The 57671-nt window shown below is 45.1% G+C and carries 36 protein-coding genes (1 of these 36 only partly in view); 18 read left to right on the top strand and 18 right to left on the bottom strand.

Annotation, left to right across the window (positions count from 1 at the left end; all coding sequences use genetic code 11):
- Positions 1-48, top strand: partial view of an SDR family NAD(P)-dependent oxidoreductase gene (locus tag J7I42_RS14370; protein ID WP_209139516.1) — the 3' portion only. Its footprint begins 705 nt before the window's first position; the window shows 48 of its 753 coding nt (coding positions 706-753); its start codon lies off the left edge, out of view; it ends in the stop codon at positions 46-48.
- 200 nt (positions 49-248) lie between these two features.
- Positions 249-740: a hypothetical protein gene (locus J7I42_RS14375; protein WP_209139517.1), complete on the top strand. Its 492-nt coding sequence runs from the start codon at positions 249-251 to the stop codon at positions 738-740.
- A 584-nt stretch (positions 741-1324) separates the two neighbouring features.
- On the opposite strand, the gene sov is transcribed toward J7I42_RS14375, so the two are convergent.
- Both sov and ruvA read right to left on the bottom strand, forming a co-directional pair.
- Positions 1325-8437, bottom strand: coding sequence for a T9SS outer membrane translocon Sov/SprA (sov, locus tag J7I42_RS14380; protein WP_209139518.1), 7113 nt, complete (start codon positions 8435-8437; stop codon positions 1325-1327).
- A gap of 76 nt (positions 8438-8513) precedes the next feature.
- Positions 8514-9098 carry a Holliday junction branch migration protein RuvA gene (gene ruvA / locus J7I42_RS14385; protein ID WP_209139519.1) on the bottom strand — a complete coding sequence of 195 codons (585 nt, stop codon included), beginning with the start codon at positions 9096-9098 and terminating at the stop codon, positions 8514-8516.
- A 645-nt stretch (positions 9099-9743) separates the two neighbouring features.
- Here ruvA and J7I42_RS14390 point away from each other — a divergent pair.
- The 5 genes from J7I42_RS14390 to J7I42_RS14410 all read left to right on the top strand — a co-directional run bounded on the left by J7I42_RS14390 (position 9744) and on the right by J7I42_RS14410 (position 16003).
- Complete coding sequence (locus J7I42_RS14390) at positions 9744-10733, top strand: beta-ketoacyl-ACP synthase III (RefSeq protein ID WP_209139520.1); 990 nt, start codon at positions 9744-9746, stop codon at positions 10731-10733.
- Between the two features lie 147 nt (positions 10734-10880).
- Positions 10881-12113 (top strand): trans-sulfuration enzyme family protein, encoded by a 1233-nt coding sequence (locus J7I42_RS14395; RefSeq protein ID WP_209139521.1) that lies wholly within the window; start codon positions 10881-10883, stop codon positions 12111-12113.
- Positions 12114-12237: 124 nt separating this feature from the next.
- Complete coding sequence (locus J7I42_RS14400; RefSeq protein WP_209139522.1) at positions 12238-13941, top strand: N-acyl-D-amino-acid deacylase family protein; 1704 nt, start codon at positions 12238-12240, stop codon at positions 13939-13941.
- 60 nt (positions 13942-14001) lie between these two features.
- Positions 14002-14451, top strand: coding sequence for a GNAT family N-acetyltransferase (locus J7I42_RS14405; RefSeq protein WP_209139523.1), 450 nt, complete (start codon positions 14002-14004; stop codon positions 14449-14451).
- Positions 14452-14692: 241 nt separating this feature from the next.
- Complete coding sequence (locus J7I42_RS14410; RefSeq protein ID WP_209139524.1) at positions 14693-16003, top strand: S41 family peptidase; 1311 nt, start codon at positions 14693-14695, stop codon at positions 16001-16003.
- Positions 16004-16192: 189 nt separating this feature from the next.
- On the opposite strand, the gene fabD is transcribed toward J7I42_RS14410, so the two are convergent.
- The 4 genes from fabD to J7I42_RS14430 form a co-directional block, all read right to left on the bottom strand.
- Complete coding sequence (gene fabD / locus J7I42_RS14415; protein WP_209139525.1) at positions 16193-17083, bottom strand: ACP S-malonyltransferase; 891 nt, start codon at positions 17081-17083, stop codon at positions 16193-16195.
- Between the two features lie 219 nt (positions 17084-17302).
- Complete coding sequence (folE, locus tag J7I42_RS14420) at positions 17303-17899, bottom strand: GTP cyclohydrolase I FolE (RefSeq protein ID WP_209139526.1); 597 nt, start codon at positions 17897-17899, stop codon at positions 17303-17305.
- A gap of 76 nt (positions 17900-17975) precedes the next feature.
- The gene (locus J7I42_RS14425) at positions 17976-18389 is read right to left on the bottom strand and encodes a 6-pyruvoyl trahydropterin synthase family protein (RefSeq protein ID WP_209139527.1); all 414 of its coding nucleotides are present in this window, start codon (positions 18387-18389) and stop codon (positions 17976-17978) included.
- Between the two features lie 66 nt (positions 18390-18455).
- Entirely contained in the window at positions 18456-18866 is a 411-nt protein-coding gene (locus tag J7I42_RS14430) for a 6-pyruvoyl trahydropterin synthase family protein (RefSeq protein ID WP_209139528.1), read from the bottom strand.
- 263 nt (positions 18867-19129) lie between these two features.
- On the opposite strand from J7I42_RS14430, the gene mqnB reads away from it, so the two are divergent.
- From mqnB to J7I42_RS14450, 4 genes are all read left to right on the top strand, one after another.
- Complete coding sequence (mqnB, locus tag J7I42_RS14435) at positions 19130-19792, top strand: futalosine hydrolase (protein WP_209139529.1); 663 nt, start codon at positions 19130-19132, stop codon at positions 19790-19792.
- Positions 19793-19917: 125 nt separating this feature from the next.
- Positions 19918-20760: a 1,4-dihydroxy-6-naphthoate synthase gene (locus tag J7I42_RS14440; protein ID WP_209139530.1), complete on the top strand. Its 843-nt coding sequence runs from the start codon at positions 19918-19920 to the stop codon at positions 20758-20760.
- 97 nt (positions 20761-20857) lie between these two features.
- A complete protein-coding gene (locus tag J7I42_RS14445; RefSeq protein WP_209139531.1) occupies positions 20858-21313 on the top strand; it encodes a hypothetical protein in 456 nt (151 codons plus the stop codon).
- A 229-nt stretch (positions 21314-21542) separates the two neighbouring features.
- Positions 21543-22532 (top strand): phosphotransferase enzyme family protein, encoded by a 990-nt coding sequence (locus J7I42_RS14450; RefSeq protein WP_209139532.1) that lies wholly within the window; start codon positions 21543-21545, stop codon positions 22530-22532.
- Here J7I42_RS14450 and J7I42_RS35590 read toward each other — a convergent pair whose 3' ends face one another.
- The 3 genes from J7I42_RS35590 to J7I42_RS14465 form a co-directional block, all read right to left on the bottom strand.
- Positions 22533-23843 (bottom strand): cryptochrome/photolyase family protein, encoded by a 1311-nt coding sequence (locus J7I42_RS35590; RefSeq protein WP_317196246.1) that lies wholly within the window; start codon positions 23841-23843, stop codon positions 22533-22535.
- A 93-nt stretch (positions 23844-23936) separates the two neighbouring features.
- Entirely contained in the window at positions 23937-24773 is an 837-nt protein-coding gene (locus J7I42_RS14460) for an aminotransferase class IV (RefSeq protein WP_209139534.1), read from the bottom strand.
- A 330-nt stretch (positions 24774-25103) separates the two neighbouring features.
- Positions 25104-25778 (bottom strand): response regulator transcription factor, encoded by a 675-nt coding sequence (locus J7I42_RS14465; protein WP_209139535.1) that lies wholly within the window; start codon positions 25776-25778, stop codon positions 25104-25106.
- A 972-nt stretch (positions 25779-26750) separates the two neighbouring features.
- Between J7I42_RS14465 and J7I42_RS14470 the strand changes: the two genes are divergently transcribed.
- Complete coding sequence (locus J7I42_RS14470; RefSeq protein WP_209139536.1) at positions 26751-27197, top strand: hypothetical protein; 447 nt, start codon at positions 26751-26753, stop codon at positions 27195-27197.
- A 58-nt stretch (positions 27198-27255) separates the two neighbouring features.
- Here the strand turns inward: J7I42_RS14470 and J7I42_RS14475 are convergent, their stop codons facing one another.
- Positions 27256-29958: a ligase-associated DNA damage response DEXH box helicase gene (locus J7I42_RS14475; protein WP_209139537.1), complete on the bottom strand. Its 2703-nt coding sequence runs from the start codon at positions 29956-29958 to the stop codon at positions 27256-27258.
- A 349-nt stretch (positions 29959-30307) separates the two neighbouring features.
- Between J7I42_RS14475 and J7I42_RS14480 the strand changes: the two genes are divergently transcribed.
- Complete coding sequence (locus J7I42_RS14480) at positions 30308-31921, top strand: T9SS type A sorting domain-containing protein (protein ID WP_209139538.1); 1614 nt, start codon at positions 30308-30310, stop codon at positions 31919-31921.
- A 355-nt stretch (positions 31922-32276) separates the two neighbouring features.
- On the opposite strand, the gene J7I42_RS14485 is transcribed toward J7I42_RS14480, so the two are convergent.
- The 5 genes from J7I42_RS14485 to guaA form a co-directional block, all read right to left on the bottom strand.
- Positions 32277-33659, bottom strand: a complete 1383-nt coding sequence (locus J7I42_RS14485) for a c-type cytochrome (RefSeq protein ID WP_209139539.1) — start codon at positions 33657-33659, stop codon at positions 32277-32279.
- 200 nt (positions 33660-33859) lie between these two features.
- Complete coding sequence (locus tag J7I42_RS14490; RefSeq protein ID WP_209139540.1) at positions 33860-35536, bottom strand: ATP-dependent DNA ligase; 1677 nt, start codon at positions 35534-35536, stop codon at positions 33860-33862.
- A 9-nt stretch (positions 35537-35545) separates the two neighbouring features.
- Positions 35546-36565 (bottom strand): ligase-associated DNA damage response exonuclease, encoded by a 1020-nt coding sequence (locus tag J7I42_RS14495; RefSeq protein WP_209139541.1) that lies wholly within the window; start codon positions 36563-36565, stop codon positions 35546-35548.
- 130 nt (positions 36566-36695) lie between these two features.
- Entirely contained in the window at positions 36696-37940 is a 1245-nt protein-coding gene (locus J7I42_RS14500) for a type 1 periplasmic-binding domain-containing protein (RefSeq protein WP_209139542.1), read from the bottom strand.
- A 165-nt stretch (positions 37941-38105) separates the two neighbouring features.
- The gene (gene guaA, locus J7I42_RS14505) at positions 38106-39638 is read right to left on the bottom strand and encodes a glutamine-hydrolyzing GMP synthase (RefSeq protein ID WP_209139543.1); all 1533 of its coding nucleotides are present in this window, start codon (positions 39636-39638) and stop codon (positions 38106-38108) included.
- 234 nt (positions 39639-39872) lie between these two features.
- Here guaA and J7I42_RS14510 point away from each other — a divergent pair, with 234 nt between their 5' ends.
- Both J7I42_RS14510 and J7I42_RS14515 read left to right on the top strand, forming a co-directional pair.
- Positions 39873-40592 (top strand): head GIN domain-containing protein, encoded by a 720-nt coding sequence (locus J7I42_RS14510; RefSeq protein WP_209139544.1) that lies wholly within the window; start codon positions 39873-39875, stop codon positions 40590-40592.
- A 29-nt stretch (positions 40593-40621) separates the two neighbouring features.
- The gene (locus J7I42_RS14515; RefSeq protein WP_209139545.1) at positions 40622-41341 is read left to right on the top strand and encodes a head GIN domain-containing protein; all 720 of its coding nucleotides are present in this window, start codon (positions 40622-40624) and stop codon (positions 41339-41341) included.
- Positions 41342-41465: 124 nt separating this feature from the next.
- Here J7I42_RS14515 and pbpC read toward each other — a convergent pair whose 3' ends face one another.
- Complete coding sequence (gene pbpC / locus J7I42_RS14520) at positions 41466-43850, bottom strand: penicillin-binding protein 1C (RefSeq protein ID WP_209139546.1); 2385 nt, start codon at positions 43848-43850, stop codon at positions 41466-41468.
- Between the two features lie 286 nt (positions 43851-44136).
- Here pbpC and J7I42_RS14525 point away from each other — a divergent pair, with 286 nt between their 5' ends.
- The gene (locus J7I42_RS14525; RefSeq protein ID WP_209139547.1) at positions 44137-49557 is read left to right on the top strand and encodes an alpha-2-macroglobulin family protein; all 5421 of its coding nucleotides are present in this window, start codon (positions 44137-44139) and stop codon (positions 49555-49557) included.
- A 120-nt stretch (positions 49558-49677) separates the two neighbouring features.
- On the top strand, positions 49678-51399 hold the full coding sequence (locus J7I42_RS14530; RefSeq protein ID WP_209139548.1) for an ABC transporter ATP-binding protein: 1722 nt from the start codon (positions 49678-49680) through the stop codon (positions 51397-51399).
- Between the two features lie 31 nt (positions 51400-51430).
- On the opposite strand, the gene J7I42_RS14535 is transcribed toward J7I42_RS14530, so the two are convergent.
- Entirely contained in the window at positions 51431-51973 is a 543-nt protein-coding gene (locus J7I42_RS14535; RefSeq protein ID WP_209139549.1) for a DUF1415 domain-containing protein, read from the bottom strand.
- A 131-nt stretch (positions 51974-52104) separates the two neighbouring features.
- The gene (locus J7I42_RS14540; protein ID WP_209139550.1) at positions 52105-56007 is read right to left on the bottom strand and encodes a TraB/GumN family protein; all 3903 of its coding nucleotides are present in this window, start codon (positions 56005-56007) and stop codon (positions 52105-52107) included.
- Between the two features lie 495 nt (positions 56008-56502).
- Here J7I42_RS14540 and queA point away from each other — a divergent pair, with 495 nt between their 5' ends.
- Positions 56503-57552, top strand: a complete 1050-nt coding sequence (gene queA, locus J7I42_RS14545; RefSeq protein ID WP_209139551.1) for a tRNA preQ1(34) S-adenosylmethionine ribosyltransferase-isomerase QueA — start codon at positions 56503-56505, stop codon at positions 57550-57552.
- Positions 57553-57671: the final 119 nt, after the last annotated feature.

Genomic DNA, 57671 nt, shown 5'->3' on the forward strand with positions numbered 1-57671 from the left:
GTACTAACGTGTACAGCTCAGGCAAATTCTTTTTACCTGCAGCGGTAATTCTATGTGTTAAAAATACCTTTTCTTGTTTAGTAGTTTTCCTTTATAGAACGGTAGGCCGTTATGAGTATTATGAAACTCCTGGATACATGGTTCATTTAGAAATATGATTTATTAGCAAAACTACTTGCAGGAGCCGGCAATTTGCGTAGCTTTATACTACGACAAAATCCAGAATCCTGCTTAAAAAACCATTAACTATGTGCAAGTCCCTAGGCGCATGCGTATTAGCATGTTTTTGCTTACTATTTACCCCCTCATTACGTGCCCAGGATGTTATTAAACTTCAAAATTGTGAAGGCAATCCCTATCAGCATGCAGTTGATAGTATTAAAAAGGTCAGCACTGAACAGGGATATGTACTATTGCGGGAGGCCTCCATTCAAATGGAAAGCGAGTATGAGATGCCCGTAGTTTTACCAATGACGGGTGGTACAATTTACCAGTTCTTTTTCATTGGCGACCCCTCCTCCAAATTATATGAAGTACGGATGTACGACTTCAATGAACGGCAGGTTGTGTACAAAAGGAATCAATGGGGTGATGTAGATGGAAATATTATCAGTTACACCTATACGCCGCAGTTTACTGAATACCACATGATAAAACCGGTACAGGTGAACAAGAAAAAAAAGGTTCTCTGCGGTTATGTAATGCTGATGAAAAAGCCGGAACCTACAGCTAAGAAATAACACCAGACGCAAATCGAATAAAAAAAGGGCTACCCTGATAGGGTGGCCCTTTTTTTTGCCCGGGAGGGAAAGCTAAATGCCAGCCGTTGCGACAACGGGGGGAGCGATATATTACTTGAAGAGGGTATTCGATTGGTAGTGTAATGGTAGCTTAATGGTAGCTGAATGGTAGTCTAATGGCCTGGGTATTGTCTTAGCATGCTCTACAGGTGCTCTGGAGATGCTAGTCCGTATGACCACTCTTAGACAACTTCCTGACCACTCTTAGACCACTCCCAGACCACTACCTTACAGTATGACCCCTATTTTATCTCGTCAAAAACTATGAGCCGAAGGCGAATACAGTTGTAGTATTTTAGCCGCAAACGAATATGAACTGCGCAGGCGCAAGCGGACGCCTGCGCCATTGGGGGAACGACAGGTACTTTAGTCACATCCTTATGTAGCAGTCGCAAGCGGACGCTTGCGCCATTGATAAAGTCGACCCATTGCTTGCCCATTGCCAATTGCCCATTTCCCATTGCCTTTAATAAAAAAAGCCCCCGGTATAACCAGGGGCCTTGTCTTTTTCAATATGCTTTTTCTTATTGTGCTAATGAGATCCTTAACTGTACACCACACCTTGTGGTAGTAATGGGCGGCGAGGTGGAGATCTTTGGTTCAACCCGGCGTTGCTCAAAGTATAGTTTCAGATTAACCCGGTTACTGATCACATAATCTATGGTTGGGTTAATAGTGATCACTTTTTGTCCGTTGGTTGGCAATGCCTGGTCCTGATCTAACCGGCTGTTGGCAGTGATGTCATCACGCAAGCCAACATCCAGTCTGAAGCTGGCATCGTTCTGCAGCGGCTTGCCTTTGAACTTGATCCAGGAGAAAGCGCCTCGTTTTCTATACCCGGCCCCAATGGTAAACTCGGTTGAACGCGATTCGCTTAACTGGTAGTCGATCAAACTTAAACTCACAGTTCTCGATTTTTTATATTCAAACCGGGCAGTGAGCTGATTGGTAAACTGCATATCCATGTCGATCAATGGTACAAACTGCTCGCTGAGCGAGATGTTGGGTACCAGGAAGTAGGGTATAAAGTTTCCGGTGATTGTATCGATAAACGAAGGATATGCCAGACGCAAAGAATCCTGATATAACAGGGATGACTGGAAGCTGTTCATGCTCAGCGTACCGGTATATCCATGCGTAATGGTAAAGTTGGTAAAGATCTTTTCCATTCCAGGGATCCTTGTTAACCCGTTATAGGTAAGCCGCCAGTTGGGCCTGGGCAAAATACCCGAGAAGGGGTTCGATTTGATGTTTGGATTATCCTGTTTAATCAGCGGCGCTTCTGAGGGCGATTTGCCGGTATAGGCTGCAATGAATGCCGGGATCAGTACGTCCTGTGCATAACGGCCATAACCGGCATAGTAACCGTCAGAAGTGAATTTCTTATTTGGATCAAGTGCCTGCCAGTATGGATTTTGTTCGGCCAGCCGTTTCGAAAGCGCCAGACGATAATCCTGGAACTTCAAAAAAGTGGACGTTACTTCATTTGGTTTAACCGGCGTGAACATGGTATTTAATGCAATATAAGTTACACTAAAGCTACCAGATGTATACGGGTTCAACCGGGCAAAGCTGGCGCCGGAACCTGTAGTGTCTTTGTACAGCTCCTGGTACATTTTACCAAACGTTTTTTCCACCGTCAGGTCAATGGTAAGGTCTCTTATCGGAATAAGCGTGGCCGTTATATTCAGTTTTTGCTGGTAGTCCTGCCGGTTCTGGTAGTTGAAATTACTATCTGCGGTGAGCCAGCCCTTTTGCGCCATCATGTTCACAAAGTTGGTATCGGGTTGTTTACCAAAAATGAATCCAAGTCCAGGCGCCATCGATTTCCAGTTCATACCCAATACGTGTGTACTATCGGTATAACCATAAATGGTGGAGGTGGCATTTTCAGAGTACTGAACGTTTACCCTTTTTAACATGGTAAGAATGCGTCCGCCAAACCGTGCAGCGCCATTTAAGTGAAGCGGTTCATTTTTATCGCGTTTCTTTTTACCGGTTGAATCGGTTTTTTTGGCACCTGGTACGGGTGGCGGCGGCGGGATATCTTCATCGAAGGCCCGCAATAACCTCGATTTGGCATACAACCGGGTAAAGTCCAGTTCAGCTGTGAGATTTTTGCTTTGGGTATTCGAGAGAGTGTTACCCAGTTCCCTGGCCAGTAAGGAAGCTGCCAGCCAATCGTACGTAGCGGAGTAGCCGGCACGCACGGTGGTCCAGTCAAGGATAGGGATCTTACTGGTAGGCAGGGTATACGATACCGTTGCTTTGTGATTGTAACTAATAGTACGGCCACCTTTCCAGAAGTTATTCCACATCCGTTTTTTCTCAGCTTCATCCAGGCGTCCACTGTCTTCATCAACCCAGGCGCGATTTAATGCGGTGAAGTCGAGGTTCAGTGAACGGGTAAGGTCCCAGCGCAAATTATAAGTACGGTCAAAGGTGAAATACTTGTCGTAGGTTTCAGGTACCAGGTTCTTTGGCGTACCAACGCTGCGGGGGCGGTAAATGCCCATCTGCCGGTTCACGTCGGCCCTGAAACCAAGCAGGGTAGGCAGGGGATTCAGATTAAAGTCTTTTACGGGGGCCACCCAGGGCGATCTTGTTTTGAACATGCCTTTTGCCGGCTCCCAGTATTTTGGGGTGCCGGTATAGTTGTACCCCAGTCCCGCGCGATGCCGCACTACTTCATTGCTTTCAATAAGCGGGTTGTGTTGTTCTTCTTTATAATAAGAATAGCTTACATCAAAGTTTTCAATGCTCCAGATCTGTTGCTTTTTACCATTGGTATTGTTCTTCTTCACATTGGTGAAGTTGACCGTTTTAATGGTTTTTACATCAATGGCGTCGTTGCGTATGGAGTCTTTTTGAGCGGCTGTTGCGGCACTGAGTTTGTCTTTCAGTTTTATATCCAGGTCATAAGGATCGTACTCGGGTGTGGTCACTGTTTTTGAATAGCTGGCGTACACTGGTATGGAGATGCCTGCTTTGGCCGGCAATAACTTACCCAGCTCCAGGTTGGTGGCTATGTCTACCTGGTTATAAGCTTCGCGTGAGCGTTCATTCACCCGTTGTTCCAGTGTTCCCCAGCCCGTGCTTCTTGTACTACCGGCAATATAGATGGTACCCAGGTCGGCCAGCTTTATATCCAAACGGCCAACGGCTGCATAGGCGCCATGCTCATCAAGCCCTGATAATCGCAATTCATTGAACCAAACTTCGGTACAGGCATCCTGGCGGTTTACGTTTTGCACCCCAATAAAGAATGACCTTACTTCACCAAGGTTAGGGTTACCCAATATCGCAAACTGTTTTCCATCTGTATCGGTTTCCTGGTAGTACTTATAGGTTTGGCCGCTGTTGTTTCGTCTTACTTTTAAGCTGGTCAATCTGTCGAGCGAAAGATCGAGGTTATTGGCAGCCGGCCAGATCAAGTCATCATCGGTGGTTCCCCAGGGGGTAATGTCCAGCGGTATCTTGATCTCATAGAAGTTACTGATTAGGTCATTACCCAACCGTACAATGGCATACAGCTCACCATTCTTGAGGTCACCGGCGCTTTTAGCCGATTCGGCGTGTACGTACATCTGTAACTGCTTATACTGGCGAAGATCGAGGTTCAGGGTTTTGAACACACCTCTTGCATCGCCTTTGTTCAGGTTACAAACCTGCAAACTCAGTGATTGTTCGTTCTGCAACAGGTTTACGTTGTTGTTGCTCAATTGTTGCTGACGAATTACGCCGGGGGGTGTTTTATAGTTAACAGGGTATCTGGAAGCATTTTCTTCCACATTCACGGCCAGTTGTTTTACTACGGTTGGGGTGTTGCCGGGAATGGGCACATACTGGTTGGTAGTATCCAGCAGGTAATTGAACTGACGCCATTGGTTTCGCACCAGTTCCAGTTTGGCAAAACGCAATACCACTGAATCTTCGAAGCCGTGCATGAACATCCGGATGAACCGGATTGACTTGAAGTCGGGAATGTTACCAATCTTTTTTTCGTATTCCCTGATAGGGATGCGGAACAGGTACCAGGTTTCAGTGGGGCCGCCACTAACATGTACTGCAATACTATCAGTAATATAGTTGCCGCCAACATGCATATCGCCTTTCTTCAATTCTACCTTGTACTGGAAATACTCTTCCAGTTCGTTTAGCGTATTATCGCGGTTGAATTCTTCCTGGTCGGGATACAGCGTAAAGGCGCTTACAAATTTATCGCCGCTGCTGGCAACGGGCGAGTTGCCTTGTGGGTTGTTGATATTCTTATAACGTATAAGGATCCCGTCATTGGAAGTGAATGCCGAGTTGCGGTAATTAACGTAGTCGTCGCTGGAAGGGTCATTTATCGCACCTTGATATGCGGCTGAACCAATGTTTTGCAGTTGGTTTAAGTAACCCTGGAATTTTTGTTGCTCGGCGTCATCCACCAAACCATCAAAACCAGCATCCTGCAGTGGGCGGTCGGCCGGGTCGTTACTGAATGCCTGGGTTACCTGAATGGGGTTGGCAGGGACCTTACCCCAGCGGGTGGCCGTATCTTCCCGCGCGGTGGTAACGGAGCCGCTGATGCCATTTTCAAAAAAGCGTTTACCATCTTTTAAAACGTCTTCTGAAATGTTACCGAGGTTGAAGTACAGTTCACCACCTGAGCTGCCGGGGTTCATGATGTAGGGATCTTGTAACCAAAACTCAATGAACTCCACGTTGCCGGTTTCAAAGTCAACCTGGTCAAGACCGCGCATAATACCACCCCAACGTTTTTGCGGGTTTAATAACCGGCCGTTGGAGGCAATGCTTCCTGGGCGGGCATCGTAGTTATATGGACCTCTTTCGGTAGGGTAATAAGCCATATCGAAAGTTACCAGGCTGCCCTGACCGAGGTCGGGTGTTTTTTGCGGGTAAATATCTTTTACGTTCACAGAGCGAACACGCGGGTCGTTCAGTAAACTTTTATTGATGGGGTTGTCAGGACTGGTCTTGTCCTGCAATACCGGTTCAATGTTATACCAGGCCAGTTTGGCGCGGTTGAAACCATAGTCGAGCGTATCGCGCATGGTTGCTTCGGGAAACAGGCCATTGCCGGCGGGGGTAGAAGCCAATCCCCAGCTTACAAGCGGGAAGCGCAGGTCAATAGCATTACGGGCCCCTTCAAAGTCATCGATGAACACCTGGCTTTCGCTGCCCTTACCAATTTGTGGTGGGTGACCTGGTTTCAGGTAAGCAGCCTCACCATACGCGGTAATGGTACTCATTTCAGTGGTATGGTAAAAAGGCAGTTTATCTAACCAGCGGGTAATGCGCGGCGCCTGGGTCATGTAGTTGAAGTCTGCCCCATACATGGTATTACGAATGGGATCTTCATTATAACTGGTTTTGGTAAAGAAGGGGCGTTCACCCAATCTTACAATGGAGGCGCCTATTGATAATTGTTCTTTGGCGGTTTGTTTGGCCAGGTAGTCGAGGCGTAAACCCATAAAGTTTCGCTGCTGCATGCCATACCCGGCATTGTTCTCAAACTGCACATTTACCGGCAGGCCGGCATTCAGGATAGCCTGGTTCAGGATCTTTACAGTACCCAGGTTGTAGTCAACCGAGTAATCCACGTTCTCAACCAGCACCTGTCCGCCGGCGGTAACACTTACCGAACCTTGTGGTACGTTAAAGGCGCCCAGTGAAATTTCTGAATTGCTTGTTCCCTTTGCATACCCACTGATAACGAACCGGTCGAGGTTGGCGTAGGTTTTCGCTATTTCCTTGATGGTATCGTACAGGGGAAGAAACTCGTATTTGTTTTTTATATCCTGCGTACTGTTTTTGAAAGCTACGGAATCAAGGTCACGCCCAAATGGTTCCAGGAAGGGGAAGATGATGCGTGCCTGTTGCGATTGTATGGTAAAGCCTTCCAGATAGTCGAAAACCCCATCGGGGAGGGGGTCATTATGCGCATTTAACCGGTCAAGGTTTAGCAGGGTGAGCAAGGGTGTTCCGGGATTATCCCCTTCAGGTAAAAAGCGCTTCTGACCTAAACTTGGTTCTTCGTATAAAATGTTCAGTTTAAAATCTGCTGGCTGTACACCGGAAAGATAGCTTCCATCTTTTGTTTTAAGGGTGTACACGTTCTTCATCATCAGGTCCCACAGCGGCAGGTTGGTACGTTGCGAAGTAGCTTTTAATAATTTCAGGAACAACACTTTTTGGGTACCAGCTCCTACCTGGGTGGTATCGGGTGGCACATCCTGCGAAAACTCACCCACCTGGTAAATGCGTCCATTATAGGTGTATTGATAAGCCACGCCTAGTACCTCGTCTGGTTGCAGGGGCTGGTTAACCGAGATATAACCGATCTGTGGATTGAAGGAGAAGTCGGTGGGATTCAATTTTCGCGCAAAGGTCTTTTCAAAATCCTGTACCGGGTTTAACCCCATAGACGACAGCTTGCTGGTGATGGCCGATGGGTTTCGGCTAACAGGATCTTGTATTATCGTACGGTACATCCCGTTGGCGTCGTTGTTTGGCAGGGCATTGGTGAATGGCGGTGGATTATTGCGTAAATAATATGGATTGGGTTCGCCCAGGTCCATCAAACCTACCACATCCCTGGTTTCGGTAGTGCTACCGTTTCGGTTGGTCACCCATACTTCCACCCGCATTATTTGGATCTGCGAACTAACAATGGGCAGCTTGGCCATCGCCTTATTGTAGTTATTACGGAAGTACTGGGCTAACAGAAAGTGCCGGTTCTCCTCATAATCATTGGCTTTGAACTCAAAGTAGGTATTGGCCGAACCGCCCTGTAAGCCAAGCGATTGTTTTTGCGACCGCTGGTTAGCGAGTACGCCGGTAACGAACAGTTTCCCGAATTGCAGGGAGGTTTTTATCCCGAACAGCTGTTGGGCGCCGGGGATCAGCGTTCCTTTGGATGAAAAGGAAATATTACCCGCTTCAATCTTTTTTATGATCTCGTCGTCTGTGCCGGTATAGTCCAGTTTGAGCTGATTGTCGAAATCAAAGTTGGCCAGGGTGTTATAGCTGATGGGCAATTTGAGCTTATCCCCGATATTACCCACTACGCTCAGGTTGGCGTTCATGTCAAAATCAAAACCCCCATTGCGCCGGGCACGTTCGGGCAGCGCCGGGTTTTTAATATTCTGACCCTGGTAGCCGGCAATAATGTTTACTTCCCCCTGGGGTTTGATCTCAATTTTGCCATTCCCGAAAATGCGGTTGAACAGGTTGTCTGTCATCGACATTTTGGGTTTCAGCATTTTGCGGTTAAGGCCACTGAGGATATCTGATCTTTTTTTAAAGTAATCCGTTTCCTGTTTACGGGCCTGGATAGCCATGAACTCTTCAAAGGTGAGATAAGTGGGCTTCCGGTAATAGAAGTCGCCTATCTTCTCAATGATGTAGTACTGTTTTGTCTTAGGATCGTAAACTATGGAATCCTGGATGTTGGCCGGGTCTCTGAGGCCCAGGGAATTCCGTTGAGGAAAGGTGAATTTATCGCCCCGCCGGTCGTGCAGGGGATACTTCAGTGTGTCAATAGTTTGCTTTCTGCTGGTATCTTGGAAAGGAGCATAGAAAGCCCTTGCGGTTGAGCTCAGTCCAACACACGCAGCTACTATTAACACAATGGTTAATCGGTTTCTGTATGAGCGTAACAATCTTCTCTCGAGAATTAGTTAGGTAGAGATCCAGACGATAGGCTTATATGGTTTTTAGAGCTTTCTTAATTATTTCCTCAATAGCACTGAGAGAAGGTTCCGCTTTTAAAACGCGTTGGACTGCCTGTTCCGCTGAAGACCGGGCTATCCCCAGTGCGATCAAGGCATTTAACGCATCCTGTTCCAGCGTATTGTTAACCAAAGGTGAAATATTTAGGCCTGGCTTGGTTTTGCTGAGTTTATCTTTCAGTTCCAGAATGATCCGTTCGGCCGATTTTTTACCTATCCCTTTTATTGACTCCAGTTGTTTGGTATTTCCCTGTACAATAGCACGTGAAAGCTCCTCAGGTTTCAGAGAAGACAGCATCATGCGGGCGGTAGCTGCACCCACGCCCGATACGCTCACCAGCTGCAGAAACAGCTCTTTTTCAGCCACATCGAAAAACCCATAGAGCGTATGTGCATCTTCTTTAATGTGCAAGTGTGTATACAACAATCCTTTGTCGAGCGACTGGATGTGAGAATAGGTGTGCAGACTTATTTGCAGTTCATAGCCCACGCCATTGGCTTCTATGTGCACAACGGCTGGTGTTTTTAATACAAATTGCCCTCTTACAAATGCGATCATAGAGCGAAAATAACGGTTCTGATTGATAGTTTACCGAATGTGTCTATTTCGTAATTCGCAACCCCTTTATATAACTTTTACTTAATGAGAACGTTATGGGAAGGTCAGAAATAATGCCAGAAAAGGTAGGGGACGGAGAGTTAACCAGTTGACTGGTTGACCAGTTGACAGCTTGCCCCGACTTGTCGGGGAGTGGTAAGTTGATAGGGGTGATAAGGGAAGGCAGAAAGCAATGGGCCCTCCTACGGCTAAAGCTTCGGCGGGCGAGGCAATGGGCAATGAATTTTTGGCGGCGCCAGGTAGTTATTAGTCTCAACAGTCGCGAGTCACGTCTGCCGTCTGCCGTCTGCCGTTTGCCGTCTGCCGTCTGCCGTCTGCCGTTTGCCGTCTGCCATCTGCCGTTTGCCGATCTAAGCGTAGCGAAGGAGCCAATGCATCGAACGCAGTGAAATGCCCAGGTTTATTTCACAGCCTGTCCCGATTTGTCGGGATTTCCCGTTTCACTTTTCACGATCCGATGCTGATTCACGATTGCCGATTTAACAACCGGTAATCTGCTTTATCCTATCTTTGCCAGCTTATTTACTCATTGATAGTGACTTTGTTCTTGAAAATAATTCAATATCAAACTTGTATAAAAGTAGCATGACGCAAAAAATTACTGCCGCCATTACAGCTGTTGGCGGTTTTCTTCCGGAAGACAAGCTGACTAATGCAGATTTAGAAAAGATAGTAGATACCAATGATGAGTGGATCCGGAGCCGTACCGGGATTGAAGAAAGACGAATCCTGAAAGGACAGAAAGGAACTTCAGACCTCATTACTCCCGCTGTTGAACAGCTTTTGAAAAAAAGAGGCATTAGCCCTCTGGAAATTGATGCCATGGTTATTGGAACCGTTACCCCTGATATGATGTTCCCTTCAACCGCTAACCTGGTATGCCATAAGGCTGGTCTTAAAAATGCCTTCGGTTTCGACCTGCTGGCTGCCTGCAGTGGCTTTCTGTATGCCCTTACTACTGGTGCTTCATTAATTGAAAGTGGCCGTTATAAAAAAGTAATTGTGGCTGGTGGCGATAAAATGAGCTCAATTGTAGATTACAGCGACCGTACTACCTGTATCATCTTTGGTGATGGTGCTGCTGCTGTATTGTTGGAAGCAAATACGGAAGGTTATGGCGTTCAGGACAGTATTCTCAGAAGCGATGGTAGCGGCTGTGCACACCTGCATATGAAAGCAGGCGGTTCATTACGCCCGGCCTCTGCTGAAACTGTTGCCAACAAGGAACACTTCATTTATCAGGAAGGCCAGCCCGTATTCAAAGCGGCCGTAAAAGGCATGGCCGATGTAAGTGCCGAACTACTGGAAAGAAATAACCTCACCGGCGATGATATCGCCTGGCTGGTACCTCACCAGGCCAATAAACGAATTATCGATGCTACTGCCGACCGTATTGGGTTGAGCCACGATAAAGTAATGCTGAATATTCAACGGTATGGCAATACCACCGCGGGCACCATTCCTTTATGCCTGTACGACTGGGAAAGCAAACTGAAAAAAGGCGACAACATAGTGTTGGCAGCTTTTGGCGGTGGCTTTACCTGGGGTGCCACCCTGGTTAAGTGGGGTTACTAGACGACCCTGAGCGTAGTCGAAGGGACCATGCATAAAGCGTTGAGTGAAGTCGAAACGCGCAGTTAAATATCTTTCATGCCGGATATTGAAGTAAATAAAGTACTTCAATATCCGGCATTTTTCATTCGATATTCAATATTTTTAATCATGGCTAATAAACAATTCCCGTATACAGGCTTTACCTCGCTGGCTATACATGCCGGCCACGAACAGGATCCCAACTACGCACACCTGACCCCTATTTACGCTACCTCAACATTTGTATACGACTCTGCCGAACAGGGCATGCGTCGCTTTACCAAACAGGAAGAAGGGTATATCTACAGCCGCTGGGGCAACCCAACGTTTACCGAAGCTGAGAAAAAGATCGCGGCCATGGAATGTTTTGGCGTACAGGATTCCAATGGCAGCCCGCTCATTGCGAAAGGATTGCTGCATGCATCGGGTATGGCTGCCATTACCACCCTTTTTTTATCGAACCTGAAAGCGGGCGATAAAATCCTGTCTCATTTTTCCCTCTACGGTGGTTCCCAGGAAATGATGGATAAAATACTGCCCGGTCTGGGCATAGAAGCGGTGATTGCCGATCTGCGCGATCTGAATAAAGCAGAAGATGCATTGAAAGCCGATCCGCAAATAAAAATGGTGTACCTCGAAACACCCGCCAACCCCACCGTACAATGTGTAGATATAGAAGAACTGACTACACTGGCTAAAAAATACGGTAAGGTGGTTGCCTGTGATAATACCTTTGCCACTCCTTATCTGCAGCAACCATTCCGTTATGGCGTTGATTTCATAATCCATTCTACCACCAAGTTCCTTAACGGTCATGGTACCGCGATAGGTGGGATACTGGTGGGGCGTGATATAGAGTTTATGAATACCAAAGCCGCTAAAACCGCCAACCTGTTAGGCGGTAACAGCAATCCTTTCGATGCTTTTTTACTCATCAATGGATTGCGTACGCTGGAAGTGCGCATGGAACGTCACTGTCATAACGCTACCGAAATTGCCAGTTACCTGGAAACGCATAAGGCTGTTGAGAAAGTGAATTATACGGGTTTACCCTCGCATCCTGATTATTACCTGGCCAATAAGCAAATGCGGCACCCTGGCGCTGTCATGAGCATCGAGTTAAAAGGTGGCCTGCAGGCTGGTGTGCAAATGATGGACCGGTTGCAGTTATGTACACGCACCGTTTCGCTGGGTACCTGTGATACCCTTTTGTGCCATCCTGCTTCTATGACGCATGTTGGAGTGCCCAAGGCACAACGTGAGCAGTATGGTATTACGGATGGCCTTATACGCATGAGTATAGGTATGGAGAATGTGCAGGATCTCCTTATGGACCTGGAGCAATCATTAAGGGGTTTGTAGTTTGCTGTTAGTAGTTTGTTGTTTTGCTGCAATTCGGAGAGTCTGATAAATATCTGGCTCCCGGCATAAATGAACCACAAACCATAAACATCAAATCACAAACGGTTCAATATATATACTTTATATGAAAATCAATTCCTGGTTAACGGCTGCCTGTATACTGGCTTGCTGCTCGTGCAAGTTATCAGATGCTAATAAGTATGATCTTATTATACGTAATGGCATCATCTACGATGGCAATGGCAAACAACCTTACACCGGCGATATTGCCATTAATGCCGATACCATTGCCTTTATTGGCAACCTGGGCGGTGCCCATTCTCGCCAGGTGATAGATGCAAAAGGCATGGCGGTTGCGCCCGGTTTTATCAATATGCTTAGCTGGGCCAACGAATCCCTGATTCAGGATGGCCGTTCGCAAAGCGATATCAGGCAGGGGGTAACGCTCGAAGTGATGGGCGAGGGGGAGAGCATGGGACCACTCTCACCAACCATGGCAAAAGAGATGGAACAAGCACAAACGGCCATCAAATACAAGATCAGCTGGACAACCCTGGGCGAATACGGGAACTTTTTACAACACAAAGGCATTTCCTGCAATGTGGCTTCTTTTGTTGGCGCCACCACTCTTCGCCGTTATATTATAGGCGAAGATAACCGCGACCCAACTCCGGTTGAGCTGGAAAGTATGCGGCAACTGGTAGGACAGGCCATGAAGGAAGGTGCGCTGGGTGTTGGTTCTTCCCTCATATATCCACCTGCCTTCTTTGCTAAGACCGATGAACTGGTAGCCCTGTGTGATGAGGCTTCCCGTTATGGCGGTTCTTATATTTCCCATATACGCAGTGAAGGCACACAGCTATATGAAGCTGTTGAAGAGTTGATCAACATAGCCAAACGGGCGCATATCCATGCCGAAATATACCACCTGAAAGCGGCGGGTAAAAGCAATTGGAACAAGATAGATAGCGTGATCCGCCGCATAGAGCAGGCGCGGGGGGAAGGGTTGAATATAACTGCCGACATGTACAACTATATAGCTGGTGGTACCGGTTTGGCCGCCACACTACCGCCTGTATTACAGGATGGCGGTTTTGGAAAACTACTCGAGCGGTTGCAGGACCCGGCCATTCGCAAACAAACCATCCGCGATATGGATACGCCTACCGATAAATGGGAGAATTTTTATATAGCAGCCGGCTCACCTGATAATATCCTACTGGTAGGTTTCAGGCAGGACAGTCTGAAAAAATACACCGGTAAATCATTGGCCCAAATAGCCAGCATGCGCCATACCTCACCGGAAGAAACAGTAATGGACCTTCTGGTACAGGACAGCTCTAATATTGCATCTATTTATTTCTTAATGGATGAAGAGAACATAAAGAAGGAGCAACAACTGCCCTGGGTAGGCTTTGGGTCCGATGAAGGCTCCTATACGCCAGATGGGGTTTTTCTGCAGTTCAATTGTCACCCCCGTGCTTATGGAAATGTAGCGCGATTGTTGGGAAAATATGTGCGCGATGAAAAAGTGTTATCCCTGGCAGAAGCCATTCGCAAACTGAGTAAATTGCCTGCCACTAATTTACGTATTTCAAAACGTGGTGAATTGAAAGCCGGGAATTATGCCGATGTGGTTATTTTTGATCCCGCCACCATACAGGACCAGGCAACATATGATAAACCGCATCAGTTCTCCACTGGCATGCTGCATGTACTGGTTAATGGAGTGCCCGTTTTAAAAGATGGCGCCCATACCGGCGCCAAACCAGGACGTTTTGTAAAAGGCCCGGGTTACCAGATGTCCGCGTTGCAGGATAACCGGTAATCTGCGACCCAGGAACGACCATTTTAAATGAAATAAAATTAATATTCACTAAGTATACATATGAAGACTATTATTCGTCGTGCAGTAAAAGAAGATTGTGCCCGGTTATTGGAATTGATCCGTGAACTGGCGGAATATGAAAAAGCCCCACAGGAAGTAACCGTTACTATGGAACATTTTATAGAAAGTGGTTTTGGCAAACAACCGGTTTGGTGGGCCTTTGTGGCCGAAGTTGATGGACGGGTTGAAGGGTTTGCCATGTATTACATTCGCTACAGTACCTGGAAGGGACAACGGATGTATCTGGAAGACCTGCTGGTAACAGAAAAAATGCGGGGGCAGGGCCTGGGCAAAATGCTGTTCGATCAATTGATTGTGGAGGCCAAGGAAAAGAATTTCAATGGCATGGTGTGGCAGGTGCTGGAATGGAATGAACCGGCTATTAACTTTTACAAAAAATACAAAGCAGACTTTGATCCCGAATGGATCAACTGCAGCATTCCGGTTTAAGGAAGGAAGTAGGAAGTAGGAGGTAGATAGGGGGTCGAAAATCGGTTTTTCGTACTTCCTGCTTCTTACTTCAGTTTCCTATTTCACTGAACTTTTTCTCCAAATAGTTGTAAATTGTTAAAGTTATCCCTGCCTATGTAAATTGTCCATTGGAATTAGCAACTTTATTCCTGAGATCAGTCATAGTATTGTGATTTACTTTCATTTGTGTAGTCACATAGAAAATGTTCAGTTTCTTTTTATGAAAACGATTGTAGCAGGGGCTATCATAATTGGATTTTCGCTAATAAGCTGCAGAAAAGATCATGACGTAATAAGTAGTGAGGTCAAGAACGACACCACTGTGAACGTTGCGCGTGAAATTTATTTGTGGCATAATAATATCCCTGCTTCATTCGACGCCCATATGTTCTCCGATCCCAATGCCGTTATGGAAGGCATCAGGGCCTATAGTGAAGAACCGGGGTTCAATTTACCTGTAGACAGATGGAGTTTCGCGATGTTGAAATCTGACTGGAACGCATTGAGCACCGGTATTGGCGGCGATTTCGGCATGAACATCTTTTTCTTCTCCAACGACGATCTGCGGGTTTCGTATGTAGAACGGGAATCCCCTGCCGGCAAAGCGGGTATCAAACGCAGCTGGCACATTAAACAGATCAATGGCGGCACCAATCTCACGGTAGCCAATTCCAACGATATCATCAGAGCCGTGTATCAAAGCCCTGTAGGCACATTTGTATTTGGCCGCCCCAACAATACGGATACTACTATTTCATTAAGGGCTTCCTCTTATAAAGAACATCCGTTGTTGTTCGACACTGTATATAACACGGGTAGTAGTAAAACCGGATATTTTGTGTTCAATTCCTTCCTGGGTGATACCATCGAGATCAGAAATGAATTTGCCCGCATCTTTAATAAGTTCAGCGATCAGCATGTACAGGATATGGTGGTTGATCTGCGCTATAACGGCGGTGGTTATGTGTCGGTGCAGAACCTGCTGGCGGATTACCTGGTACCTACAGCCGGAGACAAAGGGGTTATGCTTACTGAAGAGTTCAACGACAAATACATCGCTTATAATACCACCGAGCGTTTTGAGAAAAAAGGCAATCTTAACCTCAACCGGCTGTTCTTTATTGTAAGCCAGAATACCGCTTCGGCCAGTGAACTGTTGATAAACAGTTTAATACCTTATATGGATGTACAATTGATCGGTCCCACCCATACACATGGTAAACCGGTTGGTTTTTATCCTTTGGCTGTATTTGACTGGTATGTTTTCCCGGTATCATTCCGTACAGTTAATAAAGACGGGGAAGGAAATTATTTTAATGGGTTAACCCTTAATCACCAGGTAGTTGATGGTCTTGATAAAGACTGGGGCGACGAGGACGAAGAGTGTTTAAGTGCCGTATTGCACTTTATAGGCAATGGCAGTTATGCCCGCATGAATGTAACGCCGCAGCAACGCGCCGGCCTAAGCGATGATGTAATAATGGGTAATACCAGCCTTGCTAAAACAAAATTCAAAGGAATGTTGAGATAAAAAGGAGGGTCATCCGCCAGCGGCCGATGGCTCGGCGCCAAAATACAAGGTGAGCCACTCTGAAAGAGTGACCCACCTAAAAAACAAAAGTGGATCATCTCTTGGATGACCCACTTTTGTATGTTAAGGGGTAACGAGTTCGTTCTTGCTTACTGCTCTCAGCTAAGCCGACATCGGTTGCCTATTGGCTTAGCTTACGCCATCAGTAGTAACTTTCTTGTCAATTTTACCAATCAGACCTTGCAATACTTTGCCAGGACCGCATTCAGTAAAATGAGTGCCACCGTCGGTGATCATGGTCTTGATACTTTGAGTCCATCTAACCGCGCTGGTGAGCTGATCAATGAGATTTTGTTTAATATCTTCTTTGTTGCCTACTGCTTTCGCCACAACGTTTTGGTAAACAGGGCAATTAGGATGATAGAAGGTTGTAGCGTCAATGGCTTTCGATAACTCGGCTTTGGCAGATTCCATTAAAGGCGAGTGGAAAGCGCCGCTTACGGGTAATACCAATGCGCGTTTAGCGCCTGCAGCTTTCAAACGTTCAATGGCCACTTCAATTCCTTTGATGGTACCGCTGATCACCAGCTGGCCCGGGCAATTATAATTGGCCGGTACAACTATTTCGTTGGTTTCTTCCTGAACAAGCGCACAAATTTCTTCAACCTTGGCATCATCAAGACCCAGAACGGCCGCCATGGTAGAAGGATTTGTTTCACAGGCTTTTTGCATAGCTGTAGCCCGGATACTTACCAATTTTAATCCATCTTCAAAGCTCAATACGCCATTAGCCACTAATGCTGAGAACTCACCCAATGAATGGCCGGCAACCATTTCAGGGCGGGCATTATCAATGCCTTTAAAGGCTATAACAGAATGAAGAAAAATGGCGGGTTGTGTTACCCTGGTTTGTTTCAGATCTTCTTCAGTGCCGTTAAACATGATATCGGAAATACGAAACCCCACGATCTCATTCGCCTGTTCAAATAATCTTTTAGCAAAAGCGCTGTTTTCATAATGGTCTTTTCCCATCCCCGGAAACTGGGACCCCTGTCCCGGGAACACAAAGGCATGTGTCATAATGTAAAAAGGGGTTTAATAAACAAAAATGCCACAAAGGTTTTAACTATCCAAAAAAGAAGTCGGAAGTGGGGTAAGAAATGATAAATACAAATTTCGTAGATATCTTTTTGGATTTTCACAAAAATAGAAGGACTAAAACAATAATTAAAAGAGTCTGTAGTTGGCGTTAAGAAGTTGACAAGTTAACGTGTTAACTTGTCAACTTGTCAACCGATATCAATGTAATCTGCTGGTAATTAACTTTGTAAATTCACTACGTGTTTCATTCTTCTCAAATTCGCCCCAAAAAGCAGAAGTTGTTGTTACTGAATTTTGTTTTTGCACACCCCGCATCATCATACATAGGTGTTTGGCTTCAATAACCACAGCAACACCGAGTGGATTCAATGTTTCTTTTATCACATCCAGTATTTGAGTGGTAAGACGCTCCTGGACCTGCAAACGGCGGGCATATACATCAACAACCCGGGCAAGTTTACTTAATCCAGTGATATATCCATTAGGAATATAGGCAATATGCGCTTTTCCAAAAAAAGGTAGCATATGATGTTCACACATACTATAAAGCTCAATATCTTTTACCAGGATCATTTCGCTTACAGACTCTTTAAACTTGGCTGAATTTAAAATAGCCCTTGCATCCTGGTCGTAACCCTGCATCATATATTGCATGGCTTTGGCAACGCGTTCCGGCGTTTTCACCAATCCTTCCCGTTCAGGATCCTCGCCCAGCAGTTTTAATGATTCGCGGTAATGGTTTATTAGCCCCGGCATTATTTTCTCGTCGTACTGTTCAATTTTTTTGAAGGCCATTTCCGATGATTTAGTTATTTATGCTTACTTAATGTTGGGATTAAAAATGAATGTGTTTGCTAATCACCATTTACCATTACGCGGGATACTCTACAAAATTTCTTTCTGTTTCATACAACCGCACCTGCAAGTCGAGTTGGGGGGCAATTTGTGCACGCAACAGGTCATAGATCACTACACAAATATTTTCAGCCGTAGGATTCAGTGTTTTAAAGTAAGTGGTATCCAGGTTAAGGTTCTTATGATCAAATTTTTCAAGTACATGGTCCCTGATGAGGTCACTTAATATTTTCATATCCATCACATAACCGGTCTCCCGATCAGGTACACCCGTTACCTTCACTACTACTTCATAGTTGTGGCCATGAAAATTTGGATTGTTACACTTGCCAAACACCGCATCGTTCTTAGCCATATCCCAGGCAGGATTATATAAGCGGTGGGCCGCATTAAAATGTTCCTTTCGGTAAACAGCTACTTTATTGCTCATGTTATTCAAAATACAAAGTAAAAAAGCTTTTTGTTTGCCAATTGTCGCACAGGCGACAATTTCTATCTATTCGCCAAAATACTCCACAAAAATGCGGGGTGTTTCATACAGTTTAATGCCATGCAATTGTACCCCTGCGGGTATTTGCGGCTGTAACTGTTTCCAGATGGCGATGGCCAGGTTTTCGGTTGAGCAAAGCTGATCTTTCATAAACGGCACATCCATATTCAGGTTCTTATGGTCTAATTGCTCAATAACATATTGATTAATGATCTTGCTCAATGCCTTTACATCACATACAAAACCCGTATCGGGGTTAGGCCGGCCTTTTACGGTTACATACAATTCGTAATTGTGACCATGCCAGTTCTCATTCGCACATTTACCAAAAACCTGCTCATTCTGATCCTGGCTCCAGTTGGGGTTATACAATTTATGAGCGGCATTAAAATGCTCAACACGAGTCAGATACACCATTGTTGTCGTGAAAATTTGCCGCAAAGGTACAATATCGAAGGCACAAGGCACAAGATTCAACGTCGAAGATATTAGGTGGAAAGTATAGGGAGGAAGGAATAAGACTGAAAGCAGAAAGGAGGTGGTTGAAGGTTGAAAGTAGGCAGTTTAAGTAGTAGGCAGCAGGTAATTGCTTCATTCTGAGGCGTTCTATTAATTATTAATTTAAAATTTCAACGGCCTTCTACCTACAACTTTCTACCCGAACCCCTTAGTTTTGCGTCATGGATATATTACTGGTAGCCGCTACGAATTTTGAAATTCAACCTACTATAAATTATTTGGCCGAACGGGATTGTGTAATTGGCCATAACCGCTTCGAAGTACTAACCACCGGCATTGGCAGCATGAGCACCACCTACTGGCTCACAAAAGCCATTGCTAAACGCCGTCCTCAACTGATGATCCAGGCAGGTATTGGTGGCAGCTTTTCTGCCGATTATCCCCCTGGTAGCCTTGTTTTGATAAAAGAAGAAGTGACCGGCGACCTGGGTGTAGAAGAAAATAATGAGTTTAAAGATATATTCGATATGGGACTGCCGCAGATCGTTGAGCCCTATACTGGTAAGAACCTGGAGAATAAACAGGTGGAAATGCTGCAACAATACAACCTTCCCCTGGTAAAGTCAGTCACCGTAAATGAGATCACCACAAGGCCTGCCCGCATTCAACAATTACAACAAAAATACCAGCCGGTTGTTGAGGCAATGGAAGGCGCCGCCTTTCACTATGTGGCCCTGGTTGAAAAAATTCCATTTATACAGTTACGCGCAGTATCGAATATGGTAGGGGAGAGAGATAAGTCGAGGTGGAGGATGAAAGATGCGATTGATCTGTTGAATGAGCAATTATTAAAAATGGTCAATTCTGAGTTTGTAAGTTCGTAAGTTCTTTTGTTATTAAGTCCAGAACTCAAGAACTTACTAACTAACAAACTAAATAACCCCGCAGTTGCGGGGCAACTTGTACCCAAAACAGATAGTTAATACTCAAATTATACAATAGAAGGATAATGAAACTTACCATAGGATTTTCCCCTTGTCCCAACGATACCTTTATCTTCGACGCATTGGTAAATAACAAGATAGATACAGAAGGTATAACTGTAACGCCTGTGTTGGAAGATGTACAAACCCTTAATGAATGGGCTATACAGGGCAAGCTGGATGTAACAAAGATCAGTTATGGGGTATTACCACTCTTACTTGATAAATACATTGTTTTGAATGCTGGCGGCGCCCTCGGAAAAGGAGTTGGTCCTTTGTTGATCACAAAACAGATTGGTGCGGACACTAACCAGGTGAACGACATGACCATCGCTATACCGGGTGAACATACCACGGCGCATATGTTGTTCTCGCTGGCTTATCCGCAGGCTACCAAAAAGAAATTTATGGTGTTTTCTGCCATTGAAGATGCTGTTTTAAGCGGAGCAGTGGATGCCGGGGTGATCATTCATGAAAACCGCTTCACTTATCAACAAAAAGGGTTGCATAAACTGGTCGATCTGGGTGAATACTGGGAGCAGGAAACAGGCAATCCTATCCCATTGGGTGGTATTGTAATGAAAAAATCATTCGACAGCGCCCTGCAGCAAAAGGTAGATGCTTTAATAAAACGCAGCCTGGAATATGCGTTCAAAAATTATCCGCTTATAACTGAGTATGTAAAACAACATTCACAGGAAATGAGTGAAACGGTAATGCGACAACACATTGACCTGTATGTGAATAACTATTCTTTACAACTGGGTCCCGATGGCAAAGCGGCTGTGAATACTTTTATGGATATTTACGAACAATTGAAAAAGATAGCTGCTCACAATAAAGAAATCTTTTTAGCAACAACGGAGTAATAAATATGGTATGCCCTTTGCTGAAAGACCGGGAATAGTTAAGAGGATTGAACCGGGTGTTTGATTTGTAAAGCAAGCCTACTGTAAAAGTAAATTTATGAAAAAAGTTTCCCTTGGTTTAGCCGTTCTAACCATGTTTTCCTGTAGCAGCATCACGCATAAAAGCAAAGGCAAAACGTATTTTTCCGATCTGTTAAAAGATGTGGATAAAGTACACCTGAAATTCTTCAATCATGGTGACACGCTTTCTGAAAGCATTACAGACCAATCAGAAATTAAGATATATAAAGAACTGATCAACGGTAAACGCGATCCCAAACAAAAGATCAAATGCGATTCTACCGGTCAGATCCTTTTTCTTACCGGCAATGATATTATCCTGAACGCTTATTTCTCTTCCCGCGCCTCAGGCAGTAAATACGACAAAGCCTGTGTTACCTATGCTGTTGAACCAGATAATTTCGGTACCGCATTAACACTTAGGTCGGGGCAGGATATTGATGACTATTACTTTAAGCTGCGTAGCACGGCCATCAGAATGGCACAACACTAGAAAAGTAGAATATTGAATATTTAGATATCGAATGTTGAAGTATAACAGCTTCGGCATTCGATTTTTTTTTATTTGTTTTGTTGAGTAACGGACATTTATATTTGCTCCCCTTTCCCGACTAAAGTCGGGATGCAATCCGCACGCTGCCTTTCTTTATCAGCCTCTGCTTTATTCCCATTTTAAGGGATTTCATTTTTCACTATTCGCTGATATAAAAATAGAATCAAGTATGCAACCTTTTCCAGTTGTGTGTTCCACGCTGTCGGCAACACATTTGGCTTCATTCCTGCAACAACAGTATGGCATGGGGGCAGGCACTACCTGTCGTTTATTACGGGCGGCTATCAATCATGCTTATCTGGTAACCGATGGCAACCAGAAATATGTATTCAGGATCTACAGTTATAACTGGCGGTCTGAATTGGAAATAACAGAGGAGATCGGACTGTTACGGCTATTGAAGGAAAACGATATTCCTGTATCATATGCACTGCCTGATCCGCAGGGCGATTTTATTCAACAAATTCCTGCACCGGAAGGCATGCGAATGGGGGTGTTGTTCTCTTATGCAAAAGGAGAAAAGGTCCTTAATTATTCCGCCGAACTTCATTTTAAACTGGGCGAAATAATGGCCCGCATGCATGAAGTAACGCATAATTTACCTTTTAATCGTGTGCAGTATACGCCAGCTGTATTGTTGAGCGATTCGTTTGAAAGCATGAAACCTTTCATTGATGCTGATACAGAAGAAATGAAGTGGATGAAGCAGGCGCAACAACAGTTATTACAACAGTTTAACAATGCACCCGCATTCTCATTTAGAAATGGCGTTGTTCATTTGGATATCTGGTTCGATAACCTGAATATCTACAACAATGAAGAAATAACACTCTTCGATTTTGATTTTTGTGGCACTGGCTGGTTACTGCTCGATCTTGCCTATTACCAATTACAGTTATTCAATACAGAAAAAGAACCCGGGCAATACGATTTAAAACTGAACAGTTTTTTAAAGGGATATGAGTCAATAATACCCATACCCGAAGCCGAAAAACAATTAATACCTGCGGCCAGTGTGAGTTTGTATTTCTTTTACCTTGGCGTGCAATGCCGGCGTTTCGAGAACTGGACCAACACCTTTTTGAACGAAACTTATCTAAAGCGATATATAACCGTGTTGGTAAAGAAGTTGTACGAGCATTGGCAATTGCCATCGTAATTATCGGGCTTTCGCTAATGCTTTTTTATAAGTTTCCAAACAGCGCTCGCGTGCTTTATCATGCTCAACAATGGGGGCGGGGTAACTGTCGTCTTCATACTCAGGCACCCATTTTTTAATGTAAGTATTTTGGGGATCAAACTTTTTAGTTTGTGTATAGGGGTTGAATATTCTGAAGTACGGCGCCGCATCGCAACCGCAACCAGCGGCCCATTGCCAGTTGCCATTGTTGCTGGCCAGTTCATAATCGAGCAGTTTTTCTGCGAAATAAGCTTCGCCCCAGCGCCAGTCGATCAATAAATGTTTGGCCAGAAAGGATGCGGTGATCATCCGTACCCGGTTGTGCATAAAACCAGTGGTATTTAATTCGCGCATACCCGCATCAACAATAGGGTAACCAGTGGTACCTTCGCACCAGCGGGTAAACTCCTCCTCATTATTGCGCCATTTTATAAAATCATATTCCGCCTTAAAGGCCTTACCCTGGCCCACATGCGGAAAATGCCAAAGGATCATTTGAAAGAAATCGCGCCAGATGAGTTCATTCAAAAAGGTTTCATTCAGTTTCATGGTTTTCTGCACCAGTTGCCTGATGGAGATGGTGCCAAAACGAAGGTGCACACCCAAATGACTGGTGCCTGTAATCCCCGGAATATCGCGTTGTTTATCGTAATGTTTTATAATAGCATTGTCAGGTGAATCAGCCGGAAATGCGGCATCCGTTTTTTCAAACCCGATCGCTTTTAATGAAGGGACCCGTTTGGCCGCCTGCTGATGAAAATTGCCAACATATTTTTTTACCGGATAGCTCTTTAAATAGAATTTGTTGAGTTTGGCTTTCCATTTCTTGCTGTAGGGAGTGAATATGGTGTATGGTTTTCCATCATCTTTCACCACCTCCAGCTTATCAAAGATCACCTGGTCTTTATAGGTGTGAAATGTAATAGAGTGTTCCTGTAAAAATTGAGCGATGCTGTCATCGCGTTCCCGCGCATAGGGTTCATAATCGTGATTGGTGTATACCTGCTCAATGGTATAGTGTTTTACCAGTTGTTTAAAAGCCTGAAGGGGAGTGTCGTGGTATACGATCAGGGTAGAGCCCAGCTCTTTTAATTGGTCTTGCAGCCCCGTCAATGCATCATGAATAAATTCAACCCGGCTATCTCTCTTGTCTGGTAATTGTTCCAGGATGTAGGTGTCGAATATAAAAATGGGCAATACGGGGTTATTGCTTTTCAGGGCGTGATAAAGCCCGGCATTGTCTTCTAATCTTAAATCCCTCCGGAACCAAAATATGTTTATGCTTTTGATAGTTGCTTAGTTTATACTAGGTCAAGTTATTAGGTTATTATGTCCTTAGGTTATCGGGTTATGGGTTTTAACTTAACATACAAACTCAATAACTTAAAAACCTATGAACTGCCTGTAAAGGATCGTAACCAGATTATTACTGTAAATTTTGTTCCTGAACTGTTTTACCCAACGAATGCCATACAATGCATTCGTTAAAAACACTTCATTCGCCGCTTCCAGTTCTTCCGGGGTACATATTTTTTCATGGATCGTATAACCTCCTTTCGAGAGCTCGTTCAATAAATATTGCCGCATTACACCGGCCACGCCACCTTCAGACAGTGGCGGGGTATAAATGTTGTTTTGGTGCACCCGGAATACGTTGGCAATGGTACCATCGCAAATGCGGTTATGAGTATTCAGTACCAGACAATCGTTCAGTTGGTGTTGCCGCGCATATTGGGCTGCTATAACATAGGGGAGGTAGTTGTTCGATTTTAGGTTGGACAACTGATCACAGCTCTTTTGAACACCAGGACAAACATCGATGGTTAAACCTGTTTCATTTAACAACAAGTAATCACTGGCCAGCGGTTCTGCCTGAATTATGATGGAGGCATACTGATCTTCTGTAGTGAACAGGGTGCCATTTCCCCTAAAGACGCTAAGGCGTATCCGGGCTGCGCCGGTAATAGCATTGCGCTTACACAGCTCCAAAATAACCCGGATAATATATTGGGCCGTATAATCAGCTGGTAATTGCATACCCAGTATGGTTAGCCCCCGGTTCAATCGTTCCATATGCAAAGGGAAAAGGGGCATTTCGTTCTTCACTACTTTAATAGTTTCAAAAAGCCCGTCGCCAAAACGCAGTCCTCTATTGCCGGCAGCAATAATAGGCGTTTCAGCCGGTATTACTTTGCCATTATAAAACAACCAGTTGTTCATGGGGTGAAGTTCTGCAAAGAATACAAAACGACAAAAAGGCATTGAGGCAAAAGCGAAGAGGTAAATTGAGAGTAGGCAAACGCCGCCGATTATTTACACTAATAAACAAATACCTGACAAGGATATAACAGGGACTTAACAAGGACTTTGTCCCTGTGAGGTCCTTGTGAGGTCCTTGTGAGGTCCCTGTGAGGTCCTTGTGAGGTCATAAAAATATCAGTAATGGACCCCTTGTCGGGGTTCGAACAAAAAAAATCCCCCGAAATATCGGGGGACTTCACAGACATTTTGACTGATGTGACTGTTCTAATTCATTCTTTAAAGGGAGGATCACACGTTCTGGTCAATAATACCATTTTTTACCGCATACATAACCAGTCCGGCCATTGACTTGGCGCCGGTCTTGGTTTTGAGTTTATCGCGGATAGCTTCTACGGTCCGGGGGCTGATTTCAACAATATCAGCGATTTCCTTGGTCGTTTTCTCTTCGCACATAAGTTTCAAAACCCGGATTTCTTTTTCGGAAAGATTTACGTCCTGGGGGCCGGCAATATCGGTGCGTTTTGTACGCAAGCCAGTAAGCAGGGCCTTGTTGGTGAGCTCATTAAAAAAGAATTCCTGTTCGTAGCAGGTTCTAATGGCCTGGTAAATGGTTTCTGAATCAGAGTTCTTGGTGAGGTAAGAGTTAGCGCCGATTTCCATGAGTTTGCTGATCATTGAATGATCGTTGTGCATGGAAAGAATGATAACTTTTGCTTCTGGCCGAAGTTTACGAATCTCAGGCAGGGTTTGGATGCCATCCATAATAGGCATCTGAATGTCCAGCAAAATGATGTCTGGTTCAATGTGTCTGAGCAGGTTTAAGAGTTGCATGCCATTGTCGGCTTCGGCAATTAACTCTACATCCCTTTTAGCAGCGAGGGCTGTACGAACGCCGGCCCTGAAAAGGGCATGGTCGTCTGCAATGGCTACTTTAATAACGCCTTCGGTGTCAGGTTTTTTCATGCGGGTTGTATTGTTTTATATAAGATAAGGGATCCTAAAAAATGTCGGATTACACGACATCCAAATTTGGCCCTAAAGTCTTAAATTTTCGTGACAAATACTATAGCATTTTTACGAAATTATATTATTTCGGAATATACTTAAAACAATTTAAAAGGTAAGATTACGATGCCCAGGTGGTTATCATACTCCGTGAGTATGTGAATATTACTAATTTAGGGGGTAAAAACCGAATAAATAAAATAGGGCAATATTGCTCTTTTCCACATTCTTGTTATCTACTATTTTTGGTACCAAGTTGATTGACGAGGATTGGCAACCTCGTATCGTCCAGAGTCCTTAGTTTCAACCGTCCAAAAGTCATTTCCAATATCTAATGAATACCGGTGAAATCCAATGTCAATCAACTTCTTTTTCGCCTTTTACTTTTTAGTCAATATACTGTCCCTGTAAAAACACGTACATCCATTCCCGGCATCATCTGTAAACCTTTGAAAACAGCGTACCCACATCAATACCTGGAAAGGCCTGGCTGTTTTGGCTCGTATTAATCCCTAGCTTATGGATTCTTTTTCAGAGCGCCATTGTTCAATAACCTTATGCTCCTCTGAAAGTATTTAAACGTTGTTGGTTAGAGCTGTGTGTAAATTTCTTATGCCTGCTTTTTTTACGTGCTTCGCGGTACGGCAATAAAAGGCAGGCATTTTTTGCCCCCTGAAGGGAATTTTCTCGTTTTGGGACGAATGTGGAAAAGGCTGTCCCCGCCAAAAAACCAAATCAAGGTAGTTTCCTTCACACCTATTGCCCAAATCTACACGTCTATTGGCAAAACTGCACGAATATCAAGTTAGTGTGATATGATACAATCTTCACGTATCTCTCCCGTTTAAGGGCTTCAAAATTTTGCTATTTAAAGTCCTATTATTTATGAAGAAGTTTTACCTGCTCTCTTTTGTTTGCCTCTAGTTTGTTGTGGCCTGTAAAAAAGGTGATTCAAATGACAACAACAATAATAATCTTTATTTCTCTGCTGACCTGGATGGAGTACACACTGATTTTAAAGGAAGGCTGATAGCCGACACCAGTTACCCAAAAGAACTGCATATTTCTGGTTTCAAAGATTCAAATTCTGTTAGCCGTATCTGGTTCAACGTGGAAGGATTGACAGCCGGAACTTATAAGCAAGCCAGTTATGATGTTACTTTTGGCTATTATGCTGTCCCTAAAGCTTATTTGAATGTAAGCAGTGATGCTGTTGTTACTATTACTTCTAAAACCAGCACTACAGTAACGGGAACATTTTCCGGAACTGCAGAATACCAGGAGCGTCAGATGATAGGCCTCGAAACCAAATGGGTTACTACAAGTACCGTTAAAATTACCAATGGTAAGTTCAATGTGAAGATCGAAAAGGAATAATTTGTTGTATTTATCAGCGATGCACGGTTTGTGAATGTTTGCAAACCGTGCATTGTTTTTACTGGCCGCTTCCCAATTGCGCCTGCATTCTTTTTACCCTGTCTTCCAGTTTTTCCGATGTGAGATTTTCGCGCATGCTGTCTACTTTTATCGGAAAACAGAATGGGGTTAACTGCTGCGGAAATGTAATGATAATAGTAGATCGTTGTATCCTTTCCAACATGTTGCGCAGCCGTACTTCTTCCATCTGCTGATCGAAAACTTCCTGATAAGATTGTCTTAATAGTAAATTGCCCGGCTCGTATTCTGAAAATACATTGAATAATAACGATGCAGATGATTGTAAATGTCTTGCTTTCTTTTTCTCGCCGGGATAACCCTGAAATATCAACCCGCCAATAACGGCAATATCGCGGAATTTTCGTTTTGCCATCTCTGTTGCATTCACACTTCGCTGAATATCAGCCAGTAAATTGGTTGCGTTGAACAGCTCATAAACATTGGTGTCGTCAACTGGTATGGGTTGATCGCTTAATAGTTCAAACCCATAGTCATTCATAGCAAAAGAAAACGTAATGGGAGTTATTTTGCTGATGCGCCAGGCCAGAATGGCTGCCATGGCTTCATGTACCAACCGCCCTTCGAATGGATACACAAAAAGATGGTACCCATCTTTGGTTTCTATATGTTCTATCAATAATTCATTTGCACCGGGAACGTGGGAGAGGGTCTCCTGTAATTTGAACAGTGGTTCAAGGACCTGTAATTCTATATCCGGCAATCGTGAATCGGCAATCGGCAATGTATCTCCGATTTTCCTACCTCTTACTTCTGACTTCAGGAGTCTGTCTGCCTTTTCCCCGTTGCCTATTGCCCACTGCCCATTGCCTAATGTCTTTTCCTCTTTGCCTTCTGCCGTCTGCCGTTTGCCAGCCTGTCCCGACTTGTCGGGATTTTCCCCATTGCCTATTGCCAATTGCCCATTGCCTTTTACTTGTATATCTCTTGCCTCCTCAAACTTCTCCCGCAACTTCTTACCCAAATTGGCACTCAGGGGCATGCGGCCACCCTGCCAGCTGGGCACGATCGATTTTTTTGAATTTGATTTTCGCACCAGGGCCGTCATATCCTTAATGGTTACCAGCTCCAGGTTACGGCCTGCCAGTGTAAACACTTCACCGGGCGATAGCCGCGTAATGAACCATTCTTCTATGACACCAATAAATCCGCCGCTCACAAACTTCACTTTCATCATGGCCTCGCTTACGATAGTGCCTATATGCATGCGATGCCGCATGGCTATACGGCGGCTGGTAATGCGGAACACATCATCTATGACCTCTACTTTTTTATATTCATCATATTGCTGTAATGCGTTGCCGCCAGAAGTAATAAATTCCAGAATGGCCATCCACTCATTGTCGGTCATATCGCGATAACAATAGGTTGACCTGATCTCTTTTAAAAGCGGTTCCGGTAAAAAGCCATCTGAAATGGCCAGGGTGCTCAGGTATTGGATCAACACATCGAAACACAACAACATCGGTTCCTTGCTTTCGATAAATGTTTCTTCCACCGCATTCTTTAGTGCAGCAGCTTCTACCAACTCCAGCGAATGGGTGGGCAGAAAATAGATCTTGCTCACATCGCCCGGACTGTGACCGCTGCGGCCGGCGCGTTGTAAAAAACGGGCAACGCCTTTGGGGGAACCAACCTGTATAACGGTTTCAACAGGACGAAAATCAACACCCAGGTCAAGACTGGCAGTACATACCACGGCTTTCAGGCGGCCGGTATGTAATGCTTCTTCTACCCAAATACGTAACTCCTGTTCAATACTGCCATGGTGTAGGGCAATAGCGCCTGCCAGCTCGGGGGCCACAGTTAACAAGGCCTGGTACCACTGTTCACTCATACCACGGGTATTGATGAAGATCAGGGTAGTGCGGCTTTTGTTCAAAATGGGCAATACTTTATGTATGAGTTTCAGACCCAGGTGCCCGGCCCAGGGATATTTTTCAATTTCGTCGGGAATAATGGATTCAATAACCACGTCTTTGCGAATGTTCGCTTTAACGATAGCCGCCTTTGGCAAGTCTTCATCGGCCGAAGGGGTATTATAAACAGGAGATAATAATACATCTTTGGCCTGTTCAAGATTACCAATAGTGGCGGAGATGCCCCATACACGGAGTGCATTTCGAAGGCCAACCAATCTTGAAACGGCCAGCTCAACCTGAACACCCCTTTTAGAGCCGATCAATTCATGCCATTCGTCAACGGCCATGATCTGCAGGGTTTCAAAAACAGCAGGATAGCCTTTTTGCGCCAGTAACAGGTGCAGGCTTTCCGGTGTAATGATCAGTACCTCGGGCATGCGACGTTTTTGTCGTTGCCGTTCGTTAATATCGGTATCTCCGTTGCGGATGCCTACTTTCCATTGCATATTCAGCTCCCTGATCACTTCTTCCATGGCCCGGCCAATGTCTTTGGCCAGCGCCCGTAAGGGAGTGATCCACAACAGTTGTAACCCATTATTTGCTTGCGATTGCCAATTGTCGGGATGGTGATTGATAAAATCGATAAGTGCGCCCAAAAAAACAGAAAACGTTTTTCCACAGCCAGTGGGGGCGTTCACCAATCCGCTTTTACCATTAATAATATGTTGCCAGGTTTCTTCCTGAAAAGTAAACGGATGGTGGTCTTTATTTGCCAGCCAGTTATTGATGATCGTGTATCCGGTAGATGTTTGAAGCCTCATAACACATGGCAGGGGATGGTTCCCGAATGCCTTTTCCTTTGGGGGGTAATTTAATGAATTTTTGGGCTCGCCCGGATCTCCGGACAAACAGAAGGTTATTATTCAAGAGCTTTTAACTTATTCCCTCATTTGGAAAAGTTTTCCGGTATAGGGAAAGGAATAGTGTTTGGACTTTGTTCTCTTCCATTGATAAAAGCAATTCTGTAAAAACTTAATACAGTGATAAGTGTGCCAGGTACAGATACTTAAATATGGTATATAAGCATAAACCATTAAATGGGCCTGGTCTTTTATTATCTGGCCTGTATTTGGGAATTGCTTACGCGCACAACCCAACCCCTCGATCCGCATGAAACCTGAATTTCGTACCCATACCAATATCCGTTGGATATTGGTGCTACTATGGGTGGTATGCTCCACCCGGGCTGTAAAAGCCCAATGTCCTGCAGGCAGTACACTCAATACTGCCCGTACCTATTCCAGTGGGGAAACAGTTTGTATAACTACCGCTTTTTCAGGAAACATTACATTGAACAATGGGGCCACCATGGTAATAATCAGTGGAGGTAATTACACCGGTAACCTGGATGCAAAAAAAGGTTCTACAGTTACCGTACAGTTGGGCGGCACTTTTGCACCCAGCAACGCTAATAATTTTGCCGGCGCGCTTGCTAATAATGGTACGGTGAGCGGGAGTATTTCTGTGGACGATGGCGCTTCTGTTACCAATAACGGCAGTTTTACCTGGGGGGCCAGTTGGAACCAGAATAAAGCGCTCACGGTGACGAACACCGGATGTGGCACCATGACGTTCAGTCAAAACACGAATGTGAAGGATAATGCGCAAATTCTGAACAGTGGGGTGTTGAATTTTGCACAAGGGCTCACTACTGATAATGGCACTACTATCAAAAACTGGGGAAGAATAACTTTTTCCGGCGATATTAATATCGGTGGTTCATTTGAAAATCAGAATAAGGCCATTATTAAAGGCTCCAATAATACCATCAGCAGTAATAAAACAGGTGATTCGTTGATCAATACCGGAATGATCACTGTGTCTGGCGGACTTACTTCTTCTACCCGCACCCGTAACGAAGGGTTACTCGTGGTTGGGGGATCGTACTCCATCAACGGCGAGAGTTTCAGGATCAATAACAGTAATGCCTATGTTAGGGTTGCCGGCTCATTGAGTAATAATGGCCAGATACAAGGCAATGGCAGTTTGTATGTAGTTGCCGGCATTGTAAATAATCAGACTATCAGTGGAAATGGCCCGGCCGCCATGCTTACAGTAAACCAGTCATCAGTACCGGGGACAGTATTTGCGCTGAATTATAATACTGGTCTGGTCTCGAAGGATACGAATAATTATACGCCAACCATGTCGAGCCCGGCTTCGTGTTCGGTACTGGCGGAGCAATTGTCTTCGTTACAGGCTGTATATAATAATGGGCAGGTTCAATTGAACTGGTGGGCTTATGCACAAGCCAATGCACGCTCCTTTACCATTGAATATAGCCTAGATGGCAGTTCGTTTAACCCAGCCGGGAAAATGGCAGCTGCTTACACTACCAATGCACCCACCCCTTATTCATATGTAGATACCCCGGGTGTTACGGGAACGGTTTATTACCGGGTACGCGAAACAGGGTTAAATGGGAATTACTATTATAGCAATATTGTTGTAATAAAAATCGGGAATACGTTACCGGTAAATACAGCTGTATTCCCCAATCCGTTTAAAGATCTTCTGCAAATTAGTATGCAACTGGAGAAAGCCGGAGTGATTCAGGTAGCGCTGTTCGATGCGAGTGGCAGATTGGTAAAGAAGGTTCAACAGCAAGGACTGTTGGGCAGAAATACCATTGTTATGAGTAATTTGACAGCGCTGCTCCCCGGTATTTATCTGGTGCAGGTAAAAGCAGACAAACATACTTCTTTCGAGAAACTGATTAAATGATGTTACACGAGGGTTATTTTGCACATCAGGCCCCGCTTCGGCGGGGTTTGCTTTTTTAAGGCAAACGGCAGAAGGTAGACGGAAAACCCTCGTCGCGGCAATGGGCAGTAGGCAATGGGTAAAAGGCAGGTTCGCGCTATGCGCTCACATTGTACGTCGCACTTCAATCTTCATACACCACTCACTTCAAGTATCCAGCTTCTGCTTTCACGTTTCACGCTCGCTTACTTCCTAAGTCCTCACTCACTACGGAGTGACTTACTGTTAACTCAAGAACTTAATAATTTACGAACTAAAAAACGGAAGCCTGGAACCCAAAGTACAGCACATTAAATAAGAACCTGTCTTTATTAACTCAAAGAGTCTTTAAATACTCCAGCACCGCTTTCTTTTCCTTCGCAGTCAGCCTGTCACCAAAGGTGTGACCATAGTTGCCATAACCAGGTTGTTCGGTATTGTAAGTGAATTTATCGAGCGCTTTTTGTTCTTTAGTGTATTTCCAGCCTACTTTTTCGTAATCGTAAACTGGTTGGTCGAAATCGCGGCTCCAGTAAGTGGGGCGAAGATCGCTGTCGAGCAATGCTTCTAACGTTGGTATAGAACCGTTATGCAAATAGGGCGCTGTTACCCAAATGCCATCGAGCGGCGGCGCAATATAACCCATAAAAGGCTCCAGTCGGGCCGGGTGATCACCCGTTGTGAACCAGCTTTTATTGAACCAGTTAACAAACTGGGGACTGGAATAATTGCTCTTGCATAATAGTGAGTCTGTTTGGATCACTGTTTCGGGGATCAGCAGGTTGGGGTATTTTTCAGTAGCCCCATAGGTGCCATGACAGCCGGAACATTTTTTATTAAAGACCTTTTCTCCTTCTGTGGCCAGCGCATTATCAATAGTGCCGGGATATTTGGGCGGTTCCAATGAATAAATATATGCAAGCAGGTCGGGCATATGTGAATCTACCTCTGCCGATTCAGCCGTATCATTTACGGTGAGCAGGTTGGAGGCCATCAGGAAACGACCAAAATCACCACGGCCAAATCCATTATAGAACATGGCATTCTTTTTCTTCAGTAACCACCATGGTGGTACATCGGAAGGGATAACGCCTTCGGGTATATCTAACTGGGCTTCGGTGTTCCATTTAAATGTGATGGGGTCGCGATGTGCTACAAGTACTGCTGCCAGCCGATCGGCTGTATTCACTCCCCTGGTATTAACAATAAGGTAGGGGGTGATGGCTTCAGCTACATCCAGAAACGGCTTGGCCGCTTTGTATCTATTGGGGGCCGTGAGCTTTAACAGACTCTCTACTGCCCGCAGGTTTTTTACATTCAGTTTTTCATTATGGGTAAAATCAATAAAAGTGTTACCCAGTCCCATCACCAGTTTACCATCAAACACCTGTGCATGGCATTGCATACAATTAGGCGCCACCAGTACTTCGCCATTGGCGGCGGTAACCGTGTTGTATTCGTGAGAGATATCGGCATTGTTACCCGTGCGTTGCAGATAATTGGTTTTGCTTTTGCCTACGCCCATCAACCAGGTCTTGTAGGGAATACCGCCTTTTACATACTCGCCGGTAGTTAAGTACTCATACCCCCTCTGCACATCGCCTCCTGTGCGTTGCACGCTTGGCGGAACCGGAACTGGTTCATATTCGCCACTGGTTATCACACCGGTAAAGGCTACGCCACTGATCACAATAAGACACAGGACCATCCATTTTTTCATGCGCTGGGATTATTCCTCTAAGTTACGAAGGAAGTTCTAAGTTGTTTGTTATAAAGGAAAGTTGCCTAAGTGGTTGGAAGCGGCCAGTTTGTAAGTTATTTAGTTTGTTAGTTATTTAGTTCTGGTGTTTGAAGATGTTCAGACTGATTGAAATAAATGAACTAAATAACTCAAGAACTAACGAATTTAATAACCCGTATTTATTTCCCATAAAGTTCCAACATTTGTTTCAGGTCTTCTAAAGTATTGATATCGTTAGGTAATTTATCCGTTCTCCAGCGGCTGATGCGGGGAAAGCGAAGGGCTACACCCGATTTATGCCGGTTACTGGCAGCTATTCCTTCAAAAGCAATTTCAAATACCAGTTCAGGTTTTACCGTACGTACCGGTCCGAATTTTTCGAGGGAATTCTTTTTTACAAAGGCATCTACCTGGGCAAATTCTTTATCGGTCAATCCGGAATACGCTTTGGTAAAAGGAACCAGTTTGTCACCATCCTTTACGGCAAATGTATAATCGGTGTACAGATTACTTCGACGGCCGGTGCCTTTTTGTGCATATATCATTACTGCATCGATGGTGAGCGGGTCTATTTTCCACTTCCACCAATCGCCCCGTTTACGCCCCACCTGGTAGGCAGAGGATCTTCGTTTTAACATCAATCCTTCACTGTTGAGACTGCGGCTTTGTTCGCGAATAGTGGTCAGTTCTTCCCAATTGTTGAACGTAACCATGGGGGATAATTGCAACCAGGATAGTTGCAGGGATGCTACCAGTTTTTCCAGTGCTGCCCGCCGTTCTGACAATGCCCAGTGCCTGATTTCTTCGCCATTTAGTTCAAGCAGGTCGTAGGCAAAGAAACCCACCGGTGCTTCCTGTAAATTCTTTTTAGTAATGTTCTTTCTGCCAATTCGGGTTTGCAGCACATTGAAATTAAGTACCTGTCCATCGTTGTAGGGTAATATCTCACCGTCTAATACAATGCCGTTGTCGAGTTTGCTTTGCAGAATAGTATACTCGGGGAATTTATCAGTAATAAGGTCTTCACCCCGGCTCCATACAAATAGCTGGTCATTGCGTTTTATGATCTGTCCGCGAATGCCATCCCATTTCCATTCGGCCTGCCAGTCTGTTGGTTCACCCAGGTCTTGCAATGGACCTTCCAGCGCATACGCCAGGTAGAAAGGATAGGGTTTTGAAAAATCAGTTTGGGTTGACTGCTCGCTAAGTAACTGTTCAAAGGAGGTAGTGGCGGGGGCCCAGTTGCCGCTGATGCGATGTGCAATAATATTGGGTTCCAGCTGAACGGTGCGGGCCAGGGCATTCACCATTAATTTTTGCGATACCCCTACTCTGAAAGTCCCGGATAGCAATTTATTGAATACAAATCGTTCCTGGCTGCTTAGTTCCTGCCACGATTGCAGGATAAATGTTTTCTTTTCCTGTTCGGTGCCTTTTTCCAGTTGTTGGAATTGTTCTACATAGTAATGTAATGAATGGCTGGCCTTATAGGTGGACGAATCTTTATTGTCAGGAATTAGTAAGGCAATGGTTTCCGAAAGATCGCCTACGGTATGATAACATTCCTGGAAGAGCCAGACAGGCAGCTCAACTAATTCGCAACACCATGCTGTCAGCTGGGTGCCGTTAACGGTACGGCGTGGCCGGCGACCGCTGAACAGGGCAATCACCCACACTTTATCTTTTTCATTGGCGTGAGAAAAATACGTTGATAATGCTTGTAGCTTATCATTTGTTTTTGTGCTGGTGCCCAGGGAGAAAATGAGCGCGGCGAATTCCGCCATGCCTCCGGCCCTCCCGACTTGTGGGGAGAGGGAAGGATTCTCCTGTTTAATATCGTTATCGTGTTCTGCCATTAAGCTCTTTTACTGCGCTGCTTCGGGAGTTGGGGTGGAAGCCTCTTCATCTTCTGTTCCAAATTCTGTTTTTACTTCCGAGGCGTCGATGCCTATTTCATTCAGGTAGCGGCTAAAGACTGATTGAAATCCATGCGTGATGTACACCTTTTGCGCGCCGGTATCTTTTATGGCCTGTAACAACCCTGGCCAATCGGCATGATCACTGAGTGCAAAACCTGCATCTGCATTTCTGCGGCGCTGATTGCCACGCACCTGCATCCAGCCACTACAGATACCGGTACTGGACGGTGAAAACCGACGCATCCATGCACTTCCATCGGCTGATGGCGGTGCAATGATCACACTGCCTTTAAATGCTTCTTTGGGTGTTTCGGGTGTAATGCGGTTCACTGCTGGCAATTTAAAACCTGCCTGAAGCAACGTCTCCTGTACGTTCCAGATGGCCCCATGGACATAAATATTGCCTGTCACTTCTTCCAAAGCCTGTAATACCCGTTGTGCTTTTCCCAGGCTGTATCCGATCAAAACCGATGTTTTGCCGGCCACTTCATTGCTGCGCACCCAGTTTTGTATGTCGTGATATATTTCGTGTTGCGGTTTCCAGTTGTATATAGGTAACCCAAATGTTGATTCAGAAATAAACGTATGACAGGGGATTGGTTCAAATACACCACTTATCCCATCCGGTTCCGTTTTATAATCGCCGCTTACTACCCATACTTCGCCTTTATATTCTATTCTAACCTGGGAAGAACCGATGATATGTCCGGCCGGATGCAGCGATACCGTTACTCCATTCAGATTTATCTTTTCACCCCATTCAACAGTTTGATAATTGTAAGGGCCCAGGCGCAATTTTAATAAGGGCAGGGTATCACGGTGGCAGAGGTACGACTGGCTGCCGGGGCGGGCATGATCGCTGTGGGCATGGGTGATCACGGCTTTGTCAACCGGTTGCCAGGGATCAATATAGAAGTTGCCCTGTGCACAGAAGATACCTTTGTCTGTAAAAGAAATTAAAGGCATAGAAAGCCTGTTTCAGGTTACAAGTTACGGGTTTCAGAAGGAACCGTTTTAGACAGGCTATGTACAAAAAAAGATGTGCCACGTCTTTTACAACGTGGCACAATTAAATATTTGAACAGTGAACTGTGAACTAATAAACTGTCTTCACTACTCCGTCAACTTTCTTCACAAAATATAATTTCTTGTTCTCGAAATAGTCAAGTGTCATGGTGGCCCTGTTGAGCACTGGTTGAATATCGAAATCGCCAAAGAGCATATATTTTTTATCGCTCATGCTCGATCCCAGGTTCTTACCATACAATGTCAATAAATGGCCAAAGTGATAGAGGGTCTCAAAACCACGGTACACCATATCCGATGGACGGGAATAGAAAGTGTTTTTGAAATTTTCCTGCACGGTAGTCGCCAGTTTATTGGTGGCAGGTACATAAAATGCGGTGCTGTATACTATCTCTAAATTCTTGTATTGCGATTTTTCAAAATCGATCACGTCCCAGTTGGGCATGCCAATTATTACATTCGGATTGCTGGCATCGCTCAATAATGCCAATTGCTGGCAAAGTGTTTGACCGAAATTTACATCCAGGCTGCCGGCCACACAAATGGTTTTATTGTCGCCGGTTACATAAGGTTGCAATTTGTCCTGTGTGAAATTACTTTCGAGGGTAACGTATTTCAACTTCAATTTTACAGCAGTCGATTTCTCAAACTCCGTAAAATAATTCTTTATCCGATCGTCATCACCTTTCTTCTTAAATACAACTATATCAGATAACGAATAATTCTTTTGCAGGAAACGGTAAATACCAATGCAATGCGTAAGCAGGGTAGGGTTCAGAATAACATAATGCGGATTGTTCTGAATGCCTGCATCGTTGGGATAATTGGCATTGATAAAAGGAATATCCATGATGGCCGCTATACTGGCCAGTTTTACCGCTTCATTTGCGGCAACCTGTCCAATGATAAGGTCCATTGTTTTAAATTCTTCACTGGCCAGCAGGGAATCCATTTGCTGTTGTGAGGCTTTGATATCATACACATGAATATCCAATTGAATACCTTCTTTTTGTAAGGAGTCGATGGCCAGTTCAGCCCCTTCCCAGAATTCCAATCCTGCGCTTGACTGTTTGGGGAAGGTTTTGGCATCGTACCGGTAATTGCCGGTGTTGTCGAATGCCGAGTCAAGGAACAAAGGAGTAAAGATCGCAATTTGTTGGCGGCCGGAATCTGGTTGTGGCGCCAGTGCCGATGGCAGTGGCTGCGTAGGTGGTGTTTGACTACCAGTTGGTGCTGGCGTTATTTGTGCAAGAACCGGCGCTACCCAGGCCATGGCAAGGCATGAAAATAATAATACGAACCATTTTTTCGTCATAGGGAATTCTTTATTGACTGAGTGTTGAGTTGTCCTATTGTTATTCATACCTCACAAAATTCGGGTCATTGCGCCTTCGCGAAGCTTCGGCGAAACACAGCTGGTCACCTGTTGCCAGTTCCCCGGAAACCGGAAAACTGGCAATTGGTAACCTGATAGAGACGTTTACTCCCATTCTATCGTTGCAGGTGGTTTACTGCTGATGTCGTATACCACCCGGTTGATGCCTCTAACGTTATTAATAATATCAGTCGAAATATGTGCCAAAAATTCATAAGGAAGGTGGGCCCAGTCGGCGGTCATGCCATCAACAGAGGTCACGGCCCGTAACGCCACGGTGAATTCATATGTTCTTTCATCACCCATAACTCCCACACTCTTAACCGGTAGTAAAATGGCGCCTGCCTGCCATACCTGATCGTACAATTTATGTTCTTTCAAACCTTGTATATAGCGATGGTCGGCGTCCTGTAATAATTGCACCTTGTCGGGGGTAATTTCACCCAGGATGCGAATGGCCAAACCGGGTCCGGGGAAGGGGTGACGATTTAACAAATCGCTTGGAATTCCCAGTTCAGCACCTACGCGGCGTACCTCGTCTTTAAAGAGGAACCGCAGGGGTTCAACCAGTTCCAGGTGCATGATATCGGGTAAACCGCCCACATTATGGTGCGATTTAATGGTTACCGATGGCCCATGTACCGATACGCTTTCGATTACATCGGGGTAAATAGTACCCTGGCCTAACATTTCAACACCTTCAAATGCCTTTGCTTCCTGCTGAAACACTTCAATAAACAGGCGGCCGATGGTTTTACGTTTGGCTTCGGGGTCGGTTTTACCTTTCAGCTCATCGTAAAACAATTGTTTGGCATTTACGCCTTTTACGTTAAGGCCAATAGTATTATAAGTCTCCAGTACCTGCTCATATTCATTTTTACGCAACACGCCGTTGTCTACAAAAATGCCGTACAGGTTTTTGCCAATGGCTCTGTGGATCAATGTTGCAGCAACGGTAGAATCAACCCCGCCGCTCAGGGCCATGATCACTTTGCGGTCGCCGATCTGTTTTTTCAGGTCGTTCACCGTATCGGTGATAAAGTGAGCGGGCGTCCAGTCTTGTTTAACGCCGCAGATATTTACGAGGAAGTTTTTGATCATTTTTTTCCCTTCCACTGAGTGGTACACTTCGGGGTGGAATTGTACGCAGTACAGGGGATTGCCCTCGCTGGTCTTTTTAAAGGCGGCAAAGGGGATGCCGTCGGTAGTGGCCAACACGTTGAACCCGGCAGGTAATTGCAGAACGGAGTCGCTATGGCTCATCCAAACCTGCGATTGCTCCATTACACCTTCCAGCAATACGTCTTCGGTTTGTTTGTGCATCAAGGCACGACCGTACTCGCGTTTGTTACTTTTGGCAACCTGACCGCCAAATTGTTTGGCAGTTAACTGGGCGCCATAGCAAACACCCAACACAGGCAGTTGCTGGTTCAGGGCTTTTACATCTACTTCCGGGGCATTGACGTCGTTCACAGAAAAGGGCGAACCCGACAGGATTATACCTTTCAGTGAAGGATCAAATTCAACTTTTTTGTGATAGGGAATTATTTCGCAATACACATTGGCCTCCCGGACGGCCCTGGCAATCAATTGAGTATACTGACTGCCGAAATCGAGAATAAGAATCTTTTCCGTCATGGTGGTGCGAAGGTAAGAAAATACAGCTACAAGCCATAAACCTCAAGCTACAAGCGCTTTAGGTTTCCGGAATGTTCCTAACCGGTGCGGCTGGACCGGAAACAGGTACATGACCCTGAATTACAATAAATCCTTATTCGTCAACCAATTACTGTAACATTTTGGCGCGTATTGCGTCAAATGCTATAAAAACCGGGTATCTTGTATTCTTCTTTTAAAACTAAACCTACACATATGAGAAAATGGGCCGCCTTATTTGTATCAATAGCCATATTGGGAACCAGTTGTCAGTTTGCCGGTAAACAAATAAAAGGAAATGAACAGGTAACTACTGAAAACCGGCAGGTGAGTGGTTTTACCGGCGTATCGTCACATGGTTCATTTGATGTTTATGTGGCTGTTGGCAGCCCCGCTTCGGTAAAAATTGAAGCCGAGAGCAATCTGTTACCTTATATTGAAACTTACATCGATGATAATAATCTGCAGATAGATACGAAGGACGACGTATGGTTACGCCCCAAACGGTCGATAAAAATATATGTGACCGCTCCGCAGTTCAAAGAAATACATTCCTACGGCTCAGGCGATATAATTGGTCAAACCCCCATTAAAGATTCTTCCAAACTGGACCTGAAAGTATCTGGCAATGGCCATGTTAACCTGGATGTGGATGCCCCGGAAGTGTTTGCTGACTTAACCGGCAATGGCGGTATTGAATTAAAAGGCCAGTCAAAGAATTTTGAATGTAAGCTAACCGGCAACGGAAATTTAAAGGCCTATGAACTGCTGGCGGAAGACACCAAAGTAAAAATACTGGGTAATGGCGATGCGGAAGTGTATGCCAGTGTAAAACTGGATGTAACAGTTACCGGAAATGGCAATCTGCATTATAAAGGAAACGCCCAGCCTTCCACTCATATAACCGGGAATGGCAGTATAACCCAGGTGAAATAATTAAATAACCTACCACCAACCCCTTTTTTATGAAAAAGACAGCTGTTGTTTTATTTGTTGCGCTTATAGCATTTACCTCCTGCTTCTGGCATGGCCACCGGGTAAAAGGGAATGGTCATATGACAACCGAGACCAAACAGTTTGGCGATATTAAAGGAGTGGAGCTGCATTCTTCTTTTGATGTGATCCTGATACAGGGCAGCCCTTCGGGGATAAAAATAGAAGCCGAGGAAAATATCATTTCGCACATTGAGATGCATGTTGAAAATGATGTGTTGAATATTGAAACAGAAGACAACATCTGGCTGCAACCCCGCAAACATGTACGGATCTATGTTACTTCTCCTGAATTCAACACCATCAAATCACATGGTTCGGGAAATATTAAAGCCGAAACAAAGATCACCAGCAGCAATAAATTGAAGCTGGGCGCGTCGGGCAGCGGTGATATTAATATTGAAGTAGATGCGCCAGAAATAGCAGCCAGTGTTTCGGGCAGCGGCGGTATTGAGCTAAAGGGCGAAACGAAGAAGATCTATGGTGATGTAAGCGGCTCTGGCAATATAAAAGCCCTGAATTTAATGGCAGAAGAATCTGATCTGAATGTTTCAGGCAGTGGCAATGTACAGGTATACTCCAGTGTAAAGCTGCATGCCAACGTTTCGGGCAGTGGTGATGTGAAATATAAAGGGGAAGCTAAAACAAGTACGAATATTTCGGGTAGTGGGAGCGTGAAGAAAGTTGATTAATATATTAGAAATATAATTAACGAGTTAACAGGTTCGCTTGTTAGCTCGTTTTTTTTACCGGGGATATTATGAAAACAATATTCATTCTACTATTACATGATCCCAAGCCTGGCGTTGTCTATATCTACAGATCCACGAACTTCACCCGGATCCAGATATCCCTGTTCCGCCCTTTATCATCTGTACAACTGATCTTCACCGGCCCTTCTTCCGGGATAAAGAACTGTCGGTTGTGCGCTTCATCTGCTTTATAAAACTGGTTATTGATATACCAGTATACCTTGTGCACATCGTTCCCTACATTACACGATAGCTGTAAGGGTTCCGGGTGCTTTTTGCTGATGAAATATTCCGATCCATTGCGTGGGGAAGTGATGGCCGGCCCCCCTTCCTTGAATACCCGTTCACAATCTGTATTATGTGGCGGCATTTTTTCATACACAATATGTCTTTCTTCATAAAAGCGTTGCATATCGGGCGTAACCGTGCGGTACCATTTCTTTTTATAACCACTGGCCGGCTGACAGGATTTACAATAGGAGATCTTTTCATCAACCGAGATGGCTACCTCCTGCAGGTTATTACAAAGCTGGGTCGATGAAACCAATGGAATGAAATAATCAGTTACTGTGTTGTCGCAATGTTCGCCAGGTGGTAACCCGGTTTCTGAACACACCATTCGAATGTCGCAATCCTTAGGCTGGGTAAACCATTCCTGGTCGCTGTCGTAGTCAATAGTGTTGAAGATCTTAAACAGCAGCGGCGTGGCTATGTTGGCGCCGCTTAATTCGGGAATACCCAATGCTGAGAAGTTGCCCGTCCAGATGCCTACTGTATATTTTTTATTGTAACCAATACTCCAGGCATCGCGGCGTCCGTAGGAGGTACCGGTTTTCCAGGCAATCTTGGGCATGTGTTCAGTACTTTGCCAGTTGAGTGGAAAATCAGGTCGATTTACTTTTGACAAAATTTCATTGATCATGAAGGTAGCTGCGGGAGTTAATATTTTTTCTCCCTGTCCGGGTTGTTGAAAAGCTACCTGGGTATATTTAGGTGCCACGTACCGGCCATCGTTGGCGAAGATGGTGTACATCCCGGTCAACTCTTCCAGGTTGGCGCCGCAACCACCCAATATCATGGAAAGTCCCAGCTTACGCTGGTCTTTTTTGATCTGTTGAAAGTTACAGGTGGCCAGCTTGTCAATAAAAGCATCCTTGCCCAGCCATTGCAATCCTTTTACTGCGGGGATATTCAGCGAATGTTCCAACGCATATTCCATGGTTACATACCCGTTGAATTGTTTGTCATAATTCTCGGGTGCATAGCCGTTATAATTTACGGCCACATCGGTAATGATGGCCTTGGGTGTCATTAACCCTTCATCGATGCAGAGACCATATAACAGCGGTTTCAATGTGCTGCCAGGCTGGCGGATGGCTTTGGCGCCGTTCACCTGTCCGGCGTCGATGGTATCGGTAAAGCTGGCTGAGCCTACATAAGTGATCACATTGTGCGTTTGGTTATCGATAATGATCACCGCTGCGTTGCGAATGTTTTTCAGGGTGAGAATGCGGGAATAATCTGCCACCAGTTTTTCTGTCTTTAACTGGGTGTTCAGTTCAATATTGGTCTTAATAATATCGCCCCCCTGTTGTTTCAGTTTCCAGGAAAGATGGGGGATCAGCTGTGGAATACTGCCACGGGTAGCATTGAGCGGTTCACTTAAGGCATCGGCAATTTCTTTTTGAGTGAAAACCTTGTCGTTGGCAAATTGTTGCAACCAGCGGTTGCGCTCCTGCACAATGCGATCGTTGTTCTTTCCCATTACCAGTGATGACGGGCGGTTGGGGATAATAGAAAGGGCGGTGATCTCGGCCAGGGACAGGTGATCGGGGTTCTTTTTAAAATAAAGAATAGAAGCCGATTTCACTCCTTCAATGTTGCTGCCATAAGGTACCAGGTTCAGGTACAGCTGCAGGATCTCGTTCTTGCTATACCTTTGCTCCAGCTGTAAGGCACGGAACATTTCGATGAATTTATTAAAATAGGTCCTGCTTTTGGGTTCCAGTGCACGGGCCACCTGCATGGTAATGGTAGAGGCGCCGGAAGTACGCTTCCAGCGAAAAATGTTTTTGGTGAATGCACGGCCAATAGCCAGTAAATTAATGCCGGGGTGACGGTAAAAATACTTGTCTTCCTTCTCTATAATAGTTTTGCGTAACAGCGGCGAAATTTCTTCCAGCTCTGTCTTCATCCGCCATTTCTCATCTCTGGTGAGAAAGGCATGTAGTACTTCCCCTTTGCTATCGGTAATAATAGTAGAATATTCAATATTGTCGGGCAGGGGGAATACCCAGTTAAGTGAGAAGAATAATATGATGGCAATAAAAATGGTCAAAAATACCCGTTTACCCCATTTGTAGGTTATTCGGGCATAACGATGGCGGGGTTGCCAGGTTATTATACGATTAATAAATTGCTGTATGGTTTTTCTGTCTGGGGTTTTCATGTGTGTTAGTTCACCTGTTCACTGCTCGCGCAGTGTCAAAAGCACTTTAATAACAAATTAACATGTGAGGCGAATAAATTGATTGTAACTTTCGGCTACAATTTCAACTCTATGGCTTCGTCAAGCTTTCCTCCATAGTTTCCTTGCTAATTTCCGGTTTTCTTTCAATCAACAAAAGGATCATTCCAATATTTAATTCCTTTTTGTATTTTAACGCCCTCAACCCGCCTTAGATTGTTGATCGGGGATGGTTTGGGTCTAACCACGCTAATACTTTTAACCCTATATGCGTAAGCAATTGATCGCCTTGATTACAATAGGCGTGTTTGTGCTATCACTGATAGCCGCCTGTAATCGTAGCGCAGTTTCCCTTAGCTATACCAATGCCAAAGGTGAAGTACAATCACTCGGTAACCTGGTATTCCGCTTTGATAAATCCCTTGTTCCTGATTCGTTGTTGAACAACTGGGATTCTACTGAGTATATTTCTTTTGAACCAAAAATTGCGGGCCGTTTTCGTTGGGAGCATCCGGATGAGCTGGTGTTCTCCCCCGCACAACCATTGTCGCCTGCTACCAGTTATACAGCGAAGCTGTCAGGTGATTTGCTCGATCATAGCAAATATGGCAAGATCGACAAAGATGATGAGATCAGTTTCTTTACGCCTTACTTACAATTGGACAACAGCAACGTAACCTGGATGATGCCTGATCAACGTCCTACCAATGCGTACCCACAGGTTGATCTGTATTTTAACTATGCGATCAGTCCGGCTACTATTAAAGATAAAATGAAGTTGGAAATAGATGGCAAACCGTTGAAGTACCGCATTATTACAGAAGGGACCGACAGCCGCATTTCTCTCCGCGTGGAGGGGTTAAAGTTGGAAGATAAAGACCTGGATGCAAAGGTAACCTTCGATAAAGGCCTGGTGCCCGATGGCGGGGTGAATGGTACCAAAGAAGCGATCGAGAACAAAGTATTCATTCCTTCACCTTTAAACCTTACCATAAATGACGTGCATGCCGAACACGATGGGTTAACCGGAAAGGTGTACGTGCGTACCAGTCAGCAGGTAGTAATGGAAAACCTGGCATCGCTAATCAAATTTAATCCGGCGGTTAAGTTTTCAGTTGAACAAACGGAAGACGGATTCTCCGTAAGCAGTGAGAATTTTGATGCTGATAAAAGTTATGTACTCACCATTAATAAAGGTGTGCGGGGCCGTATTGGAGGGGTGTTGCATGAACAATACGATAATAATGTTGCATTTGGTGAAATGGAGCCTTCATTGCGTTTTGGAAACAGCAAAGCAGTATACCTGAGCGCTCTGGGTAACCAGAATATTGAGGTGCGTATTACCAATGTGCCCAAAGTAAAAGTGATCATTTCAAAGATCTACGAAAGCAATCTGCTGGCAGCCCAACGCTATGGGTATAGTCCAAAAGATTCAAGAGACGGAAGCAGTGGCGACGAAGAGTACTATGACGGCGATTATTACGACAACAACAGCGATCTGTCGTTAGGTGATGTGATCTATGAACAGGAGATCGATACGCGCTCTTTACCTAAATATGGCAGCAGCCGCTTGTTCACGTTCAATGTGGAAGACCGCCTGCCCGATTTCAAAGGCATCTATCACATTAAGCTGCGCTCGGCCACCGATTATTGGGTAAGCGATAGCCGCTTTATTTCAAAATCAGATATTGGATTAATTGCCCGCGAAGGAAAAGATAAGCTGTTTGTATTTGCCAACTCCATTAAAACGGCCCAGCCGATAAACGGAATGAACGTGGTGGTATATGGCAACAACAACCAGGTGCTGGGGACGGGCGCAACCAATGCAGAGGGAGTGGCTGAAGTGGCGTTCTCGCGTAAGGAGTTTGCCGGCTTTAAACCAGCCATGATCATTGCCAAAACGGCCACTGATTTCAACTACCTGCCCTTCAGCAGCACCCGGGTAAACACTTCGAAGTTCGATGTAGGTGGCAAACACGGCAACAGCACCGGATTGGACGCCTTTATATATGCAGAACGCGATATTTACCGGCCGGGTGAGAAAGTGAATTTCTCTGTTATCCTGCGCGATCGCCAATGGAAATCGCCGGGTGAACTGCCGGTAAAAATGAAGTTCCTGCTGCCAAATGGGAAGGAGCTAAAGAACTTCCGCAAAACGTTGAATGCACAGGGCGCTACGGATGGCGATGTAGATATTTCTGAAGCGGCTATCACCGGTAGCTATACGCTGGAAGTGTACACATCGAACGACGTACTGCTGGGCAGCAAGAATTTCAGCATAGAGGAGTTTGTGCCCGATCGTATTAAGGTAAGTGCCAAACTGGACAAACCATACCTGGAACCAGGTGCGAGCACCAAACTGGCTATTAATGCCGTTAACTTTTTTGGACCGCCTGCTGCCAATCGTAATTATGAAGCAGAGATCCAGGTAAGCTCCATAAATTTCAATCCCAAACAATACGGGAAGTTTGATTTTGGTATAGTGAACCAGGGACTGTCGTTTGACAAAGTGGTGAAGGAAGGCAGCACTGATGAAAACGGCAATGCCAGCGAATCGTATGAAGCGCCTGCCTTGTTTGCCAACAAAGGATTGTTGAAGGCAACGTTCTATGCGACCGTATTTGATGAAACAGGCCGGCCGGTAAGCCGTAGCGCCACTGCCAATATTTATACCCAAAAGACTTTCTTTGGTATTGGCAGCGATGGGTATTGGTACTATCCGCTTAACCAGATCGTGAAGTTCCCCATTATTGCCCTTGATAAAGATGAGCATGTGTTGAATGGCGCCCGCGCCCAGGTAAAAGTGATCAAACATGAATATCGTACTGTGCTTTCAAAAAGCGGCGATTATTTCAGGTATGAATCACAAGAGGACAATAAAATAGTAGCTGATCAGAACATTACTATCAGTGGTGAAAATGCCACTTTTCCATTTGTACCGCGTTCACCCGGCGAATATGAACTTCAGGTGGCTATTCCTGGGTCGAACAGTTATATAAAGAAAAGCTTTTACAGCTATGGTTTCTGGGGTGGAGAAAACTCTTCATTTGAAGTAAATACAGAAGGTAATATCGACATCGAGGCCGATAAATCTTCTTACGAAGCAGGGGAGAATGCCAAACTGTTGTTTAAAACGCCATTCAGCGGCCGGATGCTGGTAACGCTGGAAACTGATAAAGTGGTTTCGTATCAATATGTAAATGTTGAAGACAGAACGGCGTCGGTTGATCTGAAAATGACAGCAGAGCATTTGCCAAACGTATATGTGACTGCCACGCTTATTAAGCCTCATGAGGTAAGTGAAATTCCTTTAACCGTAGCACATGGTTACAAGAGTTTGAAAGTGGAAGAGAAGAGCCGTAAAATAAATGTAGAGATCGTAGCGCAGAAATCAGTGCGTTCACGCACACACCAGAAGGTGACCGTAAAAGCGGCGCCTAACAGCTTTGTTACTTTGGCAGCTGTTGATAATGGCGTGTTACAGATCACAGACTTCAAAACACCGGACCCTTACAATCACTTCTATGCCGCGAAAGCATTAGAGGTAAATGGATATGATCTGTATCCACTGTTATTCCCCGAATTAAAAGCTACATTAAGCAGTACGGGTGGTGACGGTGAATTGGAAATGAGCAAACGTACCAATCCGATGCCGGCCAAAAGGTTCAAGATCGTTTCTTACTGGAGCGGTTCTACCAAAACCGGCGGTGATGGGGAAGCTGAGTTTGAATTTGATATTCCGCAGTTCAGTGGTGAAGTACGCCTGATGGCTGTGGCCTATAAAGACGAAAGTTTTGGTAATGGCGAAACCGCCATGACCGTAGCCGATCCATTGGTGTTGAGTACTGCCTTGCCACGGTTCCTGAGCCCTGGCGATACGGTAACTGTTCCGGTTACTGTAACCAATACAACCAAAGGTTCAGCCTCCGTAACTGCTATTATGAATGTAAGCGGTCCGCTGAATGTACTGGGAGATAAACAGCAATCTGTTTCACTCAATAGCAACAGCGAAGGCCAGGCCATTTTCCAGCTGGTGGCATCGCCAGCCGTGAGCACTGGAAAAGTAAAAGTGGAAGTACAGGGATTGGGTGAAAAATTCACCGATGAGACTGAGATCAGCATTCGTCCTGCTTCACCATTACAGGTAGTAACTGGTAGTGGTTCATTCACCGGCGGTAATGGGCAACACCTCAATATTCCGCTGAATGATTTCCTTCCCAATAGTACCGATTACCAACTGGTAGTAAGCCGCAGCCCGGCGTTGGAGTTGGGTAAGCAATTACGCTACCTGGTTTCCTATCCATATGGCTGTACCGAGCAAACCGTGTCAACTGCTTTCCCGCAATTGTATATCGGTGACCTCGCTGATCAGTTACACACCAATGCAGGAGGTAAGTCAGTTGCCAACTGGAATGTGCAGGAAGCCATCCGCAAGATCAAATTACGCCAGTTGTACAGTGGCGCCATTACCTTGTGGGATGGGGAAGGCTCCGAAAACTGGTGGGCTACCATTTATGCGGCTCACTTCTTACTGGAAGCACAGAAAGCCGGTTTTGAAGTAGACAAGAATGTGTTCAATGGCATTCTCAACTACATGAACAACCGCCTGAAGAATAAAGAGACCATTTTATATTACTACAATAGAGATCAGAAAAGGAAGATAGCACCCAAGGAAGTTGCTTATAGTTTATATGTATTGGCGCTGGCTGGTAAACCCAATGTGAGTGCCATGAACTATTACAAGGCCAATGCTATGTTGTTGAGCCTTGACTGTAAATACCTGTTAAGTGTGGCCTATGCAATTGCTGGTGATAAAGCGAAGTTCAAGGAATTGTTGCCTTCTTCGTTTGCCGGTGAAGTATCAGTAGCACAAACCGGTGGCAGCTATTATTCCGATATTCGCGATGAATCAATTGCGCTGAATGCCCTGGTGGATGCGGACCCTGCCAATACGCAGATACCGGTGATGGCAAAACATGTGGCCGATCTGTTAAAACAACGTTACTGGTTCAGTACGCAGGAATGTGCGTTCAGCTTCCTGGCCCTGGGTAAAATGGCCCGTGCAGCAGGAAAAGCCACTATAAGTGCCGATGTAAAAGTAAATGGCAAAACTGTGGGCACTGTATCTACCAGTCCGCTGAAGTTAACCGCCAAACAACTGGGTGGTACCAATATAGATATTGCATCGAAAGGGGAAGGCCGCCTTTATTATTACTGGCAAAGTGAAGGCATTAGTGTAAGTGGTGCGTATAAAGAAGAAGATAACTATATCAAGGTGCGCCGTCGTTTCTTTGATCGTTATGGCCGTGCTGTGGAGGGTAATACGTTCAATCAAAACGACCTGGTAGTTGTTCAGATCACGTTGGAGAAAACATACAATGGTGATGTTGATAATATCGCCATCAGCGACATTCTGCCGGCCGGGTTTGAAATTGAAAACCCACGTACCAAGGAAATCCCGGGTATGGAGTGGATCAAGGATGCAGCCACGCCTACTGCCCTGGATGTGCGGGACGATCGCATTAATTTGTTTGATGATCTGAGATCGGGCCGCCAGGTATACTACTATGCCGTACGTGCTGTGTCGCCTGGAAATTATCGCATGGGACCTGTAAGTGCCGAAGCCATGTATAATGGAGAGTACCATTCTTACAATGGTGGCGGGGTGATAAGAGTAAATAAGAAGTAGTAAAAAAAGTCCTGAGCGGAGTCGAAGGACAAGTTAACAAGGGCGGGTTTCCTGAATGGAAGCCCGCCTTTGTTTTTTAAGAGAACTTTTCCCGATATTTGTTGATACCCATACCACAAAATGTCAGCACCGCTATTACAAATAAATAACCTGCAGGTTGATTTTGTCACAGAGATCGGGACTACCACCGCCGTTAAGGATATTTCTATTACGGTGAACCGCGGTGAAATTGTTGCTATTGTGGGCGAATCTGGTTCTGGCAAATCGGTCACCTCATTATCTGTTTTACAATTATTGCCGAAGCCCCCGGCCAGGTATACGCGTGGCGAAATTCTGTTTTCTGCGGGTGCCGCAGAGCCGGTAGATCTGTTAATGCAAACGCCCGAACAAATGCGTTCCATTCGGGGAAACCAGATCGCGATGATCTTTCAGGAACCCATGACTTCGCTGAATCCCGTATTTACCTGTGGGCATCAGGTGCAGGAAGCACTGCGACTTCATGTAAAGATCAGCAGAAAGGAAGCCCGGCAAAAAACGATCGAGCTGTTCAAACGGGTAAAACTGCCCAATCCGGAGCAATTGTTCCGTCGTTACCCACATCAGTTAAGCGGTGGTCAAAAACAACGCGTAATGATCGCAATGGCCATGAGCTGTGAACCCTCCTTGCTCATCTGTGATGAACCAACGACCGCATTGGATGTAACCGTGCAAAAGACCATTCTGCAATTGATAAAGGAGTTGCAGCAAACCCAGCAGATGGGTGTTATTTTTATTACGCACGATCTGGGGGTAGTAGCCGAAGTGGCCGACCGTGCAGTAGTGATGTACCGCGGCGAAATTGTTGAAAGTGGCCCGGTAGCCAGTATATTCAATGACCCACAACATCCCTATACAAAAGGACTGCTGGCCTGCAGACCGGTATTGCATCCAAAAGGCGAACGTCTTCCCATTGTCAGCGATTTTCTGGAAAATAACCGCCCGTTTGAGGTAACCCGTTATACGCAGGCTGCTGTACAGCCCGTTGAATTAAAAGAAACCGATAATACGGTAAAACAGCCTTTTATACAGGTGTCGCGATTGAATGTTTGGTTCCCTTCCAAAACAAACCTGTTTGGTAAACCGGTTGACTATGTAAAGGCTATCGATAACATCCGATTTGAGATCTATAAGGGAGAAACGCTTGGTCTGGTAGGGGAGTCGGGCTGTGGTAAAACCACGCTTGGCAGAACCTTGCTGGGACTTATTCAACCTACTTCCGGTTCAGTCCGTTATGATGGGACCGATCTGGCGAAGGTGGATGCCTCCACCATGAAGGAGATGCGAAAAGATATTCAGATCATCTTTCAGGACCCGTATTCTTCCCTCAATCCACGATTGACCATTGGGGCTGCCATTGCAGAGCCATTGAAAGTGCACAATATAATTACCAGCAGTGCACAACGAAAAGACAGGGTAGTAGAGCTGCTGGAAAAAGTAAACCTGAAAGCGGAGCATTTTCACCGGTACCCACACGAGTTTTCCGGTGGCCAGCGGCAACGTATTGTGATTGCCCGGGCGCTGGCGTTGAATCCATCTTTTATTGTTTGTGATGAGTCGGTATCGGCACTGGATGTAAGCGTACAGGCGCAGGTGTTAAACCTGTTGAACGACCTGAAAGCAGAAATGGGTTTTACCATTGTTTTTATTTCGCACGACCTGTCGGTAGTACGCTATATCAGTGATCGTATTATGGTTATGAATAAAGGCAGGATCGAAGAGATTGGAGAGGCAGAGCAGGTTTATTATAATCCTCAAAAGGAGTATACACGTCAATTGATTGATTCTATTCCAAAAGGACTTTAGGTTTGTTGTTTGAAGTATTTAGTTTGTGGTGTTACAAACAACTATCTCTTAACATCTTAAAATACGGCACCCCCTTCTCTCTGGCAAATTGAATATTACGCTCCGGTATTTCATCAGCATTGCCATAGAATTGAATGGCTTTGTGTACCTGTTCTTCCCGTAACAAATGCAGCATAGGATAAATTGACCGGTTGGTGTAGTTGGCGGCATCGTCGGGGGCGCTTCCTTCAAACTGGTAGAATGGGTGGAATGTTGCCAGTTGGTAAACGCCTTCGTAACCCTTCTGCCGCATCAGTTGTTCGGCAAATGAAACAAATTGCAGGTAAGTGTCAAACTCCTTAAAATAGTCAGGGAAGATCAGCAGGGTGGTGGCAATATTTTTGTTCGCATCCAACCGCTTACATTCTTTTAGCAGGGCGTTGCGGGCATCAGAGCGGGTAGTTCCATGCTCCACCTGGTAATGGATGGTGTTGTTTTTAAATTCCCGGTTTGCGAAAGGGCAAAAGTTCAGGCCTATGACTACAGTTTTTATCCAGTTTCTTGTTTGCTCAATGATTTGTTGATCACTTACCATTGTACAAAGGTAGGTTGATAAGTTGACAAGTTGACGAGTTGACCAGTTGATCAGGAAAACACCAACGCCTCGCTACGCGAGGCGTTGGTGACTTGTCAGCGTGTTAACTTGTCAACGTGTTAACCTGTCAACTAATCTCTATACCGTTGGCTCTTCACCATTTCCGATAAGTAGTTTCGATAAAGGCTATACGACCGGGCATCGTAAAATACCGAGGCGCTGCCACGGCGGGCGTACAGCATTTCCTTCAGCATTTTCTGCAACTGTTCTTTTACCGGTTTATCATTGTCCAGTTTGCGGCCTTCTTCAACCGAAGTAAAGTCGTCGTTCTCTGTGTCGATGGCATCCGGTTTCTCGGGTTGCATGCCTACGGTGGCCACATTCCAGGTAATATCGTCGCGCATGCGTTTATATTTGAAGAAATACACGTAGCCTTTTTTATTTTCATAGGCTACTGGCAGTTTATCAAGGTAGATGAGCGTATCCAGCTTTTCGTAGTTGTCGAGCGGTTTTGCTACCAGGCTTTTGGCAATTTCCAATTGGGTTTTATATTGTTTAGGGAATTTGTCCAACAGGTTCAGCGTTTCCAGGTCAGTGTATAACTCACTTCGGTAAAGGTCTTCTTTTGCATATTGCAGGAACAGGGAATCTGGCACTTTGTATTTGTTTCGCAATAACAGGATGAATGTATTATACCGCAAGCGTCTGTCCTGCGTGGTTTGCAACTGTTCAAAAAAACTTTGTACGCCGATGTTCTTATTATAAAATGGTAATAATAAGATCGCATACTGGTCAAGCTCTGCATTGCCGGCATCCGAAATGTTTTCATTGTCATCATCGTCGCTGGCATAGGTAGATATGGTGGGCGACTCTTTTCGAATGGCTATTTCCATTTTAGCCTTGTTCTCTTTGGCGAGTTGTTTCTTTAGTAATTGTTTTGCTTCCAGGTAGAGCTTTGGAAAACTGGTTTCATAATCTACGGGTTTTAAATAGCCGCTGTCTACCATTGTTTGCAACAGGTTCATTACATCTTCCTCATAGTCGTCGATATTCATTAATTGTAGCAAGTCAGGGAACAAGTTTTTTGTAAGCGATAAGGTATCGAACAAGGGCGCCCAGCGGCCATAATAATTGCTCCTTTTGTTGTTTCGGGGCACCCCGGTAAAATCTGCATACACGGAATTCAGCCGGGGCTGACGGCCATATGAGTAATCCTCATCCATAATGGGCGGTTCCTGTAATACCAGATCCCTGAATGCAACGAACGATGTTTTGGTGCGCTGGTTCAGCAATGCGTTCAGAATGGCTGACTGCCAGTCGGCCGTGTCCTTTACTTTCCAATACAGTTTTTGCAGGTAGGGGGTGATGCTGGAATCCTTGAGCTTGCCCAGGCTTTCGATAAAATATCTTTTCAGCACGAGGTAGTCTTTCATTTTCCAGTTCAACGAGTCAATAGCCATTTTTAGCAATGGCACATCCAGTGAATCGAAGTCAACCTGGTAGATTGATTTGCGGGCTCTTTTAACGGCCAGGGAATCTTTGCTGAACAGGTCTTTCATAAACCTGTTGTTCTTTCTGGTGAACAACGATTCGCCTTTGAGGGAATCTATTGGTTTAAAGCTGGTGAAGAAATTGGCTAGTAAAGGGCTTTGTTTACTCAGTGTATCGGTCAATGTTGAAATGCTAAAGAAATGGCCGTTGTTATAAAACAGCCTGGCAATGATCAGCCGGCTGCTGTTGGTATCGGTTAACTGAATATCGCGGCATTGCATGCCATTAGGCAGCCGGTATACCTTATTTTGTTTTGTGATGAACGTGCTGTCGTTGAACCAGGAAGATACCGAGGCATTTTTCCATATGGTAGTACTGTCTTTTCTATAGGCGTATGGCGGCACCTTAAAGTGCATGACCAGTATTTTTTCCCCAATGGTATCGTTGCCTATAAGACGGGTGGCAAAAGAAGGCATGTTGTAATCGTCAAGGTCATCATCTGTGGCGCCGTTCGTTAATTGCAACAGTTCTTCCATTCCGGCCGATTCACTTTTCTTGTTGGGGTCATTGTACACCGGGGAGGTAACAGTTATGTACAGGGTAGTGTCGGTACGGGGGGTAGGCGCCGGATAGATATATGGAGTTATGGTAAATGATTGCAGAAAGCGTTGGGTATTGGGGTTGTCGTTTTTATAACTGGCAATAACGGCATAGTACACGGGGCCCTGGATCACGTATTTGACACTGCTGTAGCTGCCGTCTTTGTGTTTGAATTTGCTTTCCAGCGCCGGGTATCCGTTCACTGTTGTAAAATGATGACTGAGTTGTTTATCAATAAAATCTGAATAGCCATAGCTTTCATCCATCAGGTTCAGCTCAAAACTGTCTTCTTCAATAAATGAATAGTTATGCAGGTTGGCTTTCATGATCAGGTAGCTGTTGCCGGTAGTGGCATCGTATGCCGCGTATTCCAGTCTGTCGGTGCCAAAACTATTGTCTTTTAACAACGCAGGGGTGTGAGGCGTTAATACACTGAAGCCGCCGGTAGCCGGTTGCCAGGTTTGCCAGCCCGGAGCCAGGTATTCTTTCAGATGAATGGACCCAAAGAACTCCTGTGCTTCATTACCGCTGGTGATGTATTCCCCATTGCCGCTCATTTTAAACAGAATGACCTCGAAAGGTGTAACGAAGATCTGGTAATGCTGGTTATCGCCACGGCGGGTCCTGTTGACAACATCGAGCCCTTTGTAGCCGTTTTTAGTGATGGGCGTTTTCTTCAATATTTTGCCGGGAATGTTTTCATACAGCAGACTATCGATCTTTTTGAGCACCACGTCACTGCTGTGCCCCCAGGAAAGGCTGTTGGTCTTTATACGGGTTACCATATAATAGGCGCCATTCACCATGTCGGCATATTGCACCACGTCAAGGCCGTTCCAGTCGGTAAACCGATAGAATTTTTTGCCGGGGATGGAAACGGTGTAGAATCCATCGTCGCAGGTTTGGGTGTTGAAGGGCGAATTGATCCTGATCTTGTCGACGGTCTCTTTTTGCAGGCTGTTGCGATCGTCCATTCGAACCGGACGCATGATATACCCTTTTTGTCGCAATAGCTCAATAACGCCGCGTTTACCGGGTAAATGGGCCGCGCCCACGCCAACAAACAGCGACATTTTTTGTATGATGGAGTCAATGGAGTTAGCTTGTATTTCATTGCGTCTGTAAAGGAATTTCTCCTGGAAAGCATCGGAGAAAACGGTGAGGCTTTCCAGCGAGTCGAGGAGGTCGAGGTCGCCTTTGCGATAGGCATCCTCTACTTTTTTGGGATTGGTCATCATGCCTTCATAGTCATAACTCCTTCTTTTTTTATTCTGGTCGCGCAGCATGGCTTTGTAGGCTTCCATTACCAGTTTTTCGCTTTCCTGGAAATTCTCCACCCCGCTTACCCGTTTGCCCAGTTTTTTACCGGTTTGAAAAATGTACATGTCCAGGAAGGTATCTTCTTCAAAATCTTCCGCCTGACGGCCGTAGGTGCGGTATAACATGCCATTGATCATGGAAGGTTCAACAGCCAGGGCAGCTTTTATGGCTTCTTCATACCGGTCAATAGCGAAGGTGGTAATGCGCATGTGGTCGGTTGGCCATTCCCAGCGGTTGGCGGCGTACAGGTTAACCAGGCTGGAACCGCGGCGGTTGTTACGGAAAAACACAGATTGGCTGTAATCATCCTGCCAGCTTTCAGGATTGGTTTCAAGCGCCACAACATCGGCGCTTTTTATGGCCGTGTAAAAAGAATCGCCGAGGTGAAAAGCCAGCTTATCGCTTACATGCATGGTACCAAACAGGTACGATGGCCTTTTAAGACCATTACCACTGATCTCCCACAACAGACTGGGGTACTTTTTGGGGGCGGGTTTGGGCACAACCAGTGTGGGGTGGGGCGGCAAGGGGGCAGCTTTGGGTTTATGGGCTGGCTGTTGCGCCAGGGTTGGCAAAAAAATAACCAACAACAGGACAGGCAACAAAGAGATAGGTTTTCTCATACTCGTTCAAATAATTAAATGACCGGTGACTGTTTGAAAATCCCAATACTTATCAGGCAGATCTCCTGGGTTATTTTAAAGGCTCGAACAATTGAGGTAATAGCTGTGGTACACTTCTCTCTTTTATAAATTTCGTAATAATATGCCAAATGTTAGCAGGGAAAACACATACGGAAGATGTTAAAAAGAAAGAAAAGCATAAAAATAATTCGGGGCTTTGGGGCTGTTAAGTTTTTGGGGAAATGAGCAACCTGTAAGGGATACATTACGGTAAGCAGTTTTCTGTAGCCAGCGACAATTCTATCATATGATCGATTTTTAAATTTGGGTTCGGGTTCTTTTTTAATTACCTTTGCCCGCTCGAATTTGAGCCTTACATGATGTCAAACCTGGTGCCGTAAGACCTCGTTTGTCGGAATTAGACCCCCGATGTACCCTGATCTTACTCCCTCCTTGTTGCTATCATGTGGCTTTTAAAAACAGTCAAAAAAACACATGAAACTTTCACAGTTCCGGTTCGATTTACCACTTAACCTTATTGCCCAACACCCTACAAAGAAACGTGAGGATGCTCGTTTGATGGTTGTGCATCGCAGCACTGGCCAGATTGAGAATAAACACTTCCGCGACATCATGGATTATTTTGATGACAAGGATGTGTTTGTAGTGAACAATACCAAGGTGTTTCCGGCCCGGATGTATGGACGGAAGGAGAAAACAGGGGCGAAGATTGAGGTGTTCCTGCTGCGTGAATTAAATAAACCCAACCGGTTGTGGGATGTAATTGTGGACCCTGCCCGTAAAATTCGCGTTGGTAATAAATTATATTTTGGGGAGAATGATGAGCTGATCGCTGAAGTGATCGATAATACCACCTCACGTGGCAGAACGATCCGCTTTTTGTGGGATGGTACCGATGAAGAGTTTCGCAATATGCTGGAATTCCTGGGTGAAACACCATTGCCTAAATACATCAAACGTAAGCCTGAGGCTGAAGATAAAGAGCGCTACCAAACCGTTTATGCAAAGCATGAAGGAGCTGTAGCTGCGCCTACTGCGGGTTTGCACTTTAGCATTGAGCTGATCAAAAGGCTGGAAATTAAAGGTATCCGCTTTGCCGAGGTAACCCTGCATACCGGTTTGGGCACCTTCCGCCCTATTGAAGTGGAAGACCTCAGCAAACACAAGATGGATGCTGAGTATTACAAGATCGATGAGCTCTCTTGTAAAGTGGTTAATAAGGCCATCGAGGGCAAACACCGCATTTGTTCAGTAGGGACAACTACCATGCGGGCTCTTGAGAGCTCTTATACTGCAGAAAAGCTGTTGAAGCCTTCTGAGGGCTGGACAAACATTTTCATTCACCCGCCTTACCAGTTCAATATTGCCGATTCACTGGTAACGAACCTGCACCTGCCAAAAACCAGTCTGCTGATCATGGTGAGCGCTTTTGCCGGTTATGATCTGGCTATGGAAGCGTACAGAAAGGCCATCAAGGATAAATATCGTTTCTTCAGCTATGGAGACGCAATGTTGGTTATCTAAAAGGCAATGGGCAATAGGCAATAGGGTCTTTGACTTCGCCTCCTAACTTTTTACATAATTATTAGCCGGTAACATTTTATGTTACCGGCTTTTTCGTTTTTTGTACTCCTTCCTGCATT

The organism is Niastella soli (assembly GCF_017742245.1).
In the GTDB taxonomy this organism is placed as follows: Bacteria; Bacteroidota; Bacteroidia; order Chitinophagales; family Chitinophagaceae; genus Niastella; species Niastella soli.

Bases quoted from the DNA above. Each gene is read 5' to 3' on its own strand.
- J7I42_RS14425 (WP_209139527.1), bottom strand. From the start codon at position 18,389: ATGAGCAATAAAGTAGCTGTTTACCGAAAGGAACATTTTAATGCGGCC.
- folE (WP_209139526.1), bottom strand. From the start codon at position 17,899: ATGGCCTTCAAAAAAATTGAACAGTACGACGAGAAAATAATGCCGGGG.
- J7I42_RS14540 (WP_209139550.1), bottom strand. From the start codon at position 56,007: ATGAGAAAACCTATCTCTTTGTTGCCTGTCCTGTTGTTGGTTATTTTT.
- J7I42_RS14405 (WP_209139523.1), top strand. From the start codon at position 14,002: ATGAAGACTATTATTCGTCGTGCAGTAAAAGAAGATTGTGCCCGGTTA.
- J7I42_RS14480 (WP_209139538.1), top strand. From the start codon at position 30,308: ATGAAACCTGAATTTCGTACCCATACCAATATCCGTTGGATATTGGTG.
- guaA (WP_209139543.1), bottom strand. From the start codon at position 39,638: ATGACGGAAAAGATTCTTATTCTCGATTTCGGCAGTCAGTATACTCAA.
- J7I42_RS14495 (WP_209139541.1), bottom strand. From the start codon at position 36,565: ATGCCTTTAATTTCTTTTACAGACAAAGGTATCTTCTGTGCACAGGGC.
- J7I42_RS14530 (WP_209139548.1), top strand. From the start codon at position 49,678: ATGTCAGCACCGCTATTACAAATAAATAACCTGCAGGTTGATTTTGTC.
- ruvA (WP_209139519.1), bottom strand. From the start codon at position 9,098: ATGATCGCATTTGTAAGAGGGCAATTTGTATTAAAAACACCAGCCGTT.
- queA (WP_209139551.1), top strand. From the start codon at position 56,503: ATGAAACTTTCACAGTTCCGGTTCGATTTACCACTTAACCTTATTGCC.
- J7I42_RS14510 (WP_209139544.1), top strand. From the start codon at position 39,873: ATGAGAAAATGGGCCGCCTTATTTGTATCAATAGCCATATTGGGAACC.
- J7I42_RS14535 (WP_209139549.1), bottom strand. From the start codon at position 51,973: ATGGTAAGTGATCAACAAATCATTGAGCAAACAAGAAACTGGATAAAA.
- J7I42_RS14475 (WP_209139537.1), bottom strand. From the start codon at position 29,958: ATGAGGCTTCAAACATCTACCGGATACACGATCATCAATAACTGGCTG.
- J7I42_RS14430 (WP_209139528.1), bottom strand. From the start codon at position 18,866: ATGGTGTATCTGACTCGTGTTGAGCATTTTAATGCCGCTCATAAATTG.
- J7I42_RS14485 (WP_209139539.1), bottom strand. From the start codon at position 33,659: ATGAAAAAATGGATGGTCCTGTGTCTTATTGTGATCAGTGGCGTAGCC.
- J7I42_RS14410 (WP_209139524.1), top strand. From the start codon at position 14,693: ATGAAAACGATTGTAGCAGGGGCTATCATAATTGGATTTTCGCTAATA.
- J7I42_RS14490 (WP_209139540.1), bottom strand. From the start codon at position 35,536: ATGGCAGAACACGATAACGATATTAAACAGGAGAATCCTTCCCTCTCC.
- J7I42_RS14445 (WP_209139531.1), top strand. From the start codon at position 20,858: ATGAAAAAAGTTTCCCTTGGTTTAGCCGTTCTAACCATGTTTTCCTGT.
- fabD (WP_209139525.1), bottom strand. From the start codon at position 17,083: ATGACACATGCCTTTGTGTTCCCGGGACAGGGGTCCCAGTTTCCGGGG.
- J7I42_RS14515 (WP_209139545.1), top strand. From the start codon at position 40,622: ATGAAAAAGACAGCTGTTGTTTTATTTGTTGCGCTTATAGCATTTACC.
- pbpC (WP_209139546.1), bottom strand. From the start codon at position 43,850: ATGAAAACCCCAGACAGAAAAACCATACAGCAATTTATTAATCGTATA.
- J7I42_RS14400 (WP_209139522.1), top strand. From the start codon at position 12,238: ATGAAAATCAATTCCTGGTTAACGGCTGCCTGTATACTGGCTTGCTGC.
- J7I42_RS14375 (WP_209139517.1), top strand. From the start codon at position 249: ATGTGCAAGTCCCTAGGCGCATGCGTATTAGCATGTTTTTGCTTACTA.
- J7I42_RS14525 (WP_209139547.1), top strand. From the start codon at position 44,137: ATGCGTAAGCAATTGATCGCCTTGATTACAATAGGCGTGTTTGTGCTA.
- J7I42_RS14450 (WP_209139532.1), top strand. From the start codon at position 21,543: ATGCAACCTTTTCCAGTTGTGTGTTCCACGCTGTCGGCAACACATTTG.
- J7I42_RS14440 (WP_209139530.1), top strand. From the start codon at position 19,918: ATGAAACTTACCATAGGATTTTCCCCTTGTCCCAACGATACCTTTATC.
- J7I42_RS14390 (WP_209139520.1), top strand. From the start codon at position 9,744: ATGACGCAAAAAATTACTGCCGCCATTACAGCTGTTGGCGGTTTTCTT.
- J7I42_RS14500 (WP_209139542.1), bottom strand. From the start codon at position 37,940: ATGACGAAAAAATGGTTCGTATTATTATTTTCATGCCTTGCCATGGCC.
- mqnB (WP_209139529.1), top strand. From the start codon at position 19,130: ATGGATATATTACTGGTAGCCGCTACGAATTTTGAAATTCAACCTACT.
- J7I42_RS14465 (WP_209139535.1), bottom strand. From the start codon at position 25,778: ATGAAAAAACCTGACACCGAAGGCGTTATTAAAGTAGCCATTGCAGAC.
- J7I42_RS14460 (WP_209139534.1), bottom strand. From the start codon at position 24,773: ATGAACAACTGGTTGTTTTATAATGGCAAAGTAATACCGGCTGAAACG.
- J7I42_RS14395 (WP_209139521.1), top strand. From the start codon at position 10,881: ATGGCTAATAAACAATTCCCGTATACAGGCTTTACCTCGCTGGCTATA.